This window comes from Pseudomonas sp. yb_2, from assembly GCF_043103905.1.
Classification (GTDB): domain Bacteria; phylum Pseudomonadota; class Gammaproteobacteria; order Pseudomonadales; family Pseudomonadaceae; genus Aquipseudomonas; species Aquipseudomonas alloputida.
The window spans coordinates 170993-228372 of the sequence record NZ_JBICKH010000076.1; the positions used below are offsets into that span (position 1 = coordinate 170993).

At 60.6% G+C, this 57380-nt stretch carries 51 protein-coding genes (2 of these 51 running past the window's edge); 14 read left to right on the forward strand and 37 right to left on the reverse strand.

Annotated elements, in window-relative coordinates:
• The 19 genes from ACF8FB_RS20850 to mtnA all read right to left on the reverse strand — a co-directional run.
• A protein-coding gene (locus ACF8FB_RS20850) for an NAD-dependent epimerase/dehydratase family protein (protein ID WP_350298710.1) crosses the window boundary here: on the reverse strand, positions 1 to 122 show its beginning. Its footprint begins 829 nt before the window's first position; only the first 122 of its 951 coding nucleotides appear in the window; the start codon lies at positions 120 to 122; its stop codon lies off the left edge, out of view.
• A 34-nt stretch (positions 123 to 156) separates the two neighbouring features.
• On the reverse strand, positions 157 to 1209 hold the full coding sequence (locus tag ACF8FB_RS20855; protein ID WP_350298709.1) for an EpsG family protein: 1053 nt from the start codon (positions 1207 to 1209) through the stop codon (positions 157 to 159).
• Positions 1209 to 2000, reverse strand: coding sequence for a glycosyltransferase family 2 protein (locus tag ACF8FB_RS20860; protein WP_350298708.1), 792 nt, complete (start codon positions 1998 to 2000; stop codon positions 1209 to 1211). The genes ACF8FB_RS20855 and ACF8FB_RS20860 overlap by 1 nt, the downstream gene beginning before the upstream one ends.
• A gap of 61 nt (positions 2001 to 2061) precedes the next feature.
• A complete protein-coding gene (locus ACF8FB_RS20865; RefSeq protein ID WP_392511847.1) occupies positions 2062 to 3075 on the reverse strand; it encodes a polysaccharide biosynthesis protein in 1014 nt (337 codons plus the stop codon).
• Between the two features lie 18 nt (positions 3076 to 3093).
• The gene (locus tag ACF8FB_RS20870; RefSeq protein WP_392511849.1) at positions 3094 to 3951 is read right to left on the reverse strand and encodes a dTDP-4-dehydrorhamnose reductase family protein; all 858 of its coding nucleotides are present in this window, start codon (positions 3949 to 3951) and stop codon (positions 3094 to 3096) included.
• Positions 3952 to 3989: 38 nt separating this feature from the next.
• A complete protein-coding gene (locus ACF8FB_RS20875; RefSeq protein WP_392511851.1) occupies positions 3990 to 5474 on the reverse strand; it encodes an oligosaccharide flippase family protein in 1485 nt (494 codons plus the stop codon).
• A 10-nt stretch (positions 5475 to 5484) separates the two neighbouring features.
• Positions 5485 to 6702, reverse strand: coding sequence for a glycosyltransferase family 2 protein (locus tag ACF8FB_RS20880; RefSeq protein WP_392511853.1), 1218 nt, complete (start codon positions 6700 to 6702; stop codon positions 5485 to 5487).
• A 112-nt stretch (positions 6703 to 6814) separates the two neighbouring features.
• Complete coding sequence (locus ACF8FB_RS20885; protein ID WP_392511855.1) at positions 6815 to 7867, reverse strand: Wzz/FepE/Etk N-terminal domain-containing protein; 1053 nt, start codon at positions 7865 to 7867, stop codon at positions 6815 to 6817.
• A gap of 246 nt (positions 7868 to 8113) precedes the next feature.
• On the reverse strand, positions 8114 to 9547 hold the full coding sequence (locus ACF8FB_RS20890) for an MBL fold metallo-hydrolase RNA specificity domain-containing protein (protein WP_392511857.1): 1434 nt from the start codon (positions 9545 to 9547) through the stop codon (positions 8114 to 8116).
• Between the two features lie 102 nt (positions 9548 to 9649).
• Complete coding sequence (locus ACF8FB_RS20895) at positions 9650 to 9913, reverse strand: lipopolysaccharide assembly protein LapA domain-containing protein (protein ID WP_003260859.1); 264 nt, start codon at positions 9911 to 9913, stop codon at positions 9650 to 9652.
• A gap of 19 nt (positions 9914 to 9932) precedes the next feature.
• On the reverse strand, positions 9933 to 10235 hold the full coding sequence (ihfB, locus tag ACF8FB_RS20900; RefSeq protein ID WP_010952810.1) for an integration host factor subunit beta: 303 nt from the start codon (positions 10233 to 10235) through the stop codon (positions 9933 to 9935).
• Positions 10236 to 10322: 87 nt separating this feature from the next.
• Positions 10323 to 10460, reverse strand: coding sequence for a hypothetical protein (locus ACF8FB_RS20905; protein WP_392511858.1), 138 nt, complete (start codon positions 10458 to 10460; stop codon positions 10323 to 10325).
• A gap of 73 nt (positions 10461 to 10533) precedes the next feature.
• Positions 10534 to 12210, reverse strand: coding sequence for a 30S ribosomal protein S1 (rpsA, locus tag ACF8FB_RS20910; RefSeq protein WP_003252673.1), 1677 nt, complete (start codon positions 12208 to 12210; stop codon positions 10534 to 10536).
• Between the two features lie 124 nt (positions 12211 to 12334).
• Positions 12335 to 13012 (reverse strand): (d)CMP kinase, encoded by a 678-nt coding sequence (gene cmk, locus ACF8FB_RS20915; protein ID WP_003252672.1) that lies wholly within the window; start codon positions 13010 to 13012, stop codon positions 12335 to 12337.
• Between the two features lie 5 nt (positions 13013 to 13017).
• Positions 13018 to 15225, reverse strand: coding sequence for a bifunctional prephenate dehydrogenase/3-phosphoshikimate 1-carboxyvinyltransferase (locus ACF8FB_RS20920; protein WP_392511880.1), 2208 nt, complete (start codon positions 15223 to 15225; stop codon positions 13018 to 13020).
• 197 nt (positions 15226 to 15422) lie between these two features.
• Positions 15423 to 16517 carry a prephenate dehydratase gene (gene pheA, locus ACF8FB_RS20925; protein WP_003252669.1) on the reverse strand — a complete coding sequence of 365 codons (1095 nt, stop codon included), beginning with the start codon at positions 16515 to 16517 and terminating at the stop codon, positions 15423 to 15425.
• 1 nt (position 16518) lies between these two features.
• Complete coding sequence (serC, locus tag ACF8FB_RS20930; protein ID WP_010952806.1) at positions 16519 to 17604, reverse strand: 3-phosphoserine/phosphohydroxythreonine transaminase; 1086 nt, start codon at positions 17602 to 17604, stop codon at positions 16519 to 16521.
• Between the two features lie 147 nt (positions 17605 to 17751).
• Positions 17752 to 20523 carry a DNA gyrase subunit A gene (gyrA, locus tag ACF8FB_RS20935; protein WP_104962366.1) on the reverse strand — a complete coding sequence of 924 codons (2772 nt, stop codon included), beginning with the start codon at positions 20521 to 20523 and terminating at the stop codon, positions 17752 to 17754.
• Between the two features lie 365 nt (positions 20524 to 20888).
• The gene (mtnA, locus tag ACF8FB_RS20940; protein ID WP_392511860.1) at positions 20889 to 21965 is read right to left on the reverse strand and encodes an S-methyl-5-thioribose-1-phosphate isomerase; all 1077 of its coding nucleotides are present in this window, start codon (positions 21963 to 21965) and stop codon (positions 20889 to 20891) included.
• A gap of 110 nt (positions 21966 to 22075) precedes the next feature.
• On the opposite strand from mtnA, the gene ubiG reads away from it, so the two are divergent.
• The 3 genes from ubiG to ACF8FB_RS20955 all read left to right on the forward strand — a co-directional run bounded on the left by ubiG (position 22076) and on the right by ACF8FB_RS20955 (position 24346).
• A complete protein-coding gene (gene ubiG, locus ACF8FB_RS20945) occupies positions 22076 to 22774 on the forward strand; it encodes a bifunctional 2-polyprenyl-6-hydroxyphenol methylase/3-demethylubiquinol 3-O-methyltransferase UbiG (protein WP_003252662.1) in 699 nt (232 codons plus the stop codon).
• Positions 22775 to 22776: 2 nt separating this feature from the next.
• Positions 22777 to 23448, forward strand: a complete 672-nt coding sequence (mupP, locus tag ACF8FB_RS20950; RefSeq protein WP_003252659.1) for an N-acetylmuramic acid 6-phosphate phosphatase MupP — start codon at positions 22777 to 22779, stop codon at positions 23446 to 23448.
• Positions 23449 to 23605: 157 nt separating this feature from the next.
• Positions 23606 to 24346: a YciK family oxidoreductase gene (locus ACF8FB_RS20955; RefSeq protein WP_003252656.1), complete on the forward strand. Its 741-nt coding sequence runs from the start codon at positions 23606 to 23608 to the stop codon at positions 24344 to 24346.
• A gap of 117 nt (positions 24347 to 24463) precedes the next feature.
• Here the strand turns inward: ACF8FB_RS20955 and ACF8FB_RS20960 are convergent, their stop codons facing one another.
• From ACF8FB_RS20960 to ACF8FB_RS20990, 7 genes are all read right to left on the reverse strand, one after another.
• Positions 24464 to 25249: a TenA family transcriptional regulator gene (locus ACF8FB_RS20960; RefSeq protein ID WP_003252654.1), complete on the reverse strand. Its 786-nt coding sequence runs from the start codon at positions 25247 to 25249 to the stop codon at positions 24464 to 24466.
• Positions 25250 to 25279: 30 nt separating this feature from the next.
• A complete protein-coding gene (locus ACF8FB_RS20965; RefSeq protein ID WP_392511862.1) occupies positions 25280 to 27736 on the reverse strand; it encodes an EAL domain-containing protein in 2457 nt (818 codons plus the stop codon).
• A 288-nt stretch (positions 27737 to 28024) separates the two neighbouring features.
• Complete coding sequence (locus ACF8FB_RS20970) at positions 28025 to 29857, reverse strand: ABC transporter ATP-binding protein (RefSeq protein WP_392511863.1); 1833 nt, start codon at positions 29855 to 29857, stop codon at positions 28025 to 28027.
• Positions 29850 to 30482, reverse strand: coding sequence for a DsbA family protein (locus tag ACF8FB_RS20975; protein ID WP_049587258.1), 633 nt, complete (start codon positions 30480 to 30482; stop codon positions 29850 to 29852). The genes ACF8FB_RS20970 and ACF8FB_RS20975 overlap by 8 nt, the downstream gene beginning before the upstream one ends.
• Before the next feature lie 3 nt (positions 30483 to 30485).
• Complete coding sequence (locus ACF8FB_RS20980; RefSeq protein WP_392510504.1) at positions 30486 to 31418, reverse strand: rhodanese-related sulfurtransferase; 933 nt, start codon at positions 31416 to 31418, stop codon at positions 30486 to 30488.
• Between the two features lie 127 nt (positions 31419 to 31545).
• Entirely contained in the window at positions 31546 to 31842 is a 297-nt protein-coding gene (locus ACF8FB_RS20985) for a BolA family transcriptional regulator (RefSeq protein WP_010952797.1), read from the reverse strand.
• A gap of 10 nt (positions 31843 to 31852) precedes the next feature.
• On the reverse strand, positions 31853 to 32377 hold the full coding sequence (locus ACF8FB_RS20990; protein ID WP_010952796.1) for a DUF2059 domain-containing protein: 525 nt from the start codon (positions 32375 to 32377) through the stop codon (positions 31853 to 31855).
• A 154-nt stretch (positions 32378 to 32531) separates the two neighbouring features.
• Between ACF8FB_RS20990 and ACF8FB_RS20995 the strand changes: the two genes are divergently transcribed.
• Positions 32532 to 33926, forward strand: a complete 1395-nt coding sequence (locus tag ACF8FB_RS20995) for a class II fumarate hydratase (RefSeq protein ID WP_392511865.1) — start codon at positions 32532 to 32534, stop codon at positions 33924 to 33926.
• Between the two features lie 96 nt (positions 33927 to 34022).
• Here ACF8FB_RS20995 and ACF8FB_RS21000 read toward each other — a convergent pair whose 3' ends face one another.
• The 3 genes from ACF8FB_RS21000 to pap all read right to left on the reverse strand — a co-directional run bounded on the left by ACF8FB_RS21000 (position 34023) and on the right by pap (position 37918).
• Complete coding sequence (locus tag ACF8FB_RS21000) at positions 34023 to 35183, reverse strand: alginate lyase family protein (RefSeq protein WP_010952794.1); 1161 nt, start codon at positions 35181 to 35183, stop codon at positions 34023 to 34025.
• A gap of 74 nt (positions 35184 to 35257) precedes the next feature.
• Entirely contained in the window at positions 35258 to 36232 is a 975-nt protein-coding gene (locus ACF8FB_RS21005; RefSeq protein WP_392511867.1) for a DMT family transporter, read from the reverse strand.
• Between the two features lie 192 nt (positions 36233 to 36424).
• Positions 36425 to 37918, reverse strand: coding sequence for a polyphosphate:AMP phosphotransferase (pap, locus tag ACF8FB_RS21010; protein WP_392510506.1), 1494 nt, complete (start codon positions 37916 to 37918; stop codon positions 36425 to 36427).
• A gap of 136 nt (positions 37919 to 38054) precedes the next feature.
• Between pap and mnmC the strand changes: the two genes are divergently transcribed.
• From mnmC to ACF8FB_RS21035, 5 genes are all read left to right on the forward strand, one after another.
• Entirely contained in the window at positions 38055 to 40019 is a 1965-nt protein-coding gene (mnmC, locus tag ACF8FB_RS21015) for a bifunctional tRNA (5-methylaminomethyl-2-thiouridine)(34)-methyltransferase MnmD/FAD-dependent 5-carboxymethylaminomethyl-2-thiouridine(34) oxidoreductase MnmC (protein WP_392511869.1), read from the forward strand.
• Between the two features lie 411 nt (positions 40020 to 40430).
• Positions 40431 to 42218 carry an N-acetylglutaminylglutamine amidotransferase gene (locus ACF8FB_RS21020; RefSeq protein WP_010952790.1) on the forward strand — a complete coding sequence of 596 codons (1788 nt, stop codon included), beginning with the start codon at positions 40431 to 40433 and terminating at the stop codon, positions 42216 to 42218.
• Between the two features lie 3 nt (positions 42219 to 42221).
• Positions 42222 to 43967, forward strand: coding sequence for an N-acetylglutaminylglutamine synthetase (gene ngg, locus ACF8FB_RS21025; protein ID WP_003252632.1), 1746 nt, complete (start codon positions 42222 to 42224; stop codon positions 43965 to 43967).
• A 168-nt stretch (positions 43968 to 44135) separates the two neighbouring features.
• Positions 44136 to 45320 carry an osmoprotectant NAGGN system M42 family peptidase gene (locus ACF8FB_RS21030; RefSeq protein ID WP_020193055.1) on the forward strand — a complete coding sequence of 395 codons (1185 nt, stop codon included), beginning with the start codon at positions 44136 to 44138 and terminating at the stop codon, positions 45318 to 45320.
• An 83-nt stretch (positions 45321 to 45403) separates the two neighbouring features.
• Positions 45404 to 45631: a YheU family protein gene (locus ACF8FB_RS21035; protein ID WP_004575803.1), complete on the forward strand. Its 228-nt coding sequence runs from the start codon at positions 45404 to 45406 to the stop codon at positions 45629 to 45631.
• Between the two features lie 14 nt (positions 45632 to 45645).
• On the opposite strand, the gene csrA is transcribed toward ACF8FB_RS21035, so the two are convergent.
• Together csrA and ACF8FB_RS21045 are read right to left on the reverse strand one after the other, a co-directional pair.
• Positions 45646 to 45825, reverse strand: coding sequence for a carbon storage regulator CsrA (gene csrA, locus ACF8FB_RS21040; protein ID WP_004575804.1), 180 nt, complete (start codon positions 45823 to 45825; stop codon positions 45646 to 45648).
• Positions 45826 to 45945: 120 nt separating this feature from the next.
• Positions 45946 to 46755, reverse strand: coding sequence for an SDR family oxidoreductase (locus tag ACF8FB_RS21045; RefSeq protein WP_020193054.1), 810 nt, complete (start codon positions 46753 to 46755; stop codon positions 45946 to 45948).
• 206 nt (positions 46756 to 46961) lie between these two features.
• Here ACF8FB_RS21045 and ACF8FB_RS21050 point away from each other — a divergent pair, with 206 nt between their 5' ends.
• Complete coding sequence (locus tag ACF8FB_RS21050; RefSeq protein WP_003252624.1) at positions 46962 to 47114, forward strand: DUF3309 family protein; 153 nt, start codon at positions 46962 to 46964, stop codon at positions 47112 to 47114.
• Positions 47115 to 47376: 262 nt separating this feature from the next.
• Here the strand turns inward: ACF8FB_RS21050 and ACF8FB_RS21055 are convergent, their stop codons facing one another.
• The 3 genes from ACF8FB_RS21055 to ACF8FB_RS21065 all read right to left on the reverse strand — a co-directional run bounded on the left by ACF8FB_RS21055 (position 47377) and on the right by ACF8FB_RS21065 (position 50414).
• On the reverse strand, positions 47377 to 49041 hold the full coding sequence (locus ACF8FB_RS21055; protein ID WP_392511873.1) for a cation acetate symporter: 1665 nt from the start codon (positions 49039 to 49041) through the stop codon (positions 47377 to 47379).
• A complete protein-coding gene (locus tag ACF8FB_RS21060; RefSeq protein WP_010952786.1) occupies positions 49038 to 49349 on the reverse strand; it encodes a DUF485 domain-containing protein in 312 nt (103 codons plus the stop codon). The genes ACF8FB_RS21055 and ACF8FB_RS21060 overlap by 4 nt, the downstream gene beginning before the upstream one ends.
• A 204-nt stretch (positions 49350 to 49553) precedes the next feature.
• A complete protein-coding gene (locus ACF8FB_RS21065; protein ID WP_014592048.1) occupies positions 49554 to 50414 on the reverse strand; it encodes a glycine betaine ABC transporter substrate-binding protein in 861 nt (286 codons plus the stop codon).
• A gap of 197 nt (positions 50415 to 50611) precedes the next feature.
• On the opposite strand from ACF8FB_RS21065, the gene ACF8FB_RS21070 reads away from it, so the two are divergent.
• Complete coding sequence (locus tag ACF8FB_RS21070) at positions 50612 to 52177, forward strand: beta (1-6) glucans synthase (protein WP_392510509.1); 1566 nt, start codon at positions 50612 to 50614, stop codon at positions 52175 to 52177.
• An 87-nt stretch (positions 52178 to 52264) separates the two neighbouring features.
• Here the strand turns inward: ACF8FB_RS21070 and ACF8FB_RS21075 are convergent, their stop codons facing one another.
• The gene (locus ACF8FB_RS21075) at positions 52265 to 52630 is read right to left on the reverse strand and encodes a hypothetical protein (protein ID WP_014592050.1); all 366 of its coding nucleotides are present in this window, start codon (positions 52628 to 52630) and stop codon (positions 52265 to 52267) included.
• A 190-nt stretch (positions 52631 to 52820) separates the two neighbouring features.
• Between ACF8FB_RS21075 and ACF8FB_RS21080 the strand changes: the two genes are divergently transcribed.
• A complete protein-coding gene (locus tag ACF8FB_RS21080; protein WP_121783926.1) occupies positions 52821 to 54119 on the forward strand; it encodes a serine/threonine protein kinase in 1299 nt (432 codons plus the stop codon).
• Between the two features lie 73 nt (positions 54120 to 54192).
• Positions 54193 to 54939, forward strand: a complete 747-nt coding sequence (locus tag ACF8FB_RS21085) for a VacJ family lipoprotein (protein ID WP_392511882.1) — start codon at positions 54193 to 54195, stop codon at positions 54937 to 54939.
• An 87-nt stretch (positions 54940 to 55026) separates the two neighbouring features.
• On the opposite strand, the gene ACF8FB_RS21090 is transcribed toward ACF8FB_RS21085, so the two are convergent.
• The gene (locus ACF8FB_RS21090; RefSeq protein ID WP_392511875.1) at positions 55027 to 56175 is read right to left on the reverse strand and encodes a patatin-like phospholipase family protein; all 1149 of its coding nucleotides are present in this window, start codon (positions 56173 to 56175) and stop codon (positions 55027 to 55029) included.
• A gap of 27 nt (positions 56176 to 56202) precedes the next feature.
• Positions 56203 to 57138 carry a lipid A biosynthesis lauroyl acyltransferase gene (locus ACF8FB_RS21095; RefSeq protein ID WP_010952779.1) on the reverse strand — a complete coding sequence of 312 codons (936 nt, stop codon included), beginning with the start codon at positions 57136 to 57138 and terminating at the stop codon, positions 56203 to 56205.
• A 111-nt stretch (positions 57139 to 57249) separates the two neighbouring features.
• Here ACF8FB_RS21095 and minC point away from each other — a divergent pair, with 111 nt between their 5' ends.
• Positions 57250 to 57380, forward strand: the start of a protein-coding gene (gene minC, locus ACF8FB_RS21100; protein WP_392510510.1) for a septum site-determining protein MinC. 631 nt of this gene lie beyond the right edge of the window; 131 of the gene's 762 nt are visible here — the first part of the coding sequence; the start codon lies at positions 57250 to 57252; its stop codon lies beyond the right edge, outside the window.

Below are 57380 nucleotides of genomic sequence, written 5' to 3' on the forward strand. Positions count from 1 at the left end.
TTTTCACTGGATGCTTTCCCGGGCTTACGGGTCAACATTCGAATCGAGTGCGCTTGCTCGGCGAGGACCGTCATCAAGCGCCCCCCAATGAAGCCATTTGCGCCCAATACTAGGATTTTCAAGTTCCCGCTCCTATCACAACCTTGCGACACCAACTTACAGGCCGCCGAGTGCATCCAGTAAATGATAAGGCAAAAAAGGGCTAGGACCCTGCCCCATTTCCTGGAGATAGTTCCTATAACTAGCCACCATTGACAAGACCCCAACTGCCGATAGCCCTATTTTTATCGCCCAGTCCAAGGAGCGCTCATTATCGTTATACGCCACCAGAACAGCTAACGGCAGCGAGAACGACAACAAATCGAGAAATCGCAACCCAGCATAACTAATGCTTGCTAACACAAAAAATGCGATTGTCAAAACAGTAGTAAGAATCACTAATTTCATTTTGTCGCTGCGCGGCATGCGCGAAGCCGCAACCGCCATGAGCATGACTGCAATGACCACCACCTTACTCATGCCAGAAAACTTTCCAGGCGATGAAACTGAACTGTAAGCACTGAGCTTCATCAGGAAGTAATCACTTTTAAGGATCAGCAGTAACGCCACGCACACTGCAAAACCAAGGACGGCGATCGCACTGCTCCAGCGCGCCCACGGGACGCGCAACATCATCAGATAGGCGACGTTAAAAATCGAGGAGTAATGAAACCCCAAAGCGATCAACGAAAAACCTACTCGTCTTGAGTAACGAATCCGTCGAGCATATTGGAATGCTAAAAGCAAAAATACACTGGCCAAACCTAACCGCAATGTGTTCATGCTGTATTGATAAATAAAGGAAGGCAAGAAACAGGACAACAAAAAAAATCGCTCATTTCCATTGGAACGTAACAAATAATAAAAAAGAACAATAAATAGCAAAAGACCAAATAATCTCACTGCGCCAACAGAAGAGCCTGTAACGCCCATGAAAATCCAGCCCAGGAAAGTAAAGGCAGGCTCAATCCCTCCCGCCAAAGGATCCAAGGTAGACAAACCCAACAACCACTCATAGGTGTTAGTATCCGTACCAACAGCACCGCGCAATACAGCCACTATCGCAACAAACAAAATCACCAAAGCCACAGGAATGCGGCTCCTGTTCTTGGTAATTTCAGAAGCAACTAGCGCCAACAGCATCATTGCCCAGCCGAAGATATAGATCATTAACGTCTTCGCACATATGAGTTTACGACACGCCGGGCAAACTTCAGCATCGACCACGACACGGCCAACAAAAATGGCAGGATTCCAATTCTCTTTTCCCGCAACAGTGCGCCATGAACACCTAATTCACCCAACTCCATAGACCATAACTGCCCGCTCAAACCAGAATCCCCATAAACAGGCTTAAAGGTCTTGACCAACGGAAAATCCATATTGCAACACACACCACCCTTAAAAAGGATATCAGACCAGAGCTGATAATCCTCACAGTAGCGCTTCCCTTGTTTAAATCGACTTTTCACGCCATGCTGCAGCATTACCGACGATGTAGTAAAGCGATTAGAAAACAGTAGCTGTCGCTTTGTTACCTGAGTACAACTCACATCCTCTATAGCCGGCTCTCGCTGCATCCCCGAAGCAAATTTTTGTCCTAACAAAGTTACTTCGGGGTGCTGCTCAAGCCAGTTGTACTGAAGTTCTACTTTTCGAGCATGCCAACAATCATCAGAGTCTAAGAAGGCCACATACTTGCCGCTCGCCTGTGCCCAGCCTGCATTGCGTGCGTTCCCTGGCCCACCATTCCGAGGCAGTTTAATCACTTTTATCCAACCTGCCGGGTATTTTTGCTGCTCGGCATACAGTTGTTCAAGCGTATCATCTGGGCTACAGTCATCAACCAAAATTACTTCGATCGGTCTTAGGGTTTGCGTAAACACCGATTCGACCGCACGCGAAATTGATGCTTTGCTCCGATAGCAAGGAACAATTACACTGACAGAAGCCTTTGTCACTGCGAACCACCTTTTCCAGCACCATTAAAGATAATGCACTGCAACCACAGAGACATCGCAGTCAAACCTTCAACTCTTGCTGAATATACTCCAACCTCAACAAAGTCTCCTTGATTTCTTCGATGGACAGCAGCGTTGTATTATGAGAGGTGTAGTCATCAAGCTGAGAGACCACCTGCTCGCCATCAGAAGCATACTTCTCATAGTTCAGATCGCGATTGTCGGCAGGGATCCGATAGTACCGCCCCATGTCCTCAGCTTTAGCCATCTCTTCGCGAGATATCAATGATTCGTAGAGCTTTTCGCCGTGCCGTGTACCAATCACCTTGACTTCACTGCTTGATACAAAGAGCTGCTTGAGCGCTTCCGCCAAATCTCCCACTGTCGAAGCGGGTGCTTTCTGAACAAAAATATCACCTTGCTGGGAGTGTTCAAACGCGTGCAAAACCAGATCGACCGAGTCCTCTAATGACATCAGAAAACGGGTCATATTGGGGTCTGTGACCGTCAACGCCTGCCCGCTCTTAAGCTGATTCACAAATAGCGGAATCACTGACCCGCGGGAAGCCATGACATTGCCGTAACGAGTGGCACATATAACAGTGGGTGAAGTATCGGGAATCATCCGAGATTTCGCGATTACCAACTTTTCAGCAAGAGCCTTGGAAATACCCATCGCATTTATGGGATAAACCGCTTTATCCGTACTCAAAACAACGACGCGCTTGACTTTACACTCAACCGCCGCATTGAGAACATTTTCAGTCCCCATGACATTGGTTTTCACGGCCTCCATTGGAAAAAACTCACACGATGGAACTTGCTTTAGTGCTGCTGCGTGAAATATATAATCCACGCCCATCATGGCCTGTATAAGGCTGCCGTAATCCCGAACGTCGCCAATATAAAACTTTACCTTGTCATTACCCAAGGCGATACGCATGTCTTCTTGTTTTTTTTCATCGCGACTGAATATTCTTATTTCTTTAACATCAGTATCCAGAAAGCGCTTTAGCACTGTATTACCGAACGATCCAGTGCCACCGGTAATCATCAATACTTTATTTTTGAACATATATTTGCCCTGATAACTCTATTTAAAGTCGCGCATGCTAGATATCAAATCATCCCAACAGGGAGGCACATATCCGACAGCTTCTCGGAAACGTGTCGAATCGAGAGACCGGTCAATGACTACCTCATCATCGGCTGTAATAGTGATAGCCTTACCATAAATCCTCGCGACCTTTCTTAACAGCGAATACTTATCAATAGCATCAGCTGACACATGATAAAGGCCGCTTAATTCAGCATTAGGCAAGACGAGATTGCCGATGATCCGGCCTAATTCAACGGTGGGCAAACCTGAAAAAATCGCTCGCTGATAACCCTTCACAGGACCTGTTTGCGACAAGAACCAGTCAATGAGTGATTTGCTACTGCTCAGCTCATGACCAATAATGGAAGTCCTAAGTGTAATTGCATTGGTCGCATCAGTGACCTCCCCAATATACTTCGACTTACCATAAAGGTCCTCTGCATCAGACGGGTCTGACTCAATGTACATCCCTCGAGTTCCGGCGTACACGCAATCCGTACTAATATGAACTAGACGAGCGCCAATCAAACTGGCTATTTTTTGCAACCGGTGGGGTAGCAAAGAATTGATCGGCAGTACAGCAAGCGGATCGTTTGCAGTTGCCAGTTGCTTTATTAAACCGGTGCAATTGATTATTACGTCAGGACGGTGCTGATTAAACAGTGCTAAAATCTCATCCTGGTTAAGCACATCGATACCCACCTGAATGCGCACCTGCTCAGCCGGTGAGAAAAATCGTAACACTCCCGCACTACGGACGGTACCACACACGTCGTAGCGTGGATCAGACGCCAGATGCCTGAATACCGCGCTACCTAACATCCCGGACGCACCGAGCACCATGATTTTCATTGTCATTCTCCCTGATCAGGAAAGCGTATACGGTCACGTCATCTGAGTCCAGCAAGATGCCGTCGAAAAACTACCAAGCCTACTGCGCACAACGCTGCCGAAGAAAGACACGTCACGACCAAGACAGCCAAACCGCTGCTTAACCAAATTGAACATAGGAAAAAAATTCCGTTCGCCAGTGCGGTAGTGAAAAGCACCGCTATCAGACAGGTCCTATATGCGCTCTTTAACCAAGGAAAGCGACGGCATGTGAAATATGCAGTACATGCAAGTGAAAACAAATTGTAAAGCACCCAAGTGTACCCTCCGCCGACCGCTCCAAAGTGAGCCACCAGAGTGGGTAACGCCAACAGCATGACGGGCACTGCCACCAAATTCAAGCGAAAAGACAGTGAAGTCCAACTGGCCGCTAACTGCAGCGCAAAGGGAATAATTAATAGAGATTGTAATGCCGTACCAACCAATAACCACGGCAACACGATCGCCATTCCGTTTGCAAGGAACGGCTCAAACAGCATAAGTAGAACGGGCTGAGCAAACCAAAATACCGCGCTACACATAATTGTCATGACAAGGGAGAACAAAACCAGTGCAGCACGAAATATTTTTTCTATTACGTCAAACTGACCAAGCCGCAAGTTACTTGAAAATCTCGGAAACAAAACAGCATTAAAAGCTGTCGAGAATATGTAGGGAAATCCAGCGACCGTGCTCGCCAGACTGTAATAGGCATACTCTTCCAAGCCAAGCTTACCACTCATGAATACCTTATCGTATTGCACCGTTATCAGCGAGGTCAGTGAGATGAGAAAAACCCCTCGACTAAAAGCAATTCCGTGCTTCAGATATTTAAAGTGGACCCTGGCTCGCCCGAGAACTCCGTGCTTTTTCAACACCAAGAGCAAGGAAACGACATAAACAAATTGCACCACTACCTGAACTATAAAATAGCCAACCACACTATCAAGACGCGAAACCTCGCTAACAACCAGAAGCACGCCCAGCGTCCGCATTATGGAGTACGGAATATAAATCTTATTTAACGACTGCTGTAGCTCATGGCCGACAAATACTCCCTGCAACAACATCACCGGGAGATTCAATCCAATAAATATAGCCATACAATACAAACAATATAGTGCTTGCTGCTCAGCAATCACGGTGAGCTTCAGCCAACTTGACACAAGCATGGGTGAAGCCATCACAATCACTAACGCCGCCACCAATCCCATTAAGGTGAACACCAGCAAATAGGTATTGATGAGCGCGAAAATGGGACGATGTGAGCGCCCGATTAATCGTGAGCCTCTGATACTCGCCAAGCGCTGTATTACACTACTGGTAAGCCCTCCCTCGAGCACCATCAGTACCATCAGAAGCGTGGTGAAGAAACCGACCAACCCCACCGCTTCGGCCCCCAATACATGTGCTGCCACAGGCAGGGAAGCCAAGCTCGCCAACGCATAGATCAATTTTCCAGAAAAACTGGCAAGCAATAGCGATGATAGGTTAGGTATCTTCATGGCTGCACAATCACTCACTACCCTGAGCGCTTGCTGACGATGACCCGCTTTGTGCAGAGCCTGACAAGCTCAAAGGCAGTCGCTGATCCAAGGCCTGCCGGGCGAGATACACGTCTTCAACCACAGCTACTACTTCTCGACCATTACTAGCCTTGGGCTTCAAAACGCGTTTAAACCTGGCAAGCGCATACTTGCAGGCGACAGAGAACAGTTCCGAAACGATCCGGGCAGTACCGACTTCGGTGCATCCGCCTTGCTTAGCAGCACGCCGCGCCGAGAGCACCTCCTTTGCATAATCCCGATGATGGAAAAGACATAAAGCATAAAGCCGAGCCAGATTAAACTGGGCTTGACGGTTTTTATCACCTAAGCCATCAAGGGTGGCCCAAGCAGCGTGGGCCCAGACAGTCTCCACACTGAAAAACATAGGCAACTCAGGCGGCCAACGTAGATCGGTGAACGGCTTCATGTGTGGATCGCTTTTAAGATCTCCCTTGTGCTTCCCCATAGCACTGCGCCCGCTATTGCTGCCTCCACCACCGCCCGGCATGGTAAAGGGAAAGTCTATGAGTGAGTATGTTTTACCTATCAGAGATAGCGAGATGGATGCTGACATGTCCGGGCTAGTTCCATAGAAGATCTTGCCGCTACGCTGCCGAAGCTCATCCAGAAGGCAGCGTTTGACCAATCCGTGATAAAGCTTGGGTAACGCATCAGTTCCCTGACAAGCCTCATGCAGTGCAATATCCAAACGTGTTTTCACGTCATACTGCGTGCATCCACCGGAAAAATCGTCCAAGTAAATGCGCCCGGCATGCGCGGCGCCATAGAACCTGGTTCGAAAGTCAGGCCAGTAGTAAAACGCTTTTACCTGTGGCGTCAGCATTTCGATCGCCTCAGATTTCGCGAACTCGGCTGCTTCGATGATTCTCGCGGAGACTGTGTCGTCGTCCCCGATCAGACATACGTATTCGCCTTCTGCCAGCTCAATCGCACGCTCATGATTCTCAGTCATGGAAAGACGATTTTTCCAATGTACGTACACCAAACGCGAATCTGTCTGAGCGACCGCCCAAGCCGCGAGAGCACAGTCATCATTGCTGGTGTCATGCACAACGATCTGCAGCCGGTCGCTTTTAATTTCCAGCAGGCTTTTCACGCAAGGGATCGCATACTTTGAGCGGTTATGGGTTGGCACTACCACTGAGACTAGATATCGCTCACTCATTTTCAATCGAACCCTTAAAAAATTTGATCATTGCTTCAGTCTGGTGAGTCATTCCATGACGCTTGACTTTATGGAATACGATAACTTACTGCACCGGCCAATCGGCTACTGGCTACGTGCGCAAACGCGCTTGACGGAAACGCCAAGCCTCACGAACAAGAGCAATAAAAATCCCTAGAAACAAGCCCGCAAACATCCCGACAGCCACCAGCAATGCCTTCCTTGGTTTAATCGGCCTCTCTGGTATCTCGACGACACCATCCTGACGATACACCGAAAATTGATCAGGACTAACCTTCAAAGATCGATAGACGGCCACTCGCTCTTCACGCTCGCGGAGGTTTTTGACGAATGGATCATCAGATGAGCGTGTCTTGAGATTCTGAATTTCCGACTCCAGGGCCTTGCTCCCTCGCATGTACATTAGCGACCCATTCATACCTGCAGAAACTTCAGACGAAAGATTATTTTCAATAATTGGCGGTTTTTCCAAACCAATTGACTTTGATATTTTCAAGGCTTCTGTCAGTTGGGCAATGCGGTCATCCCGCTCAAGCTTGGCTTTCGCCCGCGCAGAATCTATAGATTGCTGAATGTTATCAGCTTCTACTTTAAAGTCAGACGCCACCCTTTCCATCAACTCTTTTTTTGATTGCTCACCCGCCATCTCCGCATAGCGCACAGCCCAATCAGCGGCTTGTTTAGGATCCTCCGCCAACACTGTTACTGTTGCATATTGCTCTGACTGATTGATACCAACCAAAAACTGAGCATTAAACTTTGCATAAAGCCCTGCTTGCGATTCACCGTCAACATTTTCAACAAGACTCGCCAAATAGACACGCTTGTAAAACATTTGACGTAAAACATTTGACTGCAAGTTTCGCAAATATACATCATTCACAAACTTTGCCGTTATTGGCACAAGAAGCCCTTTGCCATCCGACCGCCCGACATTCAGCTGATTGATATCGCTATCTAACGGAGGCTGAAGATTCAGCTTGGCTTGATAAACGGGCGTCACTGCAATCGCGTAAATAGCGAAGACCGCGACCACCACTGCAGTAACCACCAGCACCAACCAACGCTGCCGCCATACCCCCTCAGTCAAATCGAAAATATCAAATTCACGCTCTTGCTTGAAGCGCTCGAGGTCATTGCGCATTTCTTTTATTTTTCCTTGATTCCGAAAAGCTGAACAGACTACTGGTATACCAAGCAGCGCTGAATTCTATAGCGGCCGCTCCTACGGTAACTAAAATCGAGCGCAGCGGCAAATAGCCTCTGCTTGATCCTGGACCTGGCCGAAGGAAGCTTGGAAAAAATGCTGCCCCACACATGTGACCTGAGAGACAATGACCGTAAAAGTAGTTCCCTGGTTCCACCAAGGCCTGTTCAGACTGTCAGGTCGTTATCGAGGAATGCTCACCTCTACCCTGTGCTTGAACGCTAAGCTTGCGGTCATCAAGGCCTGGCTCAACGCAGCTTTTGCATTAGGATCACCGTGCACTAAGAGGATATTCACTGCCGAGCTAGGGCCTCGTGTTGCGAAGCTCACTAACCCTTTTTGGTCCGCATGCCCCGAGTACCCCGACAACGTCATGACCTTAGCCCGCACGTCGTACATATGCCCATCCAGGTCGATCTGCACAAAACCCTCCGCCCCCTCACTCGCCTGTATCACCGCCCCCGGCGTCCCCTTAGCCTGGTACCCCACAAACATCACCTCATGCCGCGAATCCCCCAGCATGGCCTTGAGGTAATTGACGATGCGCCCACCCGAACACATGCCATTGCCGGCAATCACGATCGCCGGTCGCCCGGTGCTCTTGAGGTAATTGACCACCTGCTGGTGGCGGGTATGGGTGTCCACACTGATCAGTTGGCTGAAGCCGAGTGGATCGCGCCCTGCTGCAACACGCGCCCTGGCTTCTGCATTCCAGTATTCGTGCAGCTCCCGGTACACGCGGGTGATGCGCTGAGCCAAGGGCGAATCGAGGATGATGGGCAACTGTGACCAGTCGATTGGCTCACCGTCCGGAGCCGGGCCGGTAGTGTTCAGCAGGGCTTTGCGGTGCAGAATGTCTTCCAGCTCGTACAACAGCTCCTGCGTGCGACCAAGACTGAATGCAGGAATCAGGAGGGTACCCTTGTCGGCCAGGGCTCGGTCGATGGCGTCTTCCAACCGCTGACGGCGGTCGTCTGCCTGCGGGTGTAGGCGGTCGCCGTAGGTGCTTTCCAGCACCAGCACGTCAGCACGCTCCGGGGGCTGCACCGGGCGCAGCAGCGGGTTGCCACAAGCGCCCAGATCGCCAGAAAACACATACCGGCTGTTGGTTTGCTCATGCTGCATATCGCACTCGACATAAGCGGAACCCAGCAGATGCCCTGCACGCTGCAGGCGAATACGACAGGCAAGACCAGGGTACTCAACCACCGTGTGCCACTGCTCGAAGGGCAGCGGCACGATAAGGTCACGGATGAAATCGAGATAGCGCGCCACCTGCGCAGGCTCGCTGCTGATGCTCAGCTTGTAGGCGTCTTCCAGCACCAGCGGCAGCAGCCGTGCCGAAGGCTCGCTGCACAGGATAGGGCCACGGTAACCCGCTGCCAGCAGCGCAGGGATGCGCCCAACATGGTCGAGATGGACATGGGTGATGACCAGGGCCTGAATACCCTGGATGTCAAAACCGAGGGGGGCGGATTCTGCACCGGGCGGCGCATCACTTCCCTGTTCCAGCCCGCAGTCGACCAGCAAACTGGTGGATGGGCCGAGGTGCAGCTGGTGACAGGACCCGGTGACACCCCGGGTACCACCGTGATGGGAAAGGCTGGGATATTCCATGCTGCGTACACTCGCCTGGACCGAAAATGAAGTGGACTATTACTCCATGACGACCGACGCATGCATAGGTGAACCTTTCTTTAGTGGGTGTAGGAAATCTCCTTAGTTGCCGTTCAATGCCGCCTGACGAGCAGAAGCCCTGATCTTGCGCTTACTGCGCTGCACGCCGTAGGCCCCCAGCAACGGCCCGACTGCCAGACCAATGACCAAGGCAGCCAACACCAGGACAGCAACCGGCATGGCGGGTGCAGCCCAACCGAACAGGACCAATGACACGGTTTGCTGGTTCTCCAGCACGAAGAACAGCACCACAGCCGCCAATAGCAGCACGAACACCGCCGCCAGGGCGCGCTTGAGGTTACGCATCAGATTGCTCCTTGTGGAATCAGGTGTGGGCCTCTTCATGCTCGTCTTCATTGACCCGGTCACGCAACTCTTTGCCGGGCTTGAAGTGCGGCACGAACTTGCCTTCGAGGCTGACCGACTGGCCGGTCTTCGGGTTACGGCCGACGCGAGGGGCGCGATAGTGCAGCGAGAAGCTGCCAAAACCGCGGATCTCGATGCGATCGCCGGTAGCCAGGCATTGCGACATCTGCTCAAGCATGGTCTTGATGGCCAGCTCAACATCCTTGGACGAGAGCAGCCCCTGATGGGTGACAATACGTTCGATCAGCTCCGACTTCGTCATATTTTTCCCTTCGTTATCAAGCAGCTAGATCATTGCTTAACCAGTTTGTAGCACGCTGGGAAGGATTTGAACAGGGTGGATCTTGACTTAATAAAAAAATTCAAGATTGAAGTAATTCAAGAATGGTCTACCACTCAGGCAGGCCAGCGCCGCCTGATTCGCGGGCAAGCCCGCTCCTACAACGGGCTTCGCCAGCCTGAAGCTGGCGTGTTCCAGCAGTGCCATCCGCCGCGCCACCTGGTCGCGGAGCAAAAAAAGGGCGACCCGAGGGTCGCCCTTTTTACCGATCAAACAGAACTCAGTTCTGCTTGGCCATTGCTTCGCGCAGCAGCGCAGCCATGGTGGTGTCGGCAGCAGCTTCCGGAGCGTTTTTCAGGCTCTGGATAGCTTCGCGCTCTTCAGCGTCGTCTTTCGATTTGATCGACAGGCTGATAACGCGGGACTTGCGGTCAACGCTGATGATCTTGGCTTCGATCTCTTCGCCTTCCTTCAGAACGTTACGCGCGTCTTCAACGCGGTCACGGCTGATTTCGGAAGCTTTCAGAGTGGCTTCGATGTCGTCGGCCAGGGTGACGATGGCGCCTTTGGCGTCAACTTCTTTCACGATGCCCTTGACGATAGCGCCCTTGTCATTGACAGCAACGAAGTTGGAGAACGGATCGTCTTCCAGCTGCTTGATGCCCAGGGAGATGCGCTCGCGCTCTGGGTCAACCGACAGGATGACGGTTTCCAGCTCATCGCCCTTCTTGAAACGACGCACGGCTTCTTCGCCGGTTTCGTTCCAGGAGATGTCGGACAGGTGAACCAGACCGTCGATGCCGCCGTCCAGACCAATGAAGATACCGAAGTCGGTGATCGACTTGATGGTACCGGTGATCTTGTCACCCTTGTTGAACTGGCCGGAGAAGTCTTCCCATGGGTTGGACTTGCACTGCTTGATGCCCAGGGAGATACGACGACGCTCTTCGTCGATGTCCAGAACCATGACTTCCACTTCGTCGCCAACCTGAACGACTTTCGACGGGTGGATGTTCTTGTTGGTCCAGTCCATTTCGGAAACGTGTACCAGACCTTCAACGCCTTCTTCCAGCTCAGCGAAGCAGCCGTAGTCGGTCAGGTTGGTAACGCGAGCCTGTACGCGAGTACCTTCTGGGTAACGGGCAGTGATAGCTACCCACGGATCTTCGCCCATCTGCTTCAGACCCAGCGAAACGCGATTGCGCTCACGGTCGAACTTCAGAACGCGTACGTCGACTTCGTCGCCAACGTTAACGATTTCCGATGGGTGCTTGATGCGCTTCCAGGCCATGTCGGTGATGTGCAGCAGGCCGTCGATACCGCCCAGGTCCACGAATGCGCCGTAGTCGGTGAGGTTCTTGACGATACCTTTGACTTGCTGGCCTTCCTGCAGGGTTTCCAGCAGGGCTTCGCGCTCGGCGCTGTTCTCGGCTTCCAGCACGCTGCGACGGGAAACGACAACGTTGTTGCGCTTCTGGTCCAGCTTGATGACCTTGAATTCCAGCTCTTTGCCTTCCAGGTGGGTGGTGTCGCGCACTGGGCGGACATCAACCAGGGAGCCCGGCAGGAACGCACGGATGCCGTTAACGTCGACAGTGAAGCCGCCCTTAACCTTACCGTTGATAACGCCCTTGACCACTTCTTCGGCGGCGAAAGCTGCTTCCAGAACAATCCAGCACTCGGCGCGCTTGGCTTTTTCACGGGACAGCTTGGTTTCGCCAAAGCCGTCTTCGACCGCGTCCAGCGCAACGTGAACTTCGTCACCGACCTTGATGGTCAGCTCGCCAGCTTCGTTGTAGAACTGCTCGAGCGGGATGACGCCCTCGGACTTCAGGCCAGCGTGTACGGTAACCCAGTCGCCGTCGATGTCGACAACGATACCGGTGATGATCGCACCCGGCTGAAGATTGAGGGTTTTCAGGCTTTCTTCAAAGAGTTCTGCAAAGCTTTCGCTCATTTTAATTCCTGTAGATTCGGGCGAAACAGACGCCCATAACCACATTCCAGACAATGTGGGTTCGTTTTAAGTAAAGGAAAGCCGGCAGGACGTTGACTGGTGCCCCTGCCTGCTTTCCTGGCTATCAGATAAGGTCGCGCTGGGCGATCTCGCTTCTGATACGTTGCAACACCTGCTCGATGGATAACTCGGTAGAGTCCAACTGAATGGCATCGGCCGCTGGTTTCAGCGGGGCCACTGCACGTTGGGTGTCGCGCTCATCACGCGCACGAATCTCATCCAGCAGACTCGACAGACTAACATCTTCACCCTTGCCCTTCAACTGCAGGTAGCGGCGACGTGCGCGCTCCTCCGCGCTGGCGGTGAGGAAGACCTTCAATGGCGCATCCGGGAACACCACGGTACCCATGTCGCGACCATCAGCAATCAGCCCCGGCACTTCGCGGAACTCACGCTGACGAACCAGCAGCGCATCACGCACTGCCGGCAGCGAGGCCACCATCGATGCACCGGCACCGACGGTTTCGGTACGGATGACGTTGCTGACGTCCTCACCCTCAAGGATGATCTGTTGTAGCTTACCGGGCTCGGCAGCGATGAACTGCACATCCAGATGGGCGGCAAGCTTGGTCAGCAGCTCTTCGTTGGTCAGGTCGACGCCGTGGTTGCTGGCATTGAATGCCAGCAAGCGATACAGCGCGCCGGAGTCCAGCAGCTTCCAGCCCAGCTCGCGGGCAATCAGCCCGGCGACCGTGCCCTTGCCCGAGCCGCTTGGCCCGTCGATGGTGATAACCGGTGCCATTGAATTCACGACTTGCCCTCTTCTGCCACACGAATCCCCACTTCGGCGCACAGCGCCAGGAAGTTGGGGAACGAGGTGGCGACGTTGGCACAGTCATGAATGCGAATCGGCGCACTGGCGCGCAGCGAAGCCACACTGAAGGCCATGGCGATGCGGTGGTCACCATGCCCATGCACTTCGCCGCCGCCCATCTGGCCGCCGTCGATGATGATGCCGTCCGGGGTCGGCTCGCACTTGATGCCCAAGGTGGTGAGGCCATCGGCCATCACCTGGATGCGATCGGACTCCTTCACCCGCAGCTCTTCGGCGCCACGCAGCACGGTACGCCCTTCAGCGCAGGCAGCGGCCACGAACAAGACCGGGAATTCGTCGATGGCCAGCGGCACCAACGCTTCAGGAATGTCGATACCCTTCAGTTTGGCACCGCGCACACGCAGGTCGGCCACGGGTTCGCCACCCACTTCACGCTGGTTTTCCAGGGTGATGTCGCCGCCCATCAGGCGCAGGATGTCGATCACGCCAGTACGGGTCGGGTTGATACCGACATGCTCCAGCACCAGCTCGGAGCCTTCAGCGATAGAGGCTGCGACCAGGAAGAACGCTGCCGAGGAAATGTCAGCCGGCACTTCGATCCGCGTAGCGGTCAGCTTGCCACCGGACTGCAGCGAGGCCACCGGGCCATTGCTGTCGACCGAATAGCCAAAACCGCGCAACATGCGCTCTGTGTGGTCACGGGTAGGCGCAGGCTCGGTGACAGTGGTCTTGCCTTCGGCGTACAGGCCGGCCAGCAGCAGGCAGGATTTGACCTGGGCGCTAGCCATCGGCAGCGTGTAGGTCAAGCCTTTGAGCTTGTGGCCACCGCGGATGGTCAGCGGCGGGCGGCCGTCCGGGCCGGTCTCGACCACAGCACCCATTTCGCGCAGCGGGTTGGCCACACGGTTCATCGGGCGCTTGGACAGCGAGGCGTCGCCGGTCATGGTGACATCGAACGGCTGACCGGCCAACAGGCCCGACAGCAGGCGCATCGAAGTACCGGAGTTACCTACGTACAGCGGCCCTGGTGGCGGCTTCAGGCCATGCAGGCCCACGCCGTGAATGGTCACACGACCGTGGTTGGGGCCTTCGATGACCACACCCATGTCACGGAATGCCTGCAGGGTCGCCAGCGCATCTTCGCCTTCGAGGAAGCCTTCGACCTCGGTAGTACCTTCGGCCAGCGAGCCGAGCATGATCGAGCGATGGGAAATCGACTTGTCGCCCGGTACACGGATCCGCCCGTTCAGGCGGCCACCCGGTTGGGCCTGGAAAATCAGATCGTTGGCGTTCATAGCGTCCACATAGGCCCGGCGGGCCAGGATTTTACTGAAATGCTCGCGGGCAACCCGTGCGCGGGTGAATACACCCAGCAGCTGGTGCCCATCCCCTTCAGCGATCGCGTCGCGCAGGGCGTCGAGATCGCTGCGAAATGTATCAAGCGTGCGCAGGACAGCGTCGCGGTTGGCGAGGAAGATGTCATGCCACATGGTCGGATCGCTGCCGGCGATTCTTGTGAAATCGCGGAACCCACCCGCAGCGTACCGGAAGATCTCGAGGTTTTCATTGCGTTTGGCCAGTGAGTCGACCAGGCCAAAGGCCAGCAGGTGTGGCAGATGGCTGGTGGCAGCCAGTACTTCGTCATGGCGCTCGACCGACATGTGCTCCACATCGGCGTCCAGCGCACGCCACAGGCGGTCAACCAGGGCCAGTGCGGCGGGGTCGGTTTCGGCCAGCGGCGTGAGGATGACCTTGTGCCGGCGGAACAAGGTGGCATTGGAGGCTTCTACCCCGCTCTGCTCGGAACCGGCAATGGGGTGGCCCGGGACGAAGCGCGGCAGGCGATCACCGAAGACGGCACGCGCTTCCCGCACGACGTTGCCCTTGGCGCTGCCGACGTCGGTGATGATTGCATCACCCAGGTCGAGCAGGGCCAGGCGCGCGAGGACTTTTTCCATGGCCAGGATCGGTACGGCCAGCTGGATGACATCGGCGCCCACACAAGCGGCGGCAAGGTCTTCTTCGCAGCGGTCGACCACGCCCAGGGCCACGGCCTGCTTGCGCGAGGGGGCGTCCAGGTCGACACCGACCACTTCGCGGCACAGGCCGCTTTCACGCAGGCCCTTGGCGAACGAGCCGCCGATCAGGCCTAGACCGACCACGACCAGGCGGTCGATGATGGGCGCGGGTTTGGTTTTTGCTGCATTTACCACTGGTGCGAACCCTGTTCAGAAATCTAGGTAGCCTGTGAGGGCCATTGGGGCCGCGGCGCGGCCCTTCGCGGGCTAGCCCGCTCCCACAGAGATCGGCATCACATGCTCACTGTGGGAGCGGGCATGCCCGCGAAGGGCTGCAAGGCAGCCCCAAGGCCCCTGAATCAAAGCACCGCCTTCGGATAAGAGCCCAGCACCTTCAGCGCCACAGCCTCCTGGCTGATCTGCTCGAGCACCGCCTTGATCAGCGGGTCGCGGTGGTGGCCGACGAAGTCGATGAAGAACACGTAGGTCCACTTGCCGCTGCGCGACGGGCGGGTCTCGATGCGGGTCAGGTCGATGCCGTTTTGATAGAACGGCACCAGCAACTCATGCAAGGCACCTGGCTTGTTGCTCATCGAAACGATGATCGAGGTCTTGTCGTCGCCGGTCGGCGGTACTTCCTGGTTACCGATCATCAGGAAGCGCGTGGAGTTGTCCGGGCGGTCTTCGATCTTCTCGGCCAGACGGGTCAGGCCGTACAGGTTGGCCGCCATATCGCCAGCGATCGCCGCCGAGTTCCACTCACCCTTGACCCGCTTGGCCGCTTCGGCATTGCTCGATACGGCCACGCGCTCCACGTTCGGGTAGTGAGCGTCCAGCCACTTTCGGCACTGGGCCAGCGACTGGGCGTGGGAGTAGATGCGGGTGATGCTGTCGGTCTTGGTGTTCTCGCCCACCAGCAGGTGGTGGTGGATACGCAGCTCGACCTCACCGCAAATCACCATGTCATGCTCGAGGAAGCTGTCCAGGGTGTGGCTGACCGCACCTTCAGTGGAGTTTTCCACCGGCACCACACCGAAGTTGACGGCACCGGCCGCCACTTCACGGAACACTTCGTCGATGGCCGCCATCGGCCGACTGATCACCGCGTGGCCAAAGTGCTTCATGGCGGCCGCCTGGGTGAAGGTGCCTTCAGGGCCGAGGTAGGCGATTTTCAGCGGCTCTTCCAGGGCCAGGCACGACGACATGATTTCGCGGAACAGCCGCGCCATCTCTTCGTTGCCCAGCGGGCCCTTGTTGCGTTCCATCACGCGCTTGAGCACCGCAGCTTCACGCTCGGGACGGTAGAACACCGGCTTCTCGCCTTCTTTCAGCGAGGCAGTCTTGACCCGGGCCACTTCTTCGGCGCAGCGGGCGCGGTCGCTGATCAGCTCGAGGATTTTCTCGTCGAGGCTGTCGATGCGTACGCGCAGCGCCTTGAGCTCCTGTTCGGACATGTCAGCCATGCTCCTTCTCGAATTCAGCCATGTAGCCTACCAGCGCTTCTACCGCTTCCAGGCCCAGGGCGTTGTAGATGGAGGCGCGCATGCCGCCAACCGAACGGTGGCCCTTGAGGTTGAGCAGGCCACGCGCGTCGGCGCCAGCGAGGAAGGCCTTGTCCAGGCGCTCGTCAGCCAGGCGGAACGGCACGTTCATCCACGAACGGGCGTTGACGCTGATCGGGTTGGTGTAGAACTCGCTGCGATCGATGAAGCCGTAAAGGCGGTCTTTCTTGGCACGGTTGCGCTGCTCCATGGCCTCGACACCGCCCTGCTCTTTCAGCCACTCGAAGACCAGGCCCGAGAGGTACCAGGAGTAGGTGGCCGGGGTGTTGTACATCGAGCCGTTGTCAGCCGAAACCTTGTAGTCGAGCATGGTCGGGCAGCTGCTGCGGGCATGACCCAACAGGTCTTCGCGCACGATCACCACCACCAGGCCGCTTGGGCCGATATTCTTCTGCGCGCCGGCGTAGATCAGGCCGAACTGCGACACATCGATCGGGCGCGAGAGGATGTCGGACGACATATCGACCACCAGCGGCACGTCACCAGTTTGCGGCACCCAGTCAAACTGCAGGCCACCGATGGTCTCGTTGGACGCATAGTGCACGTAGGCTGCGTTTTTGGTCAGGTTCCACTCGTTCTGACCGGGGATGGCCAGGTAGTCGTAAGGCTTGGCAGTGGCGGCGACGTTGACGTTGCCGAAACGGCGCGCTTCCTCGATGGCCTTTTTCGACCAGATGCCGGTTTCGATGTAGTCGGCCGTGCCGTTTTCCGGCAGCAGGTTCAGCGGGATTTCAGCGAACTGCTGGCTGGCGCCGCCTTGCAGGAACAGCACCTTGTAGTTGGAGGGGACGGACAGCAGGTCACGCAGGTCTTGCTCGGCCTTTTCGGCGATGGCCACGTAATCGTCGCTGCGATGGCTCATTTCCATCACCGACAACCCCTTGCCACGCCAGTCCAGCATCTCGGCCTGTGCGCGCTGCAGGACAGCGTCAGGAAGCGCGGCAGGGCCTGCGCAGAAGTTAAAGGCTCGTTTGCTCACATCCACTCTCGCTCTGCCAAATAGAACAAAATCGTAATTCGGTGGCCACATTCCATGCAGGATCGGTGGCGCCTGCATCGCGGGCAAGCCCGCTCCTACACAGTCAAACGGGGCGACCTTGGTCGCCCCGCTCGGGTTTACGCTTACTTACTCTTGCGGGGCCTCGTCGGCACCTGCAGCTTCTTCATTTTCATTGTCTGGCGCTACAGCCTCGACACCCTCCTCGTCCGTCTCGATCACTTCATCGAGTTCGTCCTCGGACGGCTCCTGGATACGCTCCAGGCCCACCAGTGTCTCATCGGCCGCCAGCTTGATCAGCGTAACGCCCTGGGTGTTGCGGCTGAGGCTGGACACCTCGCCAACCCGGGTGCGAACCAGCGTGCCCTGGTCGGAAATCAGCATGATCTCCTCGCCTTCCTGCACCTGGATAGCCCCGATCAGCAGGCCGTTGCGCCCTTTGGTACCCATGGCGATCACACCCTGGCCACCGCGGCCGCGACGCGGGAACTTGGACAGCGGGGTGCGCTTGCCAAAGCCACGCTCGGAGGCGGTGAGGATCTGCGAGCCGGACTCCGGGATCAGCATCGAAATGATCCGCTGGCCTTTGCCCAGCTTCATGCCGCGCACACCACGGGCGTTGCGGCCCATTTCACGCACGACGCTCTCGGCAAAGCGAATGACCTTGCCAGCGTCGGAGAACATCATGACTTCCTTGGCGCCATCGGTGATGGCCGCGGCAATCAGGGTGTCGCCTTCCTTCAGCTTCAGGGCAATCAGGCCGTTGGAGCGCGGACGGGCGAACTGCACCAGCGGGGTCTTCTTGACGGTACCGGAAGCGGTCGCCATGAAGATGTACGCGCCGGTCGGCTCTGCAACCCACTCCGGGGTGTCGCCGTCTTCTTCGTCGACTTCCTCGGCCTCTACCAGCTCACCCTCGAGCACGGTGTCTTCAGCCTCGTCCAGTTCTTCGTCGAGGTCGGCGTTCTGCTGCAGCGCTTCGAGGTCGATCTGCAGCATGGCGGTGATGCGCTCACCCTCCTCCAGCGGCAGCAGGTTGACCAGCGGACGACCGCGGGCAGCGCGGGACGCTTCGGGGATTTCGTAGGTCTTCTTCCAGTAAACCTTGCCCTTGCTGGAGAACAGCAACAGGGTGGCATGGCTGTTGGCGACCAGCAGGTGCTCGATGTAGTCCTCGTCCTTCACGCCGGTCGCCGACTTGCCTTTGCCGCCGCGGCGCTGGGCCTGGTAGGCGGACAATGGCTGGGTCTTGGCATAACCACCATGGGAGATGGTGACCACACGCTCTTCTTCCGGGATCATGTCGCCGTAGTTGAGGTCGTGGCTGGCATTGAGGATTTCGGTGCGGCGCACATCGCCGTACTCGGCACGAATGGCCTCCAGCTCCTCGCGAATCACTTCCATCAGGCGCTCGGCGCTGCTGAGGATGCGGATCAACTCGCCAATCTGCTCGAGGATTTCCTGGTACTCGGCCAGCAGCTTCTCGTGCTCCAGGCCGGTCAGGCGGTGCAGGCGCAGGTCGAGAATGGCCTGGGCCTGTTCCGGCGACAGGAAGTACTTGCCGTCGTGCAGGCCGTACTGCTCCGGCAGGTCCTCAGGGCGGCAGGAATCGGCGCCGGCGCGCTCGACCATGACCTGCACGGCACTGGATTCCCACGGCGTGGAGACCAGGGCTTCCTTGGCTTCGGACGGCGTCGGCGAGGCCTTGATCAGGGCAATGACCGGGTCGATGTTGGACAGCGCAACCGCCTGGCCTTCAAGGATATGGCCACGTTCACGGGCCTTGCGCAGCTCGAATACGGTACGACGGGTCACCACTTCACGGCGGTGGCGGACGAACGCTTCGAGCAGGTCCTTGAGGTTGAGCAGGCGCGGACGGCCGTCGACCAGGGCCACCACGTTGATGCCGAATACGCTCTGCAGCTGGGTTTGCTGGTAGAGGTTGTTCAGCACCACCTCCGGCACCTCGCCGCGACGCAGCTCGATGACGATGCGCATGCCGTCCTTGTCGGACTCGTCGCGCAGCTCGGTGATGCCTTCGATCTTCTTCTCTTTGACCAGCTCGGCGATCTTTTCGATCAGGCGCGCCTTGTTCAGCTGGTACGGCAGCTCGGTGATCACGATCTGCTGGCGGCCGCCAACCTTGTCGATGTCCTCGATCTCGGAGCGGGCGCGCATGTAGATGCGGCCACGGCCGGTGCGATAGGCCTCGATGATGCCCTGACGACCGTTGATGATGCCGGCAGTCGGGAAGTCCGGGCCAGGGATGAACTGCATCAGCTCATCGATGGTGACTTCCGGGTTGTCGATGAGCGCCAGGCAGCCATCGATGACCTCGCCTAGGTTATGCGGCGGAATGTTGGTCGCCATGCCCACGGCAATACCGCTGGAACCGTTGACCAGCAGGTTGGGAATACGCGTTGGCATGACCGCCGGGATCTGCTCGGTGCCGTCGTAGTTGGGCACCCAGTCGACGGTTTCCTTGTGCAGGTCCGCCAGCAGTTCGTGGGCCAGTTTGGTCATGCGCACTTCGGTGTATCGCATGGCGGCAGCGTTGTCGCCGTCCACCGAACCGAAGTTGCCCTGGCCGTCGACCAGCAGGTAGCGCAACGAGAACGGCTGGGCCATACGCACGATGGTGTCGTAGACCGCAGTGTCGCCGTGCGGGTGGTACTTACCGATCACGTCACCGACCACACGGGCGGATTTCTTGTACGGCTTGTTCCAGTCGTTGCCCAGTTCGCTCATCGCATAGAGAACGCGGCGATGCACGGGCTTCAAGCCGTCACGCGCATCAGGCAGCGCTCGCCCGACAATCACGCTCATCGCGTAGTCGAGGTAAGACTGTCTCAGTTCGTCTTCGATATTGACCGGGAGGATTTCTTTGGCCAGTTCGCCCATGAGAAGCCTGATTCCTTTTTCTGGTGAAACTTCGCAGCTCCATCAAGGGCCGAACGAAGCTCGCCGCCGCAGCGCATAAGGGTGCGACGACTTACGACAAATCAATGAGTTGTGCCATGGATCTGCGCAATGAAGGCCGCCGTGATGGGCGGTCTTGGAAACTGCCGGATGTTATCACAAACGCGGGGGCGGTGGGGAGAGGTGGCAGTTGGTCTCAGCCGCGCTTGAAACCTGGTTTTTGTATTGCCTGCACCGGCCTCTTCGCGGGCTCGCTCGCCCCCACAGGTTCACCACGGCCCTAAGGCCATGCGATATCCCAGTGGGAGCGGGCAAGCCCGCGAAGAGGCCGGTGAGGCGATACAAAATCAGTGCAGGCGCTTGCGGCAAACCAGCTGAGCCAGCTTGGCAGCATCCGGGCGCTCGACGATGCCGCGTTCGGTCACGATCACATCGATCAGGTCGGCCGGCGTTACATCGAACACCGGGTTGAACACCTCGACACCCGGCGACACCGGGGTACCGCCGAAGTCCAGCCACTCGTCGGCGTCACGCTCCTCCAGCGGGATATCCTCACCCGTGGCCAGGTTCAGGTCGATGCTGGTGCTCGGCGCCACGACCATGAAGCGCACGCCATGGTGCATGGCACTGACGGCCAGCTGATAGGTGCCGATCTTGCCGGCCATGTCGCCATTGGCAGCGATGCAGTCCGCCCCCACCACCACCCAGGTGATGCCCTTGGTCTTCATGAGGTGGGCCAGCGCCGAGTCGGCACAAAGGGTCACCGGGATGCCCTCGTTGGCCAGCTCCCAGCCGGTCAGGCGCGAGCCCTGCAGCCAAGGGCGAGTCTCACCGGCATAAACCCGCTCGACCATGCCTTCCAGGTAGCCGGCACGGATCACCCCCAGTGCGGTGCCAAAGCCACCACTGGCAAGGGCACCGGCGTTGCCGAAGGTGAGCAGGGCCTGGGCATTGCCCTGATGGCGACGGATCAGCTCGATACCCTGCTGGGCCATGGTCAGGTTGGCCTCACGGTCGCTTTCGTGAATGGCCACCGCTTCGGCCTCCAGCGCCGCCAGAACGTCTTCTTCCGGACGCAGGCGCAGCAGACGCTCGCGCATGCGGTTCAGCGCCCAGAACAAGTTGGCGGCGGTAGGGCGCGCTTCGGCGAGGGTGAGAAAGTCGTCTTCAAGGTCCATTTCCCAATCGCCGCCTTCGGCCAGCCGCTCTTCAAGGGCCAGAACCAGGCCGTAAGCTGCGGCAATACCGATCGCCGAGGCGCCGCGCACTGCCATGTCACGGATGGCTGCGGCCACCTGCGCAACATTGTCGCAGGCCAGCCAACGCTCCTCCGACGGCAGCAGGCGCTGGTCGAGCAGGTGCAAGGCGCCGCCCTGCCAGCGGATCGCGGTCACCTTCTCCGCCGCCAAAAGTCGCTCGCGCATCGCCTCTCCCCGTCATTCGGATATCAAAAACCGGCGATTATAGCGACCCTCGCGGCCAAGCGCTCGGGTATACTCCGGCGCAATTTTGCGAAGTTTCAGAGGACTGTTCAATGAGCAACGTCGACCGCGCCGAAATCGCCAAGTTCGAAGCGCTGGCCCACCGCTGGTGGGACCGCGAAAGCGAGTTCAAGCCGCTGCACGAAATCAACCCGCTGCGCGTCAACTGGATCGACGAGCGCGTCAGCCTGGCCGGCAAGAAAGTGCTGGACGTGGGTTGCGGTGGCGGCATCCTCAGCGAAGCCATGGCCCTGCGCGGCGCCACGGTCACCGGTATCGACATGGGCGAGGCGCCACTGGCGGTGGCTCAGCTGCACCAGCTGGAGTCCGGCGTGCAGGTGGAATACCGGCAGATCACCGCCGAAGCCCTGGCCGAGGAAATGCCCGAACAGTTCGACGTGGTCACCTGCCTGGAAATGCTCGAGCACGTGCCCGACCCGTCTTCGGTGATCCGCGCCTGCTACCGCATGGTCAAGCCGGGCGGCCAGGTGTTCTTCTCCACCATCAACCGCAACCCCAAGGCCTACCTGCTGGCCATCGTCGGCGCCGAGTACATCCTGAAGATGCTGCCGCGCGGCACCCATGACTTCAAGAAATTCATCCGCCCGTCCGAACTGGGCGCCTGGAGCCGCGATGCCGGCCTGCAGGTGAAGGACATCATCGGCCTCACCTACAACCCGCTGACCAAGCACTACAAGCTCAACAGCGACGTCGACGTCAACTACATGATCCAGACCCTGCGCGAGGAATAAGCATGCGTTTGCGAGCAGTACTCTTCGACATGGACGGCACCTTGCTGGACACGGCGCCGGACTTCATCGCCATTTGCCAGGCCATGCTCGCCGACCGCGGGCTGCCGGCCGTTGACGACAACCTGATCCGTGGCGTGATCTCGGGTGGCGCCCGCGCCATGGTCGCCACTGCGTTCGCCATGGACCCGGAGGCTGACGGCTTCGAGGCCCTGCGCCTGGAGTTCCTCGAGCGTTACCAGCGCGACTGCGCGGTGCACAGCAAGCTGTTCGAGGGCATGGCCGAGCTGCTGGCCGACATCGAGAAAGGCAACCTGCTGTGGGGCGTCGTCACCAACAAGCCGGTGCGCTTCGCCGAGCCGATCATGCAGCAACTGGGCCTGGCCGAGCGTTCGGCGTTGCTGATCTGCCCGGACCACGTGAAAAACAGCAAACCCGACCCCGAGCCGCTGATCCTGGCCTGCAAGACCCTGAACCTGGACCCGGCCAGTGTGCTGTTCGTTGGCGACGACCTGCGCGACATCGAGTCTGGCCGCGACGCAGGTACCCGCACGGCAGCAGTGCGCTACGGCTATATTCATCCAGAGGACAACCCCAACAACTGGGGTGCCGACGTGGTGGTGGACCACCCGCTGGAACTGCGCAAAGTGATCGACAGCGCGCTGTGCGGGTGCTGAACCCAGACCGATGACCGGGCACCGCCCTTTTGTAGGAGCGGGTTCACCCGCGAATGCGCCAGCCCAGACAACACTGGTGCCTGATCGGACGCATTCGCGGGTAAACCCGCTCCTACGATAGCCCCAGGCCGCCCACACGAACTCGAAGGACAGAACCATGTTCGACTACACCGCCCGCCCCGACCTGCTGCAAGGCCGGGTCATCCTGGTTACCGGTGCCGGCCGTGGCATTGGTGCCGCGGCTGCCAAGGCCTATGCCGCACTGGGTGCCACCGTGCTGCTGCTGGGCAAGACCGAGGCCAACCTGAACGAAGTCTACGACCAGATCGAAGCCGCCGGCCATCCGCAGCCGGTGGTCATCCCGTTCAACCTGGAAACCGCCCTGCCACACCAGTACGACGAGCTGGCGGCCATGATCGAAGGCCAGTTCGGCCGCCTCGATGGCCTGCTCAACAATGCGTCGATCATCGGCCCGCGCACGCCGCTGGAACAGCTGTCGGGCGACAACTTCATGCGCGTGATGCACATCAACGTCAATGCCACCTTCATGCTCACCAGCACCCTGCTGCCGCTGCTGAAGCTGTCGGAGGACGCTTCGGTGGTGTTCACCAGCAGCAGCGTCGGGCGCAAGGGCCGGGCTTACTGGGGCGCCTATGGCGTGTCGAAGTTCGCCACCGAAGGCCTGATGCAGACCTTGGCCGATGAATTGGAAGGTGTGGCGCCGGTGCGCGCCAACAGCATCAACCCAGGCGCCACGCGCACGGCGATGCGGGCCCAGGCCTACCCCGGCGAGAACCCGCAGAACAACCCGCTGCCCGAAGAGATCATGCCGGTGTACCTGTACCTGATGGGGCCAGACAGCACAGGGGTGAACGGGCAGGCGTTCAACGCCCAATAAACCTGCATCGGCTTCTTCGCGGGCTTGCCCGCTCCCACAGGTAGGCGCAGTCCTTGAGGGTTGCGGTGATCCTGTGGGAGCGGGCAAGCCCGCGAAGAGGCCGGTACAGGAAAGCGATCAGCCCGCAGCCAACGCCGGCCGCATACGGCCTTGCTGGCGCCCTTCCAGCTGCATGCAGCGTTCCAGGAACAGGAACATGCAGTCGTAGCTCTTGCAAATGGCCCTGCGCAGTTCGTTGCGCAGCCCAAGGGTGGGGTTCTCGCCGGCCAGGGTACAGATGATTTCCAGCGCCTCCCACGGGTGCGCATCGTCATACTGGGCATGCATCTTCAGCCACTTCATCGCCCGCTTGCGCCCTTCTTCAGGGAACCCCTGCGCATAGGTGTCGGTCGAGCACACCACCGCCGACCACTCACCGGTCGCGCCTTCGATGGCGTAGTTGGTCGCCGCCATGGAAATGGCCAGGTTCTCGGTGGCGCACACCCGCCAGCACCAGTCGTTCAGGCCGTTCAGCTCGGGCGGCACCTCTTGCGCCTGCAACTCGTGCAGGTGCACACCATGCGCCTGGCACCAGTTCACCCAGTAGTCGGCATGGTTGAGCTCGACGCGGATGTTGCGCATCAGCCAGCGCCGCGCCATGTCCTCGCCCTGATGCCGGCCATAGCGGGTCTTGGTCAGGTTATGCGCCATGTACAACGAAAACTGCTCCACCACCGGCCAGCCACCGATCAGGTACTGACGGATGGTCGATTGCTTCAGCTGGCCATCGCGTAGTCGTGCATAAAACTCATGCTCAACCACCCGGCGCTTGCTCTCGCGGCAGTCTTCAATCAGTTGCTGGGCCCATTGGGGGTAACTGGCGGGGTCCATCAAAGGCCCGATACGAACGAATGCGTCAATCACTTTCAGCTCCTTGATCCTTGTGATTTCCAACTAGCGAAACGTGCCAGGTGCTCGCTGCAACAGAGGCCGGGCGGCGATCCGTTGGCGCTGCAAACTGTCACAGGTGAACACCTGGGGGCGTTCGATCAGGTAGCCCTGGGCGTAATCCACGCCTATTTCCTGCAAGGCCTGCTCGATCAAGGGTGTTTCGACGAACTCGGCGATCGTGCGCTTACCCATCACATGGCCGATATGGTTGATGACCTCGACCATGGCCCGGTTGACCGGGTCGTCGAGCATGTCCTTGACGAAACTCCCGTCAATCTTCAGGTAGTCCACGGGCAAATGCTTGAGATAGGCAAACGAGGACATGCCGGCGCAAAAATCATCCAGCGAGAAACGGCAACCCAGCCCTTTCAGCTCGTTGATGAAGCGAATGGCGCTGCCCAGGTTGGCAATGGCGCTGGTTTCGGTAATTTCGAAACAGATCATTCGCGGCGGAATGGCGTATTCGACGAACAACCGCTGGAGGTATTCAAGGAACTTGTCGTCGCCAATGCTGGACCCCGACAGGTTGATGGCACAGGTCGACAACGGCCCTTCACGCCCTTCTTCCAGGCACTGGCGTATGACCATGAACACATTGCGCACCACCCAGCGGTCCAGCGCGGTCATCAGGCCGTAGCGCTCGGCCGCCGGGATGAAGCTGCTGGGCAGGATGGTGCGGCCGCTTTCGTCGTGCAGGCGCAACAGAATTTCGATATGGCCCGGGCCCTCGAAGGTTTTGAGCGGGGCGATTTCCTGGGCGTAGAGGCAAAAGCGGTTTTCTTCCAGGGCCACATGCAGGCGCTGGATCCAGGCCATTTCGCCAAAACGCATGGACAGCTCGCTGTCGTCGGCGTGGTACACCTGCACACGGTTTCGGCCCTTTTCCTTGGCCATGTAGCAGGCCATGTCGGCGGCGCGCAGCGAAGCCTCCAGGGTACCGGGGGCCTGGGCCATGTGCACTAGGCCAATGCTGACCGTGGTCACGAAAGGCCGCCCTTTCCATACAAAGTGCAGGCTCTGCACCATCTGGCGCAATTGTTCGCCAATGCGCTCGGCCTGGTCGGGCGGGCAGTTTTCCAGCAGCACGCCAAATTCATCGCCGCCCAGCCGCGCCAGCGTATCGCCCTCACGCAGGCCAGATTGCAGCACCGCACAGATGTGCCGCAGCAACTCATCGCCGGCAGCGTGGCCACAGGTGTCGTTGACCAGCTTGAACTGGTCGAGGTCGAGGAACATCAGCGAATGCCGCCCGGCCTGGCGCGCCAGGTCGTTGAGCGCCTGTTCCAGGCGGTACTCGAACTCGCGGCGGTTGGCCAGCCCGGTCAGGGCGTCGTGGGTTGCCTGCCAGGACAGATTGGCGATGTACTGGCGTTCCTGGGTCATATCGTGCAGCACCAGCACGATGCCACTGACCTGGCCATCATTGACGATCGGCGAGCCGACCAGGTTGATCGACACGGTACTGCCGTCCAGGCGCTGGATCAGCCGGGCATGCTCGGAGCCGCCCTTGAGGCTGCCGCTGAGCACCTGTTCGACCAAGCTGCGCCCGTCCTCCTCGGCGTGTTCGTCCACCAGGCTGAACAGCGCCGACAGCGGCAGGCCCTGGGCCTGCCCGGATTGCCAGTGGGTCAATTGCTCGGCGGCCGGGTTCATGTAGCCGATACTGCCTTCGACATCGGTGGTGATCACCGCATCCCCGATGGCCTGCAGGGTAATCTGCGCACGCTCTTTTTCTTCCTGCAGGGCGCTGGCAAAGGCTTGGCGCTGGGCCAACAGCTTGCTGGAGCGGCGCCAGGCAATGGCGATCAGGAACATTGCGGTCAGCAGGTTGGTGATCAGCAGCACCCGCAGCAACATGCGCGAGCCTTCACCCAAGGCATCACTGAAGGCCTTGGCCGCCGGGGTCACGCCTTCGTTGATGGCGACAATGCGGGCCTTCCAATCGCTGACAGTGTCTGGATCCGCCGGGCCATTGGCAAAACGCTGGCGCATTTCACCAGCCAGTACATCGAGCTTGGCCAGATAGTCGTCACCGATGTCCCAGTAATCGATGGCTGTCTGCATATAGCTGACATGGCGAAAATTGCGGTAGAACCAGATGATCCGATCGACATCGTCAGGGTGGTTGCCACCTTGCAGAACCGCCTGTCGCGCGGCGTTCAGATCAGGGCTGGGGTGGTCGAGCACCTCGCGCAGACGATGGTCACCCTGGGGCACGGTAATGGCCTGGCGATAGCGTTGGTAGGTGCTGTCGTCCTGCGTCTCGCCGTACAGACTGAGGTAGTAGATGGCATCTTTCTGCGCCTTGGACCACAGGCTTTCGCCCGCGACATAGGCACGCACGGCCGAGAGCGTATAAAGGCTGAGGCTGCCCAGCGCCACCTGAAGGACCACGACGGCGATGAAAGGCCAGGTGATGCCGAGCAACTTTGGCGCTTCGAGTGTGCGATGTCCCTTCATGGAGTCCCTGTCACAGAGCAGATAAGGCGTAAATCGACCCAGACAAGCACAGCGTAGGCCATTTGCCATCGCTGTGGAGGGGATTTTTATGACAAGGAATCGGGGAATTTGTACAGCGTATGCGCTGGCCATTGTAGGAGCGGGTTTACCCGCGAAGAAGACACCGCGGTGGATGGCACGGGCTTCGCCCGTGTTCGCGGGCAAGCCCGCTCCCACAGGGATCGCGCCAGCTTTTAGAAATTGAGCAAGGCAGTTGCTTCCAAAAGCCCGGTGAAGGCAGCCAGATAATCAGCGCTGCTGCAGATGCCCATACAGCTTGGCGTATAACCCACCCTCGGCAATCAGCTGCTGATGGTCGCCGTCTTCGGCCACGTGCCCGCCATCGAACACCAGCACCCGGTCGGCCTGTTTCACCGCCGACAAGCGGTGGGCGATGATCAGCGTGGTGCGGCCGCTGAGGAAGCACGCCAAGGCCTGATGCAGGTTGTACTCGGTGGCGGCATCCAGGGCTGAGGTGGCCTCGTCGAGGATCACCACCTTGGGCTCAGCCAGTACCATGCGGGCAATGGCCAGGCGCTGGCGCTGGCCACCGGACAAGCGCACGCCTGAACGCCCTACCACGCTGTCCAGGCCCTGCGGCAAGGCGGCGATGGTGGCATCCAGCTGGGCGATGCGCAGCGCCTGCCAGCACGCATCATCGCTGCAGTCGCGGCCCATGGTCAGGTTGGCCCGCACGCTGTCGTTGAACAGCGACGGGTGCTGCAACACCACCGCGACGTTCTCGCGCAGGGTTTCCAGGCCGATTTCCTGCAGGCTGGCCCCGCCAAAGCGGATGGTCCCGGCCTGGGCGCTGTAAAGGCCCAGCAGTAGCTGCACCAGCGTGCTCTTGCCGCCGCCGCTGGCACCGACAATCGCCACCTTCTCACCCGCAGCGATGGACAGGTCGAGGTGCTCGAGCACCGGCTCGTCGGCATAGGCAAAGCGCAGGTCGCGCACTTCAATGCCCACCGTTTCGCGCCCGGCGAACGGGTCGCTGGCGGCCGGGTATTGCGGCTCGTCGGCACGCGCCAGCAGCTCGTTGAGGCGGCTCAGCGCACCGCCTGCGGCGTAGTACGCATATTGCAGATTAAGCAGTTGCTCCACCGGACCGATCATGAACCACAGGTAGCTGAACACCGCCAGCATCTGGCCGATCGACAGGTCGGAAAACAGCACGGTCAGCATGGCCGCCGCGCGGAAGATGTCGATGCCGAACTGGAACAGCAGGCCACTGGCACGGCCACTGGCATCGCTTTTCCATTGCGAGTCCACGGCGTAATCGCGCACCTCGCGGGCACGCAAGCCCAGGCGGCCAAGGAAGTAGCCCTGGCGGTTGCCGGCGCGGATTTCCTGGATGGCATCGAGGGTTTCCGCCAGCGCCTGGGTAAAGCGCGCGGTGCTGTCGTTTTCGAGCTTTTTCAGGTGCTTGACGCGCTTGCCCAACTGCACGGTGAAGTAGATCACCAGCGGGTTGAACAGCAAGATCAGCAAGGCCAGCTGCCAGTGCATCCAGATCAGGATGGCCGCCGTGCCGGTCAGTGTCAGCATGGCCACCAGGAAGCGGCTGAGGGTTTCGCCAACGAACTTGTCGAGGGTGTCCAGGTCGGTGACCAGGTGGGTGGTCACCGTGCCGCTGCCCAGGCTTTCGTACTCTTTCAGCGAAATACGCTTGAGGCGCTCGATCAGGCGGATGCGCAGGCGGTAGACGATGTCCTTGGCCAGCCCGGCGAACAGCTTGGACTGGATAACGTTGAACGCCAGTGCAGCCAGGCGCAGGCACAGGGTGAGCGCCAGCATCAGGCCGATGTAGCCGGCTGCCACCTGCCAGCTGGACGGCAGCAGATGGTTCATCCACTTCAGCGCAGCATCGCCATGGCCGAGCAGAACTTCGTCCACCAACAGCGGCAGCAGCAGCGGAATGGGCACACTGCAACACGCCGCCAGTAACGCAATGAGGTTGGCGGACCAGAGGTTTTTCTTGTGATGCAAGGCCAGGCGGCGGATTTCCGCCCAGCTCAGTCGATCGCCCGCAGTGTATGGCTTGCCCGGTACCGGGTCGGGTGACCCTGGTACATCAAGCACAGGCGGCCTGCTGCAGCCAGCGGCCGAGCAAGGGTTGCAGGCGCTCCAGCGGCTGGTAGCCGTTGGTCAGCAAGGCCAGTTGGCCATTGCGCTCGGCCAGCAGGGTCGGGAACCCGGCAATACCCAGGTCCTGGGCCCAGGCGAAGTCGGCCGCGGTGGCGGCGCGGGTATCGGCACGGGCGAAGGCTTCGGCGAACGCGGCACGGTCGAAGCCACACTGCGAGGCCAGCTCGACCAGCTGCGGCGCGGTGGTCACATCGATGCCCTGTTCGTAGAACGAACGCTGGATCAACGCCAGCAGCGGCCAGACGCGCTCGGCATCCAGCTCGCGGGCCGTGACCAGGGCGCGGCAGGCCGGCTCGGTGTCGTAGACGAAGCCGTCCGGCATGGCCCCCTCGAAGCGGAACGGCTGGCCGGTAGCATCAGCCACCGCCTGCCAGTGTTCCAGGATGTACTTGCGAGTGGAGCTGTCCAGGGCGCTGCCGCCGGTACGCAGCCCGCCCGTTACCAAGCGGGCAGGCACGCCTGCCTCACGCGCCTGGGCGATCAGGGCCGCAGCCACTGGCGCAAAACCCCAGCACCAGGAGCACATCGGGTCCATCACATAGATCAGGCGTGCAGACATGCTTCAAGCCTCGGCTTTGTAGTTGTAACCGATCGGGTGCGGCAGGTTGCGGGCCTTGGCCAGCTCGATCTGCTTCTGCCGGTCGATGGCACTGCGCCGGGTCTTCTCGCTCAGGCTGTCCCAGCAATGCGGGCAGCTGACACCTGGCGAATAGTGCTCGGACGCGCGCTCCTGTGCATTGATCGGATGGCGGCAGGCGTGGCACTGGTCGTACTCGCCTTCGCTCAGGTCATGACGCACCGTGACCCGGTTGTCGAAGACGAAGCAGTCGCCGTCCCACAGGCTTTCTTCCTGAGGCACTTCCTCGAAGTATTTCAGGATGCCGCCCTTAAGATGATAGACCGACTCGAAGCCTTCACCGAGCATGTAGCTGGAGGCTTTTTCGCAACGGATGCCGCCGGTGCAGAACATGGCGACCTTCTTGTGCTTGCTCGGGTCGAAGTTGGCCTTGATGTACTCCGGGAACTCACGGAAGGTTTCGGTCTTCGGGTCGATGGCGCCCTTGAACGTACCGATGGCCACTTCGTAGTCGTTGCGGGTGTCGATCAACAGCACTTCCGGGTCGCTGATCAGGGCGTTCCAGTCCTTGGGCTCGACATAGGTGCCAACGGCCTGGTTGGGGTCCACGCCCGGCACGCCGAGGGTGACGATCTCTTTCTTGAGCTTGACCTTGGTGCGGTAGAACGGCTGTTCGTCGCAGTACGATTCTTTGTGGTCGATATCGACCAGACGCGGGTCGCTGCGCAACCAGGCCAGCAGGCCATCAATGCCTTCACGGGTGCCCGACACGGTGCCGTTGATGCCCTCCTGGGCCAGCAGCAGGGTGCCTTTGACGTTGTTGTCGAGCATGGTCTTGAGCAGCGGCTCGCGCAGCTCGACGTAGTCTTCCAGGGTGACGAACTTGTACAGCGCCGCGACGACGATGGCTTGAGACATGTAACGGAATCTCCAGGTGGTTGCCCTCGTAAGGGGCGGACCGGGTTTGACGTTTGCATAAAAAGCAAGGGGCCGCTAAGCGGCCCCCTTTGGGTGATGCGGATTCTACCAGAACAAAAGAACGGTTTCAGTGCCCGCCGCCCGCACACACGGGCGAGGCCGGTGCAACGCCGACCTTGGCCCACTCTTCGGCGGTGTAGGTGTGGATGGCCAGGGCATGGATCTCGCCCATCAGCTCACCCATGGTGGCGTACACCTTCTGGTGGCGCTTGACGCTGTTCAACCCGGCGAACTGCTCGCTGACGATCACCGCCTTGTAGTGGGTCTCCTGACCACGACTGTGCATGTGACTTTCGTTGAGCACTTCCAGGTGTTGCGGCGCCAGCGCGGCCAGTTGCTGTTCGATACGTTGTTGCATGGTCATTGCGGCGTACTCACTTCTTCGCTGGGGCGGCGGCCTTGCCTGCGTTCGGGTCCAGCTCTTTGGTCATGTCTTCCAGCAGCTTGTTCACCACCGGCACTGCTGGCTCCAGGCTCTGCTGGGTCAGCTGTGCCGACTGCTGGGTGACCTTGGGCATTTCACGCAGCACTTTCTTGCCCAGCGGCGATTCGTAGAACTTGACCAGGTCCTTCAGCTCCTGCTCGGTGAAGGTCCGGGTGTACAGGTCGACCATCTTCGGCTTCAGCTTGTTCCAGCCGATGGCGTTGTCCAGCGCGGCATTGGCCTTGGCCTGGTAGCTTTCCAGCACGGGCTGCTTGGCGGCCGGGGCCTTGGTCTGGGCGAAACGCTGGGCGAACATCTGCTGCACTTGCATGTACACCGGGGTGCCCAGCTTGTCGGCGTTGGCCAGGGTCAGGAATTTCTCGGCAGCAGCGTTGTGGCTGGCGGTGGCAGCGAGTACCTGGCCGCTGGCGCAAACCAGGGCAACGGCGGCACAAAGGACACGGAGACGGGTCATTGCATTTCCTTCAAAGAGGGGGAGGCGGGCACCTCAGAGTAGAGCATTCTGCGCCGTGGTGGCGATGTGCTCAAGTGGCACGACGAGCGACGGAACCGCTCGGTCGAATCAGGGCCTAAACTGCGATTTCGAACTACACAGGAGTGAGTACAGAATGAGCCGTATCGAGACAGACAGCCTGGGCCCGGTCGAAGTTCCGGAGGACGCCTACTGGGGTGCGCAGACCCAGCGTTCGCTGATCAACTTCGCCATTGGCAAGGAACGCATGCCCCTCGCGGTATTGCACGCCCTGGCACTGATCAAGAAGGCCGCGGCGCGCGTCAACGACCGCAATGGCGACCTGCCGGCCGACATCGCCCGGTTGATCGAACAGGCCGCCGATGAAGTGCTGGATGGCCAGCACGACGATCAGTTCCCGCTCGTCGTCTGGCAGACGGGCAGTGGCACCCAGAGCAACATGAACGTCAACGAGGTGATCGCCGGACGCGCCAACGAACTGGCCGGCAAAGGCCGTGGCGGCAAGGCGCCAGTACACCCCAATGACCACGTCAACCGCTCGCAGAGCTCCAACGACTGCTTCCCCACCGCCATGCACATTGCCGCAGCCCAGGCGGTGCATGAAAAGCTGCTGCCGGCCGTCACTGAACTGTCTTCGGGGCTGGCCGAGCTGTCGATGCGCCACCACAAGCTGGTAAAAACCGGCCGCACGCACATGATGGACGCCACGCCGATTACCTTCGGCCAGGAAGTGTCGGCTTTCGTCGCCCAGCTCGATTACGCCCAGCGCGCTATCCGCGCCACCCTGCCGGCGGTGTGCGAACTGGCCCTGGGCGGCACTGCCGTGGGTACCGGGCTGAACGCCCCGCAGGGTTTTGCCGAGGCCATCGCGGCCGAGCTGGCGGCGCTGTCCGGCCTGCCGTTCATCACTGCACCCAACAAGTTCGCCGCCCTCGCCGGCCACGAACCGCTGACCAGCCTGGCGGGAGCCCTGAAGACCCTGGCCGTGGCCCTGATGAAAATCGCCAACGACCTGCGCCTGCTGGGGTCCGGCCCTCGCGCCGGGCTTGCCGAGGTGCGCCTGCCAGCCAACGAGCCGGGCAGCTCGATCATGCCGGGCAAGGTCAACCCCACCCAGTGCGAGGCGCTGTCGATGCTGGCCTGCCAGGTACTGGGCAACGACGCGGCCATCGGCTTTGCCGCCAGCCAGGGGCATTTGCAGTTGAATGTGTTCAAGCCGGTGATCATTCATAACCTGCTGCAATCCATCGAGTTGCTGGCCGATGGTTGCCGCAACTTCCAGCAGCATTGCGTGGCAGGTATCGAGCCGGATGCCGAGCAGATGGCCGCGCACCTGGAGCGTGGGTTGATGCTGGTGACGGCGCTGAACCCGCATATTGGCTATGACAAGGCGGCAGAAATTGCCAAGAAGGCTTACAGCGAGGGCACGACCTTGCGCGAGGCGGCCCTGGCGTTGAAGTACCTGACCAATGAGCAGTTCGACCAGTGGGTGCGGCCGGAGAACATGCTGGCGCCTGGGGGCAAAGGCTAGATTCCCCCATGAGCCGCCCAGGTTGCCTCATCACCTCGGCACCGCACCACGGGCGGCTCACAGTTTATCGGGTAGAGGTGCCTATCGCTCTGGCACTCAAGAAATCGGGTCATCCCCGGTACGAGGATAAGCATGGGTCAGACTTTCCCACATGTAATGAAAATCGCCTTGCGTCGGCCGATGTCTTTGCACAAATGCGCGAGTTTCCGGCAAAGAGTGCCCCAAACGGACCGCATAGTGGGTATAACCAATTTCAAATGTCCATTGAGCACTCAACTGGATGCCGTGATATCGCTTACAGATGTCTGGCATCAATGCAATGTTTTCATACCGAGAATGAAACTCCATCGTCTGCATCATTCGCGCCATGGCTTGCGTTTCTTCATCCCTGTACAGATCGATCCCCTGCAATAACGCCGTTTCAGCCACATTGATAGTAGCCGCCAGACCATAAGCGGTGTGGGCGAAGTCCCGACAGCTCTCAACGTTCATCCCCTCGATGTATCGGTATGGACTACCCCACTGTTGATTGACCTCTTCGTCGGTCGGCACCCGGGTCCAATTGGGCAGTAGTCTGGGACGCGCCCCATCACTTTCCAGATAAATGGACGCCACGATATGGTCTTTCCATAACTGGATACTCCTGGCGAAGATTTCGTGATTGTCGGTAAAAATCGCTATATATAAAAGTGCCTCGATACCTGTGGAGCGCCAATTGCCAGGCACAGTATCCCACTTCCACCCGTCTCCATAGAAGAGGTCCTCTATGATCGGTTGAAACTGCGTTTCCAACATCCCTCTGAATCGCGCCTTACCTTCAGTCGTCCAGCCAGACGCAGTATGAGCAAGGATTTCCGCAGCACTGATGAATAAGCACGCTGCCCACGATGCCTGAAGGCGTGCATTTTCGCCGATATGTCCTCCGGTAAATTCTCGGGACCATGCGTCTAGGATTTTGATGGCAGTAGCTGCATATTCCTCGTCACCCGTGATCACCCAGAGCAATGCCTGCGCATAGGCAGCCTGGCCATCTCGGGTTTGATCAGTACACCCACAATCCGGCTGGCTATAAGCTCCGCAATCCACTACAGCGCGCGGCTTCGGAACCCAGTCTTTATCTGCTCTTTTCAAATAGTCATTCAGTACTTTTTCACTGGCACTCTTCCAAGGTTCACGATGCAAATTATGACGCACGAACCTCTCAAGGTAATTCACATTTACCTTTATACCCGGATGCACAAACGCATGAGCCTTCATCACCCTTACTCCGCGAACTTTTATGCCCATTTGATTCAAATAGCAAAAAACTCGCAACTAGCAAAAATGCTAGGTCATCCCTCTGATGAGTATGCGCGCTGACCTCGTTCTCGACGCGCCCGCCAGCTGGTCACCAGCGAGGGCCCCAGGGCTACCAGCGCCGAACCGAACACCACCGTGACCGCCCCCACATAGCCCAGGGCGTTGATGTCCTCGGCATGCACATACTCAGGCCAAACCAACGCCGCCAGCGCCACCGCAACAAAGGTCACCAGCGGGGTCAGCGCCAGCGTGGCACTTACCCGCGACGCCTCCCAGTGCGCCAGCGCTTCGGCGAACGCGCCGTAAGCCACCAGGGTGTTCAGACAACAGGCCAGCAGCAGCCAGCCTTGCACCGGGGTCAGTTGCAAGGCCTCCAGCGGGTGCACCCAAGGTGTCAGCAGCGCAGCGCAGCTGAGGTAGATCACCATCATTACCTGCTGCGAGTGCCACACGGTCAGCAACTGCTTCTGGCTCAGGGCGTAGAACACCCAGATGCTGGTCGCCAGCAAGATGGTCAACACGCCGGTGGTGTAGGTACCCAATGAAGTCAGCAGCTCTTCCAGGCGCTGGTTGAAGAACAGGCCAAACCCTGCCAGCAGCACCAACAGGCCCATGCCCTGCCCCACACTGAAGCGCTCGCGGAACACGAACACGCTGGCCACCAGCAACAGCACCGGGCCGATCTGTACCACCAGTTGTGCAGTGCCCGGGCTAAGCAGTTTGAGACCGATCAGGTAGAGCACGTAGTTGCCCATCAGGCCGAGCACCGCAACCAGCACCAGGCCCTTGCCCCTGGGCGCCAGCTTGCGCATGGACGGCAAACGCCGCTGAGCCGCCAGCCAGGCGAACAACAGGCCGCCGGAGACCAGCAGGCGGTACCAGGTGACAGTGATCGGATCGACCACTTGCAGTACCTGCTTGAGCTTGATCGGCAGGATGCCCCAGAGCAGCGCTGTCAGAAGTGCCAGGAACAGCCCATAGCCCCAGCGGCCAGAAGTGGTGTGCATAAAATCCTCGATCAAGCCCGTGGTGGGGGTTGTTGAATTCTACGGGGTTGGAGGACAGAGACGGTGGAGAGTGCCGAGAAAAGAATTCATCAGGTCATTCTTTTGGGGCATGGCTGGGTGGAGGTGTTGCCTGTGCTGACCTTTTCGCGGGTAAACCCGCGAAGCGGCCAGAACAGGCAACCTCACCTTCGGCTATTTCTTGTGCTTGGCAAACGCCGCCTCAAGCGCCTGGTTGATTGTGCGCACCACCTTCACCCGCGCCCAGCGCTTGTCATTGGCCTCCACCAGCGTCCAAGGGGCAATCTCGCTGCTGGTGCGGTCGACCATGTCGCCCACCGCCTGGGAGTATTCGTCCCACTTGTCGCGGTTGCGCCAGTCATCCTCGGTGATCTTGTAGCGTTTGAACGGAATCTGCTCACGCTCTTCGAAGCGCTCCAGTTGGGTCTGCTGGTCGATCGCCAGCCAGAACTTGACCACCACCACGCCGGCATCCACCAACTGCTCTTCAAAGTCGTTGATCTCGCTATAGGCACGCATCCAGTCAGCGGGGCTGCAGAAGCCTTCCACCCGCTCCACCAGCACCCGGCCATACCAGGAACGGTCGAAGATGGTGAACTTGCCGCGTGCCGGGATGTGCCGCCAGAACCGCCACAGGTACGGCTGGGCGCGCTCTTCTTCGGTCGGCGCGGCAATCGGTACGATACGGTACTGACGCGGGTCCAGCGCCGCCGCCACGCGGCGGATGGCGCCCCCCTTGCCGGCGGCGTCGTTGCCTTCGAACACCGCCACCAGGGCGTGCCGGCGCATGCGCTTGTCACGCAGCAGGCCGGCCAGACGCGCCTGTTCGGTGATCAACTGTTCCTGATAGTCGGCCTTGTCCAGGCGCAAGGTCATGTCCAGGGCGCCGAGTAGGCTGCGGTCGTCGATGCTGTGGCCCAATGGAGCCACGTTGCCCTGGTGCTTGCCCTTGGGATTGTGGGCCAGCGCGGCTTGCAGGCTTTCCAGCAGAATGCGCCCCACCGCCAGGCTGCGGTAATTCGGGTCTACCCCTTCGATGATGTGCCATGGCGCATAGTCGCGGCTGGTGCGGCGCAGCACGCGCTCGCCAAAGCGCACGAAGCGGTCGTAGGTTTGCGACTGCTGCCAATCCAGCGGGCTGATCTTCCAGCTGTGCAGCGGATCGTCCTTGAGCGATTTCAGCCGTGCCTTCATCTGCTTCTTGGACAGGTGGAACCAGAACTTGATGATCAGCGCACCTTCATCGCACAGCATCTCCTCCAGGCGTTCGGCACCGGTAATGGCCTGATCGAGCACGGCATCCTTGAACACCCCGTGCACCCGCCCCTGCAGCATCTGGCTGTACCAGTTGCCAAAGAACACACCCATTCGCCCCTTGGGCGGCAAGGCCCGCCAATAGCGCCAGGCGGGCGGGCGGGCCAGCTCTTCGTCGGTCTGCTGGTCGAAGGTGAGCACATCGATCATGCGCGGGTCCATCCACTCGTTGAGCAGTTTTACCGTCTCACCCTTGCCGGCGCCTTCAATGCCGTTGATCAGCACGATCACCGGAAAACGCGCCTGCTGCTTGAGTTCGTACTGGGCTTCGAGCAGGGCCTCGCGTAAAGCGGGTACCTCGGCGTCGTAAGCCTCCTTGTCGATGCTGTGGCCGATTTCGGCAGATTCGAACATGCACTGGCTCCTTCAATGGATAAGCAAGACTAGCGGATTTCATTTCGGCCTGTATTGACCTCTTCACCAATGAACGCGCTCCCACAGCTCAGCCGGATGGCATAAAATCCCGCCATCCGCTGCAACCGAGCCCACCATGCCCACCCTCCTCCAGCACGCCCAGATCGACTGGGACGACCAGGGCCGCCCCCATTCGCGGCACTATGACGACGTCTATTTCGCAGTCAACGAAGGCATCGAAGAAACCAAGCACGTGTTCCTCGGCCAGACCCGCCTGGCCGAGCGTTTTGCCAACCTGGCGCCGCACGCCTGCACGGTGATCGGCGAAACCGGTTTTGGCACCGGCATGAATTTTTTCTGCGCCTGGCAGCTGTTCGACCAGCACGCACACAGCGACGCGCGCCTGCACTTCGTCAGCGTCGAGAAGTACCCCCTCGACCACGCCGACATGGCCCGCGCAGTGCGCCTGTGGCCTGAACTGGCCGCCTATACCGAGCCGCTGCTGGAGCAATACGTGGCGGTGCACCCGGGCTTTCAGCAGTTCACCTTCGCCGGTGGCAGGGTCACCCTGACCCTGTTGATAGGCGATGTGCTGGAACAGTTGCCGCAACTCGATGCGCAGATCGATGTGTGGTTCCTCGACGGCTTCGCCCCCGCCAAGAACCCCGACATGTGGACTCCGGAGCTGTTTGCACAACTGGCGCGGCTATCGCATCCGGGCACGGTGCTGGGTACCTTCACCACCACCGGCTGGGTACGTCGCAGCCTGGTCGAAGCCGGCTTCGCCATGAAGAAGGTGCCAGGCATCGGCAAGAAGTGGGAGGTGATGAGCGGCGCCTACGTCGGCCCCCTGCCCGGCCCATGCGCGCCTTGGTACGCGCGCCCCGCGGTGACACAGGGGCCGCGCGAGGCGCTGGTGATCGGTGCCGGACTTGCCGGCAGCAGCAGCGCCGCCAGCCTGGCCCGGCGCGGCTGGCAGGTAACCGTGCTGGAGCGCCACGAAGCCCCCGCCCAGGAGGCTTCGGGCAACCCACAAGGGGTGCTGTACCTCAAGCTGTCTGCCCATGGCACCGCGCTGTCGCAGATGATCCTGTCCGGGTTCGGCTACACACGGCGCCAGCTGCAGCGCTTGCAGCGTGGCCGTGACTGGGATGCCTGCGGGGTGCTGCAACTGGCTTTCGACAGCAAGGAGGCCGAGCGCCAGGGCAAGCTGGCTGCCGCCTTCGACCCCGGCTTGCTGCACTGCCTGGCGCGCGCCGAGGCCGAAGCCATCGCCGGCGTGGCGTTGCCTGGCGGCGGGTTGTTCTACCCCGAAGGTGGCTGGGTGCACCCGCCAGCGCTGTGCCAGCAGCAGTTGCAGCACCCTGGTATTCATTTGGTGACGCACCAGGAAGTGCTCGAACTGCGCAAAGTGGATGAACAGTGGCAAGCCTGGGCTGGCGACCAGCTGTTAGCCCGCGCTCCAGTGGTGGTCCTGGCCGGCGCGGCGGATGTGCTGCGCTTCGAACCTTGCGCGCAGTTACCACTCAAGCGCATCCGCGGGCAGATCACCCGCTTGCCGGCCACCGTCAGCAGCCAGGCACTGCGCACCGTGGTGTGCGCGGAAGGCTATGTGGCACCGCCGCGCGAGGGTGAACATACACTGGGCGCCAGTTTTGACTTCCATAGCGAAGACCTTGCGCCGACAGTGGCCGAGCACCAGGGCAACCTGGCGCTGCTGGACGAAATTTCCATCGATCTGGCGCAACGGCTGGCTGTGGCTGAACTGGACCCCGAGCAATTGCAGGGACGTGCTGCGTTCCGTTGCACCAGCCCGGATTACCTGCCGATCGTCGGCCCTATCGCCGACGCGCAGGCGTTTGCCGAAGCCTATGCAGTACTGGGCCGGGATGCGCGGCAAGTACCGGATGTGCCCTGCCCTTGGCTGGGCGGGTTGTATGTGAACAGCGGGCATGGCTCACGCGGGTTGATCACGGCACCGTTGAGTGGCGAGCTGGTGGCGGCCTGGGTATGTGGGGAACCGCTGCCATTGCCGCGGGCAGTGGCGCAGGCTTGCCATCCAAACCGGTTTGGATTGCGCCGGTTGATTCGGGGGAAGTGATTGCTTCGGGCGTATGTCATTGCATTTGTTGCGCCTGGAAGATCGAGCGCCGCCCGCGCGGCGCATCGCGAGCAAGCTCGCTCCTACATTTGTTTCGGGCCAATTATGCCTGTGACAGGTGCGCGCGACCGCCTTGTTTGTACGATGGGATATCACGTCATGCGCCAAGGGGCCGCGCGCAACTCCCTCAGAAATAATTGGCCCGAAACAAATGTAGGAGCGAGCTTGCTCGCGATGCGCCGCCCGCGCGGCGCTCGATTTCTGCAACACCACAAAACCCCAGGCAATAACCTGCCACCTCCACCTCATATAACAGATTGTTCTAAAACTCTCACAAAGCACATAGGTCAGTTCCTTAAGGTGCCCTAATCCGGGGCATCACCTCCCCAACGGAAAAACCGGTAAGGACTTATGTGCGGATTAGCAGGAGAGTTACGTTTCACCCCCATCGACCAAGCCCCTCGCCCAGCCGACCTGGCTGCGGTAGAGCGCATTACCCATCACCTGGCCCCGCGAGGCCCGGATGCCTGGGGCTTCCATAGCCAGGGCCCGATCGCCCTGGGCCATCGGCGCCTGAAGATCATGGACCTGTCGGACGGCTCGGCGCAGCCGATGGTCGACAATACGCTGGGCCTGTCGCTGGCCTTCAACGGTGCCATCTACAACTTCCCCGAACTGCGCGAGGAACTGCAGGCGCTGGGCTACAGCTTCTGGTCCGACGGCGACACCGAGGTGCTGCTCAAGGGCTACCACGCCTGGGGCGCGGCGCTGCTGCCCAAGCTCAACGGCATGTTTGCCCTGGCCATCTGGGAGCGCGACAACCAGCGCCTGTTCCTGGCCCGCGACCGCCTGGGCGTCAAACCCCTGTACCTGTCACGCAACGGCGAGCGCCTGCGCTTTGCCTCGACCCTGCCGGCACTGCTCAAGGGCGGCGACATCGACCCGATGCTCGACCCGGTGGCCCTCAACCACTACCTGAATTTCCACGCCGTGGTACCCGCACCGCGCACTCTGCTGGCCAACGTGCAGAAGCTGGAGCCTGGCACCTGGATGCGCATCGACCGCCATGGCGAAGTGGAACGCCAGGTCTGGTGGCAACTGCACTACGGCCCCCACCCCGACGAGCGTGAACTGGACCTGGAAGGCTGGACCACCCGCGTGCTCGACGCCACCCGCGACGCCGTGGCAATCCGCCAACGGGCAGCCGTCGATGTGGGTGTGTTGCTGTCCGGCGGCGTCGACTCCAGCCTGCTGGTCGGCTTGCTGCGCGAAGTGGGCGTTGACGACCTGTCGACCTTCTCCATCGGCTTTGAAGATGCCGGCGGCGAGCGCGGCGACGAGTTCCAGTATTCGGACCTGATCGCCAAACACTACGGCACCCGTCACCACCAGTTGCGCATTGCCGAACACGAAATCATCGACCAACTGCCGGCCGCCTTCCGCGCCATGAGCGAGCCGATGGTCAGCCACGACTGCATCGCCTTCTACCTGCTGTCGCGGGAAGTGGCCAAGCACTGCAAGGGCGTACAGAGCGGCCAGGGTGCCGATGAGCTGTTCGCCGGTTACCACTGGTACCCGCAGGTGGACGGCGCCGACGACGCCTATGCGGCCTACCGTGAGGCGTTCTTCGACCGCAGCCACGCCGAATACCGCGACACCGTGCAGGCCCCCTGGCTGCTGGAAACCGACGCCGCCGGCGACTTCGTGCGCGAACACTTCGCGCGCCCCGGCGCACCGGCTGCCGTGGACAAGGCGCTGCGCCTGGACAGCACCGTGATGCTGGTCGACGACCCGGTCAAGCGGGTGGACAACATGACCATGGCCTGGGGCCTGGAGGCGCGTACGCCGTTCCTCGATTACCGCCTGGTGGAACTGTCGGCACGCATTCCCGCCCGCTTCAAGCTGCCCGACGGCGGCAAGCAGGTGCTCAAGCAGGCGGCGCGACGGGTGATCCCGCATGAGGTGATCGACCGCAAGAAGGGTTACTTCCCGGTACCGGGCCTGAAGCATCTGGAAGGTGCCACCCTGGGCTGGGTACGCGAACTGTTGACCGACCCCAGCCAGGACCGAGGGTTGTTCAACCCGACCATGCTCGACCGCCTGCTGAGCAACCCGCACGGCCAGCTGACGCCACTGCGCGGTTCCAAGCTGTGGCAACTGGCGGCGCTGAACCTGTGGCTGAGCGAACAAGGAATCTGACCGATGAAAGCCCATGAAATCGCTTATGGTCAGCGCCTGCTGCGCGGCCAGGCGCCGTCCTACGAGCGCCTGCAGGCGCGCCTGGCCGGCGACGGCAGCCAGCCACACGACCAGCCGCGTGCCGTGCACTGCGGCTGGGGCCGGCTGTTGATAGGCCACACCTACCCCGACCCGGCTTCCCTGGCCGAGGATCTGCTCGACGAGCACCCGGGCGAACGCGACATCGCCCTGTACGTGGCCGCACCGCAGCAGGTGTTGGCACAGGCCCCTCAGCAGCTGTTCCTCGACCCGTCCGACACCCTGCGCCTGTGGTTCACCGACTACCGCCCGGCGCAGCGGGTATTTCGCGGCTTCCGCGTGCGGCGGGCACAGAACCCCGCCGACTGGCAGGCGATCAACACGCTGTACCAGGCGCGCGGGATGCTCCCCGTCGACGCCGAGCTGCTTACCCCCCGGCACTTGGGTGGCCCGGTGTATTGGCTGGCAGAGGACGAAGACAGCGGCGCGATTATCGGCAGCGTCATGGGCCTGAACCACACCAAGGCGTTCGATGACCCCGAGCATGGCAGCAGCCTGTGGTGCCTGGCGGTGGACCCACACTGCACCCGCCCCGGCGTGGGTGAAGTGCTGGTGCGCCACCTGATCGAACACTTCATGAGCCGTGGCCTGGCCTACCTGGACCTGTCGGTGCTGCACGACAACCGCCAGGCCAAGCGCCTGTACCAGAAACTGGGTTTTCGCAACCTGCCCACCTTCGCAGTCAAGCGCAAGAACGGTATCAACGAGCAGCTGTTCCTCGGGCCTGGCCCGCAAGCCGACCTCAACCCCTACGCACGCATCATCGTCGACGAGGCCCTGCGCCGGGGCATCGAAGTGCAGGTGGACGACGCCGCTGGCGGCCTGTTCACCCTGAGCCTGGGCGGGCGGCGCATTCGCTGCCGGGAATCGCTCAGCGACCTGACCAGTGCCGTGACCATGACCCTGTGCCAGGACAAACGCCTGACCCAGCATGCCCTGCACAACGCTGGGCTGCAGGTGCCCGCGCAACAGCTGGCGGGCAATGCCGATGACAACCTGGCGTTTCTGGAAGAGCATGGCGCGGTGGTGGTCAAACCGGTCGATGGCGAGCAAGGCCAGGGCGTGGCGGTGAACCTGACCTGCATCGACGACATTACCCGTGCCGTGGCGCATGCCCGCCAGTTCGACAGCCGCGTGCTGCTGGAAAGCTTTCATGCCGGGTTCGACCTGCGCATCGTGGTGATCGGCTACGAGGTGGTGGCCGCGGCCATCCGCCACCCAGCGCAGGTGCTGGGCGACGGTAAGCACAGCGTGCGCCAGTTGATCGAAGCCCAGAGCCGTCGACGCCAGGCTGCCACCGGTGGCGAGAGCCGCATTCCGCTGGACGACGAAACCGAGCGCACCTTGCGCGCAGCGGGCGTTGGCTATGACGACGTGTTGCCGGCCGGCCAGCGCCTGGCCGTGCGGCGCACGGCCAACCTGCACACCGGCGGCACCCTGGAGGACGTCACCGAACGCCTGCACCCGGTGCTGGCCGATGCTGCCGTGCGCGCGGCACGGGCACTGGAAATTCCGGTGGTGGGGCTGGACTTCATGGTGCGTGATGCCGGGCAGCCGGAGTACGTGATCATCGAAGCGAACGAGCGTGCTGGGTTGGCCAACCATGAACCGCAGCCCACGGCCGAGCGCTTTATCGACCTGCTGTTTCCCCATAGCCGGCCTTTGGCGTAAACCCGTGCCGGCCTCTTCGCGGGCAAGCCCGCTCCCACAGGGATATCACCGCCCTTGAAGGTGGCGCTGTACCTGTAGGAGCGGGTTTACCCGCGAAGGCAGCGCTGTACCTGTAGGAGCGGGTTTACCCGCGAAGAGGCCGGCACAGGAGTAAAGGAGTCCCCAACCATGTCCGAGCAACACCCCGAACCCGATCTCGACTACCTCAAACGCGTGCTGCTGGAAATGCTCGCCATCCCCAGCCCCACCGGCTTCACCGACACCATCGTGCGCTACGTTGCCGAACGCCTTGACGAACTGGGCATCCCCTTCGAGCTGACCCGCCGCGGCACCATTCGCGCCACCCTCAAAGGCCGGCAGGCCACCCCCGACCGCGCCGTTTCTGCCCACCTGGATACCATCGGCGCCAGCGTGCGCCAATTGCAGGACAATGGCCGCCTGGCCCTGGCGCCCGTCGGCTGCTGGTCCAGCCGTTTTGCCGAGGGCAGCCGGGTTAGCGTGTTTACCGATACCGGGGTATTCCGTGGCAGCGTGCTGCCGCTGATGGCCAGCGGGCATGCCTTCAACACGGCGATCGACCAGATGCCGATCAGCTGGGACCACGTGGAAGTGCGCCTGGATGCCTACTGCGCCACGCGCGCCGACTGTGAGGCACTGGGCGTGAGCATTGGTGATTTCGTGGCCTTCGACCCCTTGCCCGAGTTCACCGAAAGCGGCCACATCAGCGCCCGTCACCTGGACGACAAGGCTGGCGTAGCGGCATTGCTGGCGGCACTGAAGGCTGTGGTGGAAAGCGGTCGCCAGCCGCTGATCGACTGCCACCCGCTGTTCACCATCACCGAGGAGACCGGCTCAGGTGCAGCCGGCGCCCTGCCCTGGGACGTCAGCGAGTTCGTCGGCATCGACATCGCCCCGGTGGCGCCTGGGCAAGCTTCCAGCGAGCATGCGGTCAGTGTGGCCATGCAGGACTCGTCGGGGCCTTACGACTACCACCTGTCCCGGCACCTGCTGAAACTGGCCGGCGACCATGACTTGCCGGTGCGGCGCGACCTGTTCCGCTATTACTTCAGCGATGCCCATTCGGCGGTAACTGCCGGGCACGATATTCGTACCGCGCTGGTGGCGTTCGGTTGCGATGCCACCCATGGTTACGAGCGCACCCATATCGACAGCCTGGCAGCGCTGAGCCGGTTGTTGTCAGCCTACCTGCTGAGCCCGCCCGTATTTGCCAGCGATTCGCAGCCGGCCAATACGTCACTTGAGCGCTTCAGCCACCAGCTGGAGCACGATGCGCAGATGGAAAGCGACACGCGGGTACCGGCCGTGGACAGCCTGGTCGGAAACAAAGGCTAAACGCCCTTGGGGCTGCAAAGCGGCCCCAACACCTCGAATGTTTCGCGTAGCATGCCCATACCTATTTCAGACACCGCCCGACCATGCTGATCCCCTACGACCAATTGCAAGCCGAAACCCTGACCCGCCTGATCGAGGACTTCGTCACCCGCGACGGCACTGACAACGGCGACGACACCCCGCTGGAAACCCGCGTGCTACGGGTACGCCAGGCATTGGCCAAAGGCCAGGCTTTCATCCTGTTCGACCTGGAAAGCCAGCAATGCCAGTTGCTGGCCAAGCATGATGTGCCCCGCGAGCTGCTCGAATAGCAGGCCAGGCCTCTTCAGGCCTTGCTCTGCTTGGACGCCTTGATGCGCTTGTAAACTTCGGCTCGATGCACCGGCACCTCACGCGGAGCAGCCACACCAAAGCGCACCACGCCGTCCCGGGTCTCTACCACCATGATCCGGATGTCATCGCCAATCACGATGACCTCCCCTACTTCGCGCCCTATTACCAGCATGTTCCGATCCTCCTGCGAAAGGGAAAACCGGAGCCTGCCCCGTAGGCATTCAGCTACTCAATAGTTCCACTGCGATTCAGAAGCCTCTTACACTTTTGAGTAACTACTCCTACAGACCAATCATCGCGACGGGGCTTTTGCCCGCATTTTCACCGCCATTTCGGCCATCTCGTCATACAGCCGCTCAGGGGCCTGGCGTTTCAGTTGCCAGGCCTGGCGCCCTGCCTCATGAGGCAGGATGAGGAACTCGCCTGCAGCGACCTGCTGATGGATATAGTCGGCAATGTCCGCCGCACTGATCGGCGAACCTTCGAGCAGCTTGCCCACCTGCGCCTTCATCGCCGGGTTCGGCCCGCGGAACGAGTCCAGCAGGTTGGTCTGGAAGAACGACGGGCACACCACGTGCACCGCCACCTCCACCTGACGCAACTCCACCAGCAGGCTTTCCGACAAGGCCAGCACACCGGCCTTGGCCACGTTGTAGTTGCTCATGCCCGGGCCCTGCATCAGTGCGGCCATCGAGGCGACGTTGATAATGCGCCCCTTGCTGCGCTCCAGCAGCGGCAGGAAGGCCTTGCAGCCCTTGACCACGCCCATCAGGTTGACCGCGATCTGCCAGTCCCAGTCCTCCAGCGTCAGTTCGGCGAAGAACCCGCCCGAAGCAACGCCGGCGTTGTTGACGATCACATCGACCCCACCGAACTTCGCTTCGCAGGCCTGGGCCAGGGCCGTCAGCTGGCTATAGTCGCGCACATCGCAGCGCTGGACGAAGCCGTCGCCACCGGCCTGGCGAACCTGCTCCAGCGTTTCGCGCAGGCCGGCTTCGTTGACATCGGCCAATGCCAGGCGCCAGCCCTCACGGGCCCAGCGCAGGGCGATCTCGCGGCCGAGGCCAGACCCGGCGCCGGTGATCATGATGCGTTTTTGCATGGTCGCAGGCCTTGTTCTGACAGGTAGTCCGGTGAGTCTAATCAAGGCGTCGCCATCCGGGAGGATTCATCAGGGCAGTGAATGGGCGGGCATGATTGGGTAGACGGCTGCACGGGGATGGAATCTTTACCAACCCGCACCGGTCCGAATTATCGAGAGGCCAGCAATCTCAGGCTCTTGCCCCCTAATCACGCAAGGACTTTGACATGACCACGATCCTTATCATCATCCTGATTCTGCTGCTGATCGGTGGCTTACCGGTCTTCCCCCACTCGCGCAGCTGGGGCTATGGCCCTTCCGGCATAATCGGCGTGGTGTTGGTGATTCTGTTGGTATTACTGTTGCTTGGGATGATATGACGCGCTGCGGATAGCCACTTCAAAAAGCCACGTGAGGTGAATGGCAAGCGGGTCGCAATACCCGGTTGCCATCCTGGATAGCGAAGGTGATTAAACAGTATGGCTTCATTGACCAGCCCCCAAATGTGCCGTCCTCCATGAAGGCGCTCACGACATGAGGGGAGCATGGGCAGAGCACCAACCTGTCTGGAGGCCATCGCCGACTGCATGAAATAAAAAACGCCCCGACAAGCGGAGCGTTTTTCAGTGCAGGGGATTGACGTTAGTGCGAGACCGCCCCGCTGGCACCCAGGCCAGTCTGCGAACGCACGAACTGCGGGAAGAACAGCGCGCGCTCATCCTCAGCCGCCTTGGACTTGTCGGTGACCGAGAAGAACCAGATGCTGACGAAGGCAATGGCCATCGAGAACAGCGCCGGGTACTCGTACGGGTAGATGGGCTTCTCGTGGCCGAGAATCTGTACCCAGATGGTCGGGCCAAGGATCATCAGCGTCACCGCACTCACCAGGCCCAGCCAGCCGCCGATCATGGCGCCGCGGGTGGTCAGCTTCTTCCAGTACATCGAAAGCAGCAGTACCGGGAAGTTGCAGCTGGCCGCAATGGAGAACGCCAGGCCGACCATGAAGGCGATGTTCTGCTTCTCGAACAGAATCCCCAGGCCGATCGCCAGTACACCCAGGGCGACAGTGGTGATCTTCGATACGCGGATCTCGTCCTTGTCGTTGGCTTTGCCCTTGCGCCAGACGCTGGCGTACAGGTCGTGGGACACTGCCGAGGCACCGGCCAGGGTCAGGCCAGCCACCACTGCCAGGATGGTGGCAAAGGCCACCGCCGAGATGAAGCCGAGGAACACACTGCCCCCCACCGCATTGGCCAGGTGCACCGCGGCCATGTTGTTGCCGCCCAGCAGAGCGCCTGCGGCGTCCTTGAATTCCGGGTTGGTGCTGACCAGCAGGATCGCGCCAAAGCCAATGATGAAGGTGAGGATGTAGAAGTAGCCGATGAAGCCGGTGGCGTACAGCACGCTCTTGCGCGCTTCCTTGGCGTCACTGACGGTGAAGAAGCGCATCAGGATGTGCGGCAGGCCGGCAGTACCGAACATCAGTGCCAGGCCCAGGGAGAATGCCGAGATCGGGTCCTTGACCAGGCCGCCGGGGCTCATGATCGCCTCGCCCTTGGCGTGTACCTTGATCGCTTCGGAGAACAGCGTGTTGAAGTCAAAGCCCACGTGCTTCATGACCATCAGCGCCATGAAACTGGCACCGGACAGCAGCAGCACAGCCTTGATGATCTGTACCCAGGTGGTGGCCAGCATGCCGCCGAACAGCACGTACAGGCACATCAGGATACCCACCAGGATCACCGCCACATGGTAGTCCAGGCCGAACAGCAGCTCGATCAGCTTGCCGGCGCCGACCATCTGCGCGATCAGGTAGAACGCCACCACCACCAGCGAACCGGAGGCCGACAGGGTGCGGATTTCCTTCTGCCCGAGGCGGTACGAGGCCACGTCGGCGAAGGTGTACTTGCCCAGGTTGCGCAAGCGTTCGGCAATCAGGAAAAGAATGATCGGCCAGCCAACCAGGAAGCCGATCGAGTAGATCAGGCCGTCGTAACCCGAGGTGAACACCAGCGCGGAAATACCCAGGAACGAGGCGGCCGACATGTAGTCGCCAGCAATCGCCAGGCCGTTCTGGAAGCCGGTGATCTTGCCCCCGGCAGCGTAGTAGTCCGATGCCGACTTGTTGCGTTTGGAGGCCCAGTAGGTGATGCCGAGGGTGAAGGCGACGAAGGCCACGAACATGGCGATGGCGGAAACGTTCAGCGGTTGTTTCTGCACCTCGCCGGTCAGGGCATCGGCGGCCCACACGGCGGGTGCGAAGGCTCCGCAGGCCAGTACGGCCAGGGCTTTGGCTTGGCGAATCATTGTTGCGCCTCCTTCAGGATTTCCTTGTTCAGCTCATCGAATTCGCCGTTGGCGCGGCGTACGTAGATGGCGGTCAGGACGAATGCCGAAACGATCAGGCCGACGCCCAGGGGAATGCCCCAGGTAATCGAAGACTCAGGACTGAGCTTGGCGCCCAGCACATGAGGACCGTAGGCGATCAGGAGGATGAAGGCGCAGTAGAGGCCGAGCATGATCGCCGAGAGAATCCAGGCGAACCGTTCGCGTTTGGTGACCAGCTCCTTGAAACGAGGGCTGTTTTGTATCGAGAGGTAAATGCTGTCGTTCATTGTTTTTGTCCTAGCAGCACAGATACGGGATGGAACCCACACCCTTACTTTATGCTGCCGATGGACGCCAACCAGACGACCTTAGTCTTAGATGCAACGGTGTTTTACCGATTGCGTAACAAAGTGATGAGCCGTTCGCAGGTAAACCCGCTCCTGCAGGAGCGGGTTTACCCGCGAAGAAACCCTATTGGCCCTGAAAGGTGATTACTTGCCAGTCCACTCCTTCACACGATCAGGGTGCTTGGCGACCCAGTCCTTGGCGGCCGCTTCAGGCTTGGCCCCTTCCTGGATCGCCAGCATCACCTCGCCAATCTCGTCCTTGGACTGCCAGTTGAACTTCTTCAGGAACTCCGCCACTTCCGGTGCCTTGGTGGCCAGTTCCTTGCTGCCGATGCTGTTCACGGTTTCTGCCGCGCCATATACGCCTTTCGGGTCTTCGAGGAACTTCAGCTTCCACTTGGCGAACATCCAGTGCGGAACCCAGCCGGTCACCGCAATCGACTGCTGCTTGGCATAGGCACGGCCCAGTTCCGCAGTCATCGCCGCACCCGAGCTGGCCTGCAACTTGTAACTGGTCAGGCCATAGTCCTTGATCGCCTGGTCGGTCTTGAGCATTACACCGGAGCCTGCGTCGATGCCAACAATCCTGTCCTTGAAGCTGTTATCGGTCTTGAGGTCGGCAATGCTCACTGCCTTGACGTACTCGGGGACGATCAGGCCGATCTTGGCGTCCTTGAAGTTCGGGCCGTAGTCGACCACGTTGTCCTTGTTCTTGGCCCAGTACTCACCGTGAGTCACCGGCAACCAGGCCGACAACATGGCATCGAGCTTGCCCGTTGCCACACCCTGCCACATGATTCCCGTGGCCACGGCCTGCAACTTCACGTCATAGCCGAGTTTTTGCTTGATTACTTCGGCAGCCACGTTGGTGGTCGCCACGCTGTCGGCCCAACCATCCACGTAACCAATGCTTACTTCTTTGGCCATAGCCTGTGCAGTGCTCATGGCCATTACCAGGGCGGTGCCCACACCCAGGAAACGTCGCATTTTCTTCAAAGTTGCCATCAAAGCATCCCCTCGTCAGGTCTTGGAGATTGCATCATCTTCCTGCAACACAAGTCGACCTGATCCAGCTGCGACCTGCACCCGCCCCATATGCGACAGCACTATGCCATTAGCGCCATCGGCCTGCCTCGGCCTGCGCGATCCTTGCATGCCAAAGGTTTGGCGCCGGGCTACTATCTAACCTTTTGTGCCAGACGATGGACCGCCACATGCCCAGTTGTAGCCGCCTGTTATTGCCGTTGTACCTGCTTGCCTGCCTGCTGGCCCTGGTCGGGCTGGGGGGGCTCTGGTACGGGCTGGGCAAGCCTGTGCACCTGCCCGATGCGGCCAGCCCTGCACACAAGCTGCAATGCGCTTCGTACACGCCGTTCGACAAAGACCAGTCGCCTTACGACCAGCCGTTTCGCCTGCGCCCAGCGCGGATGGACGCCGACCTGGCGTTACTGGCCGAGCGGTTTCAGTGCATCCGTACCTATTCCATGAGCGGTCTTGAGGCAATCCCGGCGCTGGCACGCAAGCATGGTCTGAAGGTGATGCTGGGCGCCTGGGTGAACGCCCACCCGGCCGACACCGAGAAGGAAATCAACCTGCTGATCGCTGCTGCCAACGCCAACCCGGACGTGGTCAGCGCGGTGATCGTCGGCAATGAGACACTGTTGCGCAAGGAGGTGACCGGTGCCCACCTGGCCAAATTGATCGCGCGGGTGAAGCGCCAGGTCAAGGTGCCCGTGACCTACGCCGATGTCTGGGAATTCTGGCTGCAGCACCCGCAGGTGGCCCCGGTAGTGGACTTCCTGACCATCCATCTGCTGCCCTACTGGGAGGACGACCCGCGTGGCATCGACGATGCCTTGGCCCACGTTGCCGATGTGCGCCGGGTGTTCGGCACACGCTTCGCGCCCAAGGACATACTGATTGGCGAAACCGGCTGGCCCAGCGAAGGCCGCCAACGCGAAACGGCGGTGCCCAGCCGGGTCAATGAGGCGCGCTTCATCCGTGGCTTCGTGGCCATGGCCGAGCGCAATGGCTGGCACTACAACCTGATCGAAGCCTTCGATCAGCCCTGGAAACGCGCCAATGAGGGCGCGGTGGGTGGTTACTGGGGGCTATACGACGCGGACCGACAGGACAAGGGCGTGCTCGAAGGGCCCGTGAGCAACCTGCATGACTGGCCGCAGTGGTTGCTGGCCAGCGCCGTGCTGACGGTGATCATGCTGGTGCTGGCCGGGCGCCCCTCTACACCGATGGCCGCCTTGCTGCTGCCACTGCTGGCAGCGTTTGGTGCCGCTTGCCTGGGCCTGTGGGGCGAGTTGATGCGCACCCATGCGCGCTTTGCCGGGGAATGGCTGTGGGCACTGATGCTGGCCGGGCTGAACCTGCTGGTATTGGCCCATGCGTTGTTGGCGCTGGCGCGGCGGGCCGGCTGGCGTGAGCGCTTGTTCGCCTGGCTGCAGGTGCGAGCCGGCTGGCTGTTGCTGGCGGCGGGCTTCGCTGCGGCGGTGAGCATGCTGGCAATGGTGTTCGACCCACGCTACCGCAGCTTCCCCAGCGCGGCGCTGGCGTTGCCGGCGCTGGTTTATGTGCTGTGGCCGGTGCGGGCGCGACGGGCGGAGGTGGCGTTGCTGGCGTTCATCGTCGGCGCCGGGGTGGCGCCGCAGTTGTTCGTGGAAGGGCTGGAGAACCAGCAGGCCTGGGGCTGGGCGGTGGTGAGTGTGCTGATGACAGCGGCATTGTGGCGAAGCCTGCGGATGCGCCAGGCTTGATACTGCATATCCCTTGAGCCCGGCGCGGACCTTGTGGGAGCAACTGTCTTGCTCAATTTCTGAAAGCTGGCGCGATCCCGCAGCTGCTTACAATGGGGGTTGCCTGACCAGGCGCAACCCCGCCAGCACCAGCGCAAACACCGCAATGCTGGCGGTGTACAGCACCAGCGCCGGCACCGCGAACACCAGTGCCAACACTGCCAGCCACCAGCCGGCACGCGCGGAAACGAACTGGGCCAGTAGCGCCAGGCCCAATCCGCCCCAGGCCATGACTTGATGGTGAATGCCCAACCCCAGCAGCGAACGCACCTCGCACTGCCAATAGGCGGTCGGCACTGCGCACAGCCCTACCCACTGGCCGTCCTCCATCAGGCCGTAACGCACGCCATAACTGGCCGCGAGCCAACCCCCCAGGAACAGCAGCAACAGCGCCGTCGGCAGCGAACGAGACATCCTGTTCTCCAATACCGGTAATCGAAAGCATCCATGATCGCTTATGCCCGTTTCTAAGGCAAAATCACACCCCGGCAGCTATGTTGCAGATAGCAAGTACGCCAAATGCCACCGCAGCGGGCAACTTTGCCCGCCTGGCTGTGGTCCTAGCCTGCACACTGCTCGACCTTGCGTTCTTTTGGGGGATTACATGCTTCGATCTTTGCGCCTCGCTGCCCTGCTCGGCAGCTTGCTCATGGCTGTGGCCGCTTCAGCGCGGGATATCGACGCTGCCAGCTATGGCTACCCTCTTACCAACCCGTTCGAGGCCACCATCGCCACCACGCCGCCGGACAAGCGCCCTGAGCTGCCCAGCGACGATGAAATCACTCAGTCCGACTACAGCCTGAACTTGCGCCCGGAGCGCGAGTTCACGTTGCCCGACAACTTCTGGGCAGTGAAGAAGCTCAAGTACCGCCTGGCCCGCCAGGATCGCGAAGCGCCGCTGATCTTCATCATCGCCGGCACCGGCGCGCCCTACAGCAGCAGCATCAATGAATACCTGAAAAAGCTGTTCTACCAGGCCGGCTTCCACGTGGTGCAACTGTCATCGCCCACCAGCTATGACTTCATGAGTGCGGCCTCGCGCTTTGCTACCCCCGGCATCAGCCAGGAAGACGCCGAAGACATGTACCGGGTGATGCAGGCCGTGCGCGCCCAGCATCCACGCCTGCCGGTCAGTGATTTCTACCTCACCGGTTACAGCCTGGGTGCGCTCGACGCCGCCTTCGTCAGCCACCTGGACGAAACCCGCCGCAGCTTCAACTTCAAGCGTGTACTGCTGCTCAACCCACCGGTCAACCTCTACACCTCGATCAACAACCTCGACAAGCTGGTGCAGACCCAGGTCAAGGGCATCGACCGCAGCACCACGTTCTACGAGCTGATGCTGGAAAAACTCACCCGTTACTTCCAGGACAAGGGCTACATCGACCTGAACGACGCCCTGCTGTACGACTTCCAGCAGTCGCGCCAGCACCTGTCCAACGAACAGATGGCCATGCTGATCGGCACTTCGTTCCGCTTCTCGGCAGCGGACATCGCCTTCACTTCCGACCTGATCAACCGCCGCGGCCTGATCATTCCGCCGAAGTTCCCGATCACCGAAGGCAGCAGCCTGACGCCGTTCTTCAAGCGCGCCCTGCAGTGCGACTTCGACTGCTACATGACCGAACAGGTAATTCCGATGTGGCGCGCCCGCACCGACGGCAACAGCATCCTGCAGTTGGTCAACCAGGTCAGCCTGTATGCCCTGGAAGACTACCTGCGCAGCAGTGACAAGATCGCCGTGATGCACAACGCCGACGACGTCATTCTCGGCCCGGGCGACATTGGCTTCCTGCGCAAGGTGTTCGGCGAACGGCTGACCCTCTACCCCCATGGCGGCCATTGCGGCAACCTCAACTACCGCGTCAACAGTGACGCCATGCTGGAGTTCTTCCGTGGTTAACAAACTCCTCTTCGCCACTGCCCTGCTTGCCGCTGGCCACACCCTGGCCGCCGAAACCGCACCCCGAGCCAGTGTGGTCGAGGCCGACCCGCAGGTGATCGGCACCGCGCCACTGGTGCCCGAAGCCGATGGCTTCCTCGACCCGCTGCGTGAGCTGAAATTCAACCCGGGGCTGGACCAGCGCGAGTTCGAGCGCTCAACCCTGCAGGCGCTGAACGTGTACGACCCGCTGGAGTCGATCAACCGGCGCATCTACCACTTCAACTACCGATTGGACCAATGGGTGCTGCTGCCGCTGGTGAATGGCTATCAGTATGTCACCCCAAGCTTCGTGCGCACGGGGGTGAGCAACTTCTTCAACAACCTTGGCGATGTGCCGAACCTGTTCAACAGCGTGTTGCAGCTCAAAGCCAAGCGCTCGGCAGAAATCACCGCGCGACTGATGTTCAACACGATCATCGGCGTGGGTGGGCTGTGGGACCCGGCGACCAGCATGGGCCTGCCGCGCCAGAGCGAGGACTTTGGCCAGACCCTGGGCTTCTATGGCGTGCCGGATGGGCCGTACCTGATGCTGCCGGTGCTAGGCCCATCGAACCTGCGCGATACCACCGGGCTGGTGGTGGACTATGCGGGAGAGCAGGCGGTCAACTACCTGAACGTGGCCGAAGCCAGCACCGATCACCCGGAAATCTTCGCCCTGCGTGTGGTGGACAAGCGCTACACCACCAACTTCCGTTACGGCCAGCTGAATTCGCCGTTCGAATATGAAAAGGTGCGGTATGTGTATACCCAGGCGCGCAAGTTGCAGATAGCCGAGTAAGCCTGCTGCGGCCCTTTCGCGGGTGAACCCGCTCCTACACAGGTATTGGCGCAACCCCTTGTCGCGAAAGGGCCTGCACAGGCAACATCAAATCCCCAGGAATTCGCAAAGCTCGCGCTTCTTGGCCAAGGCATCCTTGCGCCCCAGCTCGATCAGTTCACTGCAATAGCTGGCCTCGAACAGCAAATAGCTCAACACCCCCGCCCCGCTGGTGCGCGTCGCCCCCGGCCCCCGTAAAAACAGGCGTAACGCCGCCGGCAACTCGCGGCGGTGCCGAGCGGCAATCTCATCCAGCGGCTGGCTGGGCGCCACCACCAGCACGTCGATCGGTGCCAGCCCCAGGCGCCGGGCATCCAGGTGCGCCGGCAACAGCCCGCTCAAGTGGTTGAGGCGCTGCAGCAGTTCGATATCGTCTTCCAGGCTGTCAATGAACGTACTGTTGAGCAGGTGCCCGCCGATCTGCGCCAGGCTCGGCTGCTGCCCGCTGAACACACGCTGGGGCGGTACAGGTGGCGCTGGCCGCTGCGGGTTTCCGCTGACCCCGACCACCAGCACCCGGCTGGCGCCCAGGTGCAAGGCCGGGCTGATCGGCGCCGACTGGCGCACTGCACCGTCGCCGTAATACTCGCCGCCCAGTTGCACCGGGGCGAACAGCAGCGGGATCGCCGCACTGGCCAGCAGGTGGTCGATGGTCAACGGTGCGGGTACGCCGATACGCCGGTGGCGCAGCCAGGCCTCGATGGTGCCGCGGCCCTGGTAGAAGGTCACCGCCTGACCAGACTCGTAGCCAAAGGCGGTCACCGCCACGGCGCGCAGTTGCTCGGCGGCCAAGGCGTGGCCGATGCCATCCAGGTTCAGGTGCGTTTGCAGCAGGCTGCGCAACGGGCTGCTGTCGAGCAACGCCACGGGGGCCTGGCCACCCAGCCCCAGCAGGCTGTGGCCAACGAAACGGCTGGCCTGGCGCACGACCCCGGGCCAGTCGCTGCGGATGACCAGATGGCTGCGGAAATTCTGCCAGAAGGCAGTGAGCCGCTGCACGGCGTCATTGAAGTGCACCGCACCACTGGCCAGGGTGACGGCGTTGATGGCCCCGGCGGAGGTGCCGACGATGACCGGAAAAGGGTTGTCCGCGCCGGCGGGCAGCAACTCGGCGATGCCCGCCAGCACACCGACCTGGTAGGCGGCGCGGGCGCCGCCGCCAGACAGGATGAGACCGGTTACCGGGGGTGGTGCCATGGCGTCCTTCCTGGGGTAGATGTGTTTTCAGCGCTTCTTCTTGTCATACAGCCGCGGCGAACCCTCGGGCCGCGACTTGAACCGGCGGTGCGCCCACAGGTACTGCTCGGGGCACTCGCGCAACACGCTCTCGACCCATTGGTTGATGCGCAGGCAATCGGCCTCTTCGCTTTCCCCGGGGAAATCCGTCAGCGGCGGGTGGATGACCAGCCGATAGCCGCTGCCATCCTCCAGCCGCTTTTGGGTGAACGGAATCACCTGCGCCTTCCCCAACCGGGCGAACTTGGTGGTAGCGGTCACCGTCGCCGCGGGGATGCCAAACAACGGTACGAAGATGCTCTGCTTGGCGCCGTAGTCCTGGTCCGGTGCGTACCAGATCGCCCGGCCCGAACGCAGCAGCTTGAGCATGCCACGCACGTCCTCGCGCTCCACCGCCAGCGAATCAAGGTTGTGACGCTCGCGGCCGCTGCGCTGGATGAAGTCGAACAGTGCATTGCCGTGTTCGCGGTACATGCCGTCGATGGTGTGCTGCTGGCCGAGCAGCGCGGCGCCGATTTCCAGGGTAGTGAAGTGCACCGCCATGAGGATCGCGCCCTGCCCCGCCTGCTGGGCGGCCTGCAGGTGCTCAAGGCCCTCGATATGGGCCAGGCGCGCCAGCCTGGCCTTGGGCCACCACCAGCTCATGGCCATTTCGAAGAAGGCGATGCCGGTAGAGGCGAAGTTGGCCTTGAGCAAACGCTGCCGTTCGTCGACCGACAGCTCCGGGAAGCACAGCTCCAGGTTGCGCGCGGCGATGCGCCGACGTTCACCGGCAAAGCGATACATGACGGCGCCCAGCGCGGCACCGATCTTCAGCAGCACCCGGTACGGCAACTGGACCACCAACCACAGCAGGCCCAGGCCCAGCCACAGGCCCCAGAACTTGGGGTGAAGGAAATAGGGACGAAAACGCGGGCGTTCCATTGAAGCATCCGGAAAGACAAAGGCCGCGCATTCTACAACGGATCAGTGCATGTTGCGGGCAACCGGTGTTCTCGTTATAAGTCAGGGCACTTTTTTCGCAACAAGCCGTCTATGCAGACCATGAGCCCAAACCACACACCCGACACCGCCTCCGTGTTCCAGCTCAAGGGCAGCATGCTCGCCATTACGGTACTGGAACTGGCGCGCAATGACCTTGAAGCCCTCGACCGCCAGTTGGCGGC

Excerpts from the sequence above, each read along its gene's own strand:
- ACF8FB_RS20955 (WP_003252656.1), top strand. The coding sequence starts at position 23,606 with ATGTTCGACTACACCGCCCGCCCCGACCTGCTGCAAGGCCGGGTCATC.
- ACF8FB_RS20890 (WP_392511857.1), bottom strand. The coding sequence starts at position 9,547 with ATGGAATATCCCAGCCTTTCCCATCACGGTGGTACCCGGGGTGTCACC.
- ACF8FB_RS21030 (WP_020193055.1), top strand. The coding sequence starts at position 44,136 with ATGTCCGAGCAACACCCCGAACCCGATCTCGACTACCTCAAACGCGTG.
- ACF8FB_RS21000 (WP_010952794.1), bottom strand. The coding sequence starts at position 35,183 with ATGAAGGCTCATGCGTTTGTGCATCCGGGTATAAAGGTAAATGTGAAT.
- csrA (WP_004575804.1), bottom strand. The coding sequence starts at position 45,825 with ATGCTGGTAATAGGGCGCGAAGTAGGGGAGGTCATCGTGATTGGCGAT.
- ACF8FB_RS20855 (WP_350298709.1), bottom strand. The coding sequence starts at position 1,209 with ATGATCTATATCTTCGGCTGGGCAATGATGCTGTTGGCGCTAGTTGCT.
- ACF8FB_RS20865 (WP_392511847.1), bottom strand. The coding sequence starts at position 3,075 with ATGTTCAAAAATAAAGTATTGATGATTACCGGTGGCACTGGATCGTTC.
- ACF8FB_RS21060 (WP_010952786.1), bottom strand. The coding sequence starts at position 49,349 with ATGAACGACAGCATTTACCTCTCGATACAAAACAGCCCTCGTTTCAAG.
- rpsA (WP_003252673.1), bottom strand. The coding sequence starts at position 12,210 with ATGAGCGAAAGCTTTGCAGAACTCTTTGAAGAAAGCCTGAAAACCCTC.
- ACF8FB_RS21045 (WP_020193054.1), bottom strand. The coding sequence starts at position 46,755 with ATGCAAAAACGCATCATGATCACCGGCGCCGGGTCTGGCCTCGGCCGC.
- ACF8FB_RS20885 (WP_392511855.1), bottom strand. The coding sequence starts at position 7,867 with ATGCGCAATGACCTCGAGCGCTTCAAGCAAGAGCGTGAATTTGATATT.
- ihfB (WP_010952810.1), bottom strand. The coding sequence starts at position 10,235 with ATGACGAAGTCGGAGCTGATCGAACGTATTGTCACCCATCAGGGGCTG.
- ACF8FB_RS21090 (WP_392511875.1), bottom strand. The coding sequence starts at position 56,175 with ATGGCACCACCCCCGGTAACCGGTCTCATCCTGTCTGGCGGCGGCGCC.
- ACF8FB_RS21005 (WP_392511867.1), bottom strand. The coding sequence starts at position 36,232 with ATGCACACCACTTCTGGCCGCTGGGGCTATGGGCTGTTCCTGGCACTT.
- mupP (WP_003252659.1), top strand. The coding sequence starts at position 22,777 with ATGCGTTTGCGAGCAGTACTCTTCGACATGGACGGCACCTTGCTGGAC.
- ACF8FB_RS20985 (WP_010952797.1), bottom strand. The coding sequence starts at position 31,842 with ATGACCATGCAACAACGTATCGAACAGCAACTGGCCGCGCTGGCGCCG.
- ACF8FB_RS21095 (WP_010952779.1), bottom strand. The coding sequence starts at position 57,138 with ATGGAACGCCCGCGTTTTCGTCCCTATTTCCTTCACCCCAAGTTCTGG.
- ACF8FB_RS20990 (WP_010952796.1), bottom strand. The coding sequence starts at position 32,377 with ATGACCCGTCTCCGTGTCCTTTGTGCCGCCGTTGCCCTGGTTTGCGCC.
- ACF8FB_RS21075 (WP_014592050.1), bottom strand. The coding sequence starts at position 52,630 with ATGTCTCGTTCGCTGCCGACGGCGCTGTTGCTGCTGTTCCTGGGGGGT.
- ACF8FB_RS21065 (WP_014592048.1), bottom strand. The coding sequence starts at position 50,414 with ATGGCAACTTTGAAGAAAATGCGACGTTTCCTGGGTGTGGGCACCGCC.
- ACF8FB_RS20965 (WP_392511862.1), bottom strand. The coding sequence starts at position 27,736 with ATGAAGGGACATCGCACACTCGAAGCGCCAAAGTTGCTCGGCATCACC.
- ACF8FB_RS21050 (WP_003252624.1), top strand. The coding sequence starts at position 46,962 with ATGACCACGATCCTTATCATCATCCTGATTCTGCTGCTGATCGGTGGC.
- mnmC (WP_392511869.1), top strand. The coding sequence starts at position 38,055 with ATGCCCACCCTCCTCCAGCACGCCCAGATCGACTGGGACGACCAGGGC.
- pheA (WP_003252669.1), bottom strand. The coding sequence starts at position 16,517 with ATGTCCGAACAGGAGCTCAAGGCGCTGCGCGTACGCATCGACAGCCTC.
- ACF8FB_RS21055 (WP_392511873.1), bottom strand. The coding sequence starts at position 49,041 with ATGATTCGCCAAGCCAAAGCCCTGGCCGTACTGGCCTGCGGAGCCTTC.
- cmk (WP_003252672.1), bottom strand. The coding sequence starts at position 13,012 with ATGGCACCGGTTATCACCATCGACGGGCCAAGCGGCTCGGGCAAGGGC.
- ACF8FB_RS20870 (WP_392511849.1), bottom strand. The coding sequence starts at position 3,951 with ATGAAAATCATGGTGCTCGGTGCGTCCGGGATGTTAGGTAGCGCGGTA.
- ngg (WP_003252632.1), top strand. The coding sequence starts at position 42,222 with ATGAAAGCCCATGAAATCGCTTATGGTCAGCGCCTGCTGCGCGGCCAG.
- ACF8FB_RS20995 (WP_392511865.1), top strand. The coding sequence starts at position 32,532 with ATGAGCCGTATCGAGACAGACAGCCTGGGCCCGGTCGAAGTTCCGGAG.
- pap (WP_392510506.1), bottom strand. The coding sequence starts at position 37,918 with ATGTTCGAATCTGCCGAAATCGGCCACAGCATCGACAAGGAGGCTTAC.
- ACF8FB_RS20875 (WP_392511851.1), bottom strand. The coding sequence starts at position 5,474 with ATGAAGATACCTAACCTATCATCGCTATTGCTTGCCAGTTTTTCTGGA.
- ACF8FB_RS21070 (WP_392510509.1), top strand. The coding sequence starts at position 50,612 with ATGGACCGCCACATGCCCAGTTGTAGCCGCCTGTTATTGCCGTTGTAC.
- ACF8FB_RS21035 (WP_004575803.1), top strand. The coding sequence starts at position 45,404 with ATGCTGATCCCCTACGACCAATTGCAAGCCGAAACCCTGACCCGCCTG.
- ACF8FB_RS20895 (WP_003260859.1), bottom strand. The coding sequence starts at position 9,913 with ATGCGTAACCTCAAGCGCGCCCTGGCGGCGGTGTTCGTGCTGCTATTG.
- ACF8FB_RS20905 (WP_392511858.1), bottom strand. The coding sequence starts at position 10,460 with ATGGCACTGCTGGAACACGCCAGCTTCAGGCTGGCGAAGCCCGTTGTA.
- ubiG (WP_003252662.1), top strand. The coding sequence starts at position 22,076 with ATGAGCAACGTCGACCGCGCCGAAATCGCCAAGTTCGAAGCGCTGGCC.
- mtnA (WP_392511860.1), bottom strand. The coding sequence starts at position 21,965 with ATGCGCGAGCGACTTTTGGCGGCGGAGAAGGTGACCGCGATCCGCTGG.
- ACF8FB_RS20880 (WP_392511853.1), bottom strand. The coding sequence starts at position 6,702 with ATGAGTGAGCGATATCTAGTCTCAGTGGTAGTGCCAACCCATAACCGC.
- ACF8FB_RS20980 (WP_392510504.1), bottom strand. The coding sequence starts at position 31,418 with ATGTCTCAAGCCATCGTCGTCGCGGCGCTGTACAAGTTCGTCACCCTG.
- ACF8FB_RS20975 (WP_049587258.1), bottom strand. The coding sequence starts at position 30,482 with ATGTCTGCACGCCTGATCTATGTGATGGACCCGATGTGCTCCTGGTGC.
- ACF8FB_RS21020 (WP_010952790.1), top strand. The coding sequence starts at position 40,431 with ATGTGCGGATTAGCAGGAGAGTTACGTTTCACCCCCATCGACCAAGCC.
- ACF8FB_RS21080 (WP_121783926.1), top strand. The coding sequence starts at position 52,821 with ATGCTTCGATCTTTGCGCCTCGCTGCCCTGCTCGGCAGCTTGCTCATG.
- gyrA (WP_104962366.1), bottom strand. The coding sequence starts at position 20,523 with ATGGGCGAACTGGCCAAAGAAATCCTCCCGGTCAATATCGAAGACGAA.